The organism is Patulibacter sp. NPDC049589 (assembly GCF_040675535.1).
Classification (GTDB): Bacteria; Actinomycetota; Thermoleophilia; order Solirubrobacterales; family Solirubrobacteraceae; genus Patulibacter.
Window position 1 is genome coordinate 1 of sequence record NZ_JBFAPC010000017.1, and the last position, 51,344, is coordinate 51,344.

General features: G+C 70.6%; 51 protein-coding genes, 1 pseudogene and 1 riboswitch. Of the genes and pseudogenes, 32 read left to right on the top strand and 20 right to left on the bottom strand.

Annotated elements, in window-relative coordinates:
* The first annotated feature begins 122 nt into the window (after positions 1-122).
* Genes AB0L40_RS05040 through AB0L40_RS05050 form a run of 3 tightly spaced genes read left to right on the top strand, consistent with a single transcriptional unit; the run spans position 123 to position 3,655 of the window.
* On the top strand, positions 123-1,454 hold the full coding sequence (locus tag AB0L40_RS05040; protein WP_364350128.1) for a helix-turn-helix transcriptional regulator: 1,332 nt from the start codon (positions 123-125) through the stop codon (positions 1,452-1,454).
* 45 nt (positions 1,455-1,499) lie between these two features.
* On the top strand, positions 1,500-3,173 hold the full coding sequence (locus AB0L40_RS05045) for a hypothetical protein (protein ID WP_364350131.1): 1,674 nt from the start codon (positions 1,500-1,502) through the stop codon (positions 3,171-3,173).
* Positions 3,170-3,655 (top strand): hypothetical protein, encoded by a 486-nt coding sequence (locus tag AB0L40_RS05050; RefSeq protein ID WP_364350134.1) that lies wholly within the window; start codon positions 3,170-3,172, stop codon positions 3,653-3,655. Before AB0L40_RS05045 ends, AB0L40_RS05050 begins: the two co-directional genes overlap by 4 nt.
* Before the next feature lie 506 nt (positions 3,656-4,161).
* On the opposite strand, the gene AB0L40_RS05055 is transcribed toward AB0L40_RS05050, so the two are convergent.
* Positions 4,162-4,470 (bottom strand): metal-sensitive transcriptional regulator, encoded by a 309-nt coding sequence (locus tag AB0L40_RS05055; protein WP_364350137.1) that lies wholly within the window; start codon positions 4,468-4,470, stop codon positions 4,162-4,164.
* Between the two features lie 138 nt (positions 4,471-4,608).
* On the opposite strand from AB0L40_RS05055, the gene AB0L40_RS05060 reads away from it, so the two are divergent.
* The 5 genes from AB0L40_RS05060 (at position 4,609) to AB0L40_RS05080 (ending at position 9,778) form a co-directional block, all read left to right on the top strand.
* Entirely contained in the window at positions 4,609-4,818 is a 210-nt protein-coding gene (locus tag AB0L40_RS05060; RefSeq protein WP_364350140.1) for a heavy-metal-associated domain-containing protein, read from the top strand.
* Between the two features lie 18 nt (positions 4,819-4,836).
* Entirely contained in the window at positions 4,837-5,730 is an 894-nt protein-coding gene (locus tag AB0L40_RS05065) for a hypothetical protein (RefSeq protein ID WP_364350143.1), read from the top strand.
* Positions 5,727-7,991, top strand: coding sequence for a heavy metal translocating P-type ATPase (locus tag AB0L40_RS05070; RefSeq protein WP_364350146.1), 2,265 nt, complete (start codon positions 5,727-5,729; stop codon positions 7,989-7,991). Before AB0L40_RS05065 ends, AB0L40_RS05070 begins: the two co-directional genes overlap by 4 nt.
* A 208-nt stretch (positions 7,992-8,199) precedes the next feature.
* Positions 8,200-8,721, top strand: coding sequence for a hypothetical protein (locus tag AB0L40_RS05075; protein ID WP_364350273.1), 522 nt, complete (start codon positions 8,200-8,202; stop codon positions 8,719-8,721).
* On the top strand, positions 8,660-9,778 hold the full coding sequence (locus AB0L40_RS05080; protein ID WP_364350264.1) for a molybdopterin-dependent oxidoreductase: 1,119 nt from the start codon (positions 8,660-8,662) through the stop codon (positions 9,776-9,778). Before AB0L40_RS05075 ends, AB0L40_RS05080 begins: the two co-directional genes overlap by 62 nt.
* On the opposite strand, the gene AB0L40_RS05085 is transcribed toward AB0L40_RS05080, so the two are convergent.
* The 7 genes from AB0L40_RS05085 to AB0L40_RS05115 all read right to left on the bottom strand — a co-directional run bounded on the left by AB0L40_RS05085 (position 9,703) and on the right by AB0L40_RS05115 (position 14,987).
* The gene (locus tag AB0L40_RS05085; protein ID WP_364350149.1) at positions 9,703-10,452 is read right to left on the bottom strand and encodes a cytochrome c biogenesis protein CcdA; all 750 of its coding nucleotides are present in this window, start codon (positions 10,450-10,452) and stop codon (positions 9,703-9,705) included. The two genes, AB0L40_RS05080 and AB0L40_RS05085, sit on opposite strands and share 76 nt — an antisense overlap.
* Positions 10,449-11,030, bottom strand: coding sequence for a TlpA disulfide reductase family protein (locus AB0L40_RS05090; RefSeq protein ID WP_364350152.1), 582 nt, complete (start codon positions 11,028-11,030; stop codon positions 10,449-10,451). Before AB0L40_RS05090 ends, AB0L40_RS05085 begins: the two co-directional genes overlap by 4 nt.
* Positions 11,027-11,800, bottom strand: coding sequence for a prolipoprotein diacylglyceryl transferase family protein (locus AB0L40_RS05095; protein WP_364350155.1), 774 nt, complete (start codon positions 11,798-11,800; stop codon positions 11,027-11,029). Before AB0L40_RS05095 ends, AB0L40_RS05090 begins: the two co-directional genes overlap by 4 nt.
* Positions 11,801-11,803: 3 nt before the next feature.
* On the bottom strand, positions 11,804-12,433 hold the full coding sequence (locus AB0L40_RS05100) for a hypothetical protein (protein ID WP_364350158.1): 630 nt from the start codon (positions 12,431-12,433) through the stop codon (positions 11,804-11,806).
* A gap of 155 nt (positions 12,434-12,588) precedes the next feature.
* Positions 12,589-13,278, bottom strand: a complete 690-nt coding sequence (locus AB0L40_RS05105) for a DUF305 domain-containing protein (protein ID WP_364350160.1) — start codon at positions 13,276-13,278, stop codon at positions 12,589-12,591.
* Positions 13,279-13,363: 85 nt separating this feature from the next.
* Complete coding sequence (locus AB0L40_RS05110) at positions 13,364-13,723, bottom strand: hypothetical protein (RefSeq protein WP_364350162.1); 360 nt, start codon at positions 13,721-13,723, stop codon at positions 13,364-13,366.
* Positions 13,724-13,961: 238 nt separating this feature from the next.
* Positions 13,962-14,987, bottom strand: a complete 1,026-nt coding sequence (locus AB0L40_RS05115) for a C39 family peptidase (RefSeq protein ID WP_364350164.1) — start codon at positions 14,985-14,987, stop codon at positions 13,962-13,964.
* A 75-nt stretch (positions 14,988-15,062) separates the two neighbouring features.
* Here AB0L40_RS05115 and AB0L40_RS05120 point away from each other — a divergent pair, with 75 nt between their 5' ends.
* Genes AB0L40_RS05120 through AB0L40_RS05130 form a run of 3 tightly spaced genes read left to right on the top strand, consistent with a single transcriptional unit; the run spans position 15,063 to position 17,150 of the window.
* Positions 15,063-15,755 (top strand): methyltransferase domain-containing protein, encoded by a 693-nt coding sequence (locus tag AB0L40_RS05120; RefSeq protein ID WP_364350166.1) that lies wholly within the window; start codon positions 15,063-15,065, stop codon positions 15,753-15,755.
* 52 nt (positions 15,756-15,807) lie between these two features.
* Positions 15,808-16,197, top strand: a complete 390-nt coding sequence (locus tag AB0L40_RS05125) for a BlaI/MecI/CopY family transcriptional regulator (protein ID WP_364350169.1) — start codon at positions 15,808-15,810, stop codon at positions 16,195-16,197.
* Positions 16,194-17,150 carry a M56 family metallopeptidase gene (locus AB0L40_RS05130; RefSeq protein ID WP_364350172.1) on the top strand — a complete coding sequence of 319 codons (957 nt, stop codon included), beginning with the start codon at positions 16,194-16,196 and terminating at the stop codon, positions 17,148-17,150. Before AB0L40_RS05125 ends, AB0L40_RS05130 begins: the two co-directional genes overlap by 4 nt.
* A gap of 36 nt (positions 17,151-17,186) precedes the next feature.
* Here the strand turns inward: AB0L40_RS05130 and AB0L40_RS05135 are convergent, their stop codons facing one another.
* The gene (locus AB0L40_RS05135) at positions 17,187-17,591 is read right to left on the bottom strand and encodes a four-helix bundle copper-binding protein (RefSeq protein WP_364350175.1); all 405 of its coding nucleotides are present in this window, start codon (positions 17,589-17,591) and stop codon (positions 17,187-17,189) included.
* A 256-nt stretch (positions 17,592-17,847) separates the two neighbouring features.
* Positions 17,848-17,990, top strand: a riboswitch (cyclic di-AMP (ydaO/yuaA leader).
* Positions 17,991-17,992: 2 nt separating this feature from the next.
* Between AB0L40_RS05135 and AB0L40_RS05140 the strand changes: the two genes are divergently transcribed.
* From AB0L40_RS05140 to AB0L40_RS05150, 3 genes are all read left to right on the top strand, one after another.
* Positions 17,993-18,778, top strand: coding sequence for an NlpC/P60 family protein (locus AB0L40_RS05140; RefSeq protein WP_364350178.1), 786 nt, complete (start codon positions 17,993-17,995; stop codon positions 18,776-18,778).
* Positions 18,779-18,897: 119 nt separating this feature from the next.
* Positions 18,898-20,052 carry a peptidoglycan-binding protein gene (locus AB0L40_RS05145; RefSeq protein ID WP_364350181.1) on the top strand — a complete coding sequence of 385 codons (1,155 nt, stop codon included), beginning with the start codon at positions 18,898-18,900 and terminating at the stop codon, positions 20,050-20,052.
* Between the two features lie 53 nt (positions 20,053-20,105).
* The gene (locus tag AB0L40_RS05150; RefSeq protein ID WP_364350184.1) at positions 20,106-21,086 is read left to right on the top strand and encodes a L,D-transpeptidase; all 981 of its coding nucleotides are present in this window, start codon (positions 20,106-20,108) and stop codon (positions 21,084-21,086) included.
* 53 nt (positions 21,087-21,139) lie between these two features.
* On the opposite strand, the gene AB0L40_RS05155 is transcribed toward AB0L40_RS05150, so the two are convergent.
* Positions 21,140-22,681, bottom strand: a complete 1,542-nt coding sequence (locus AB0L40_RS05155; protein ID WP_364350187.1) for a multicopper oxidase family protein — start codon at positions 22,679-22,681, stop codon at positions 21,140-21,142.
* Between the two features lie 377 nt (positions 22,682-23,058).
* On the opposite strand from AB0L40_RS05155, the gene AB0L40_RS05160 reads away from it, so the two are divergent.
* Complete coding sequence (locus AB0L40_RS05160) at positions 23,059-23,412, top strand: hypothetical protein (RefSeq protein WP_364350190.1); 354 nt, start codon at positions 23,059-23,061, stop codon at positions 23,410-23,412.
* A 187-nt stretch (positions 23,413-23,599) separates the two neighbouring features.
* Here AB0L40_RS05160 and AB0L40_RS05165 read toward each other — a convergent pair whose 3' ends face one another.
* Positions 23,600-23,749 (bottom strand): hypothetical protein, encoded by a 150-nt coding sequence (locus AB0L40_RS05165; protein WP_364350193.1) that lies wholly within the window; start codon positions 23,747-23,749, stop codon positions 23,600-23,602.
* A 10-nt stretch (positions 23,750-23,759) separates the two neighbouring features.
* Positions 23,760-24,596 carry a peptidoglycan DD-metalloendopeptidase family protein gene (locus AB0L40_RS05170; RefSeq protein WP_364350196.1) on the bottom strand — a complete coding sequence of 279 codons (837 nt, stop codon included), beginning with the start codon at positions 24,594-24,596 and terminating at the stop codon, positions 23,760-23,762.
* A 508-nt stretch (positions 24,597-25,104) separates the two neighbouring features.
* Here AB0L40_RS05170 and AB0L40_RS05175 point away from each other — a divergent pair.
* From AB0L40_RS05175 to AB0L40_RS05185, 3 genes are all read left to right on the top strand, one after another.
* Positions 25,105-25,593, top strand: a complete 489-nt coding sequence (locus AB0L40_RS05175; RefSeq protein WP_364350198.1) for a hypothetical protein — start codon at positions 25,105-25,107, stop codon at positions 25,591-25,593.
* Positions 25,594-25,702: 109 nt separating this feature from the next.
* On the top strand, positions 25,703-26,272 hold the full coding sequence (locus AB0L40_RS05180; protein WP_364350267.1) for an HU family DNA-binding protein: 570 nt from the start codon (positions 25,703-25,705) through the stop codon (positions 26,270-26,272).
* On the top strand, positions 26,157-27,077 hold the full coding sequence (locus tag AB0L40_RS05185; RefSeq protein WP_364350201.1) for a multicopper oxidase domain-containing protein: 921 nt from the start codon (positions 26,157-26,159) through the stop codon (positions 27,075-27,077). Before AB0L40_RS05180 ends, AB0L40_RS05185 begins: the two co-directional genes overlap by 116 nt.
* 182 nt (positions 27,078-27,259) lie before the next feature.
* Here the strand turns inward: AB0L40_RS05185 and AB0L40_RS05190 are convergent, their stop codons facing one another.
* Genes AB0L40_RS05190 through AB0L40_RS05225 form a run of 8 tightly spaced genes read right to left on the bottom strand, consistent with a single transcriptional unit; the run spans position 27,260 to position 35,441 of the window.
* On the bottom strand, positions 27,260-28,765 hold the full coding sequence (locus AB0L40_RS05190) for an NADH-quinone oxidoreductase subunit N (RefSeq protein WP_364350204.1): 1,506 nt from the start codon (positions 28,763-28,765) through the stop codon (positions 27,260-27,262).
* Positions 28,765-30,237 (bottom strand): NADH-quinone oxidoreductase subunit M, encoded by a 1,473-nt coding sequence (locus tag AB0L40_RS05195; RefSeq protein WP_364350207.1) that lies wholly within the window; start codon positions 30,235-30,237, stop codon positions 28,765-28,767. The genes AB0L40_RS05190 and AB0L40_RS05195 overlap by 1 nt, the downstream gene beginning before the upstream one ends.
* Positions 30,237-32,198 carry an NADH-quinone oxidoreductase subunit L gene (locus AB0L40_RS05200; protein ID WP_364350210.1) on the bottom strand — a complete coding sequence of 654 codons (1,962 nt, stop codon included), beginning with the start codon at positions 32,196-32,198 and terminating at the stop codon, positions 30,237-30,239. The genes AB0L40_RS05195 and AB0L40_RS05200 overlap by 1 nt, the downstream gene beginning before the upstream one ends.
* Positions 32,198-32,506, bottom strand: coding sequence for an NADH-quinone oxidoreductase subunit NuoK (gene nuoK, locus AB0L40_RS05205; RefSeq protein WP_364350213.1), 309 nt, complete (start codon positions 32,504-32,506; stop codon positions 32,198-32,200). Before nuoK ends, AB0L40_RS05200 begins: the two co-directional genes overlap by 1 nt.
* Entirely contained in the window at positions 32,503-33,039 is a 537-nt protein-coding gene (locus AB0L40_RS05210; RefSeq protein WP_364350216.1) for an NADH-quinone oxidoreductase subunit J, read from the bottom strand. Before AB0L40_RS05210 ends, nuoK begins: the two co-directional genes overlap by 4 nt.
* Positions 33,036-33,944, bottom strand: a complete 909-nt coding sequence (locus AB0L40_RS05215) for a complex I subunit 1 family protein (RefSeq protein ID WP_364350219.1) — start codon at positions 33,942-33,944, stop codon at positions 33,036-33,038. The genes AB0L40_RS05210 and AB0L40_RS05215 overlap by 4 nt, the downstream gene beginning before the upstream one ends.
* Positions 33,937-35,127 carry a hypothetical protein gene (locus AB0L40_RS05220; protein ID WP_364350222.1) on the bottom strand — a complete coding sequence of 397 codons (1,191 nt, stop codon included), beginning with the start codon at positions 35,125-35,127 and terminating at the stop codon, positions 33,937-33,939. Before AB0L40_RS05220 ends, AB0L40_RS05215 begins: the two co-directional genes overlap by 8 nt.
* Entirely contained in the window at positions 35,118-35,441 is a 324-nt protein-coding gene (locus tag AB0L40_RS05225) for an NADH-quinone oxidoreductase subunit A (protein WP_364350225.1), read from the bottom strand. Before AB0L40_RS05225 ends, AB0L40_RS05220 begins: the two co-directional genes overlap by 10 nt.
* Positions 35,442-35,813: 372 nt before the next feature.
* On the opposite strand from AB0L40_RS05225, the pseudogene AB0L40_RS05230 reads away from it, so the two are divergent.
* The 14 genes and pseudogenes from AB0L40_RS05230 to AB0L40_RS05295 all read left to right on the top strand — a co-directional run.
* Positions 35,814-36,083 (top strand): annotated as a pseudogene (locus AB0L40_RS05230) (helix-turn-helix domain-containing protein); the annotation flags it as partial.
* Positions 35,987-36,295: a hypothetical protein gene (locus AB0L40_RS05235; RefSeq protein ID WP_364350228.1), complete on the top strand. Its 309-nt coding sequence runs from the start codon at positions 35,987-35,989 to the stop codon at positions 36,293-36,295. The pseudogene AB0L40_RS05230 and the gene AB0L40_RS05235, both read left to right, overlap by 97 nt.
* Before the next feature lie 510 nt (positions 36,296-36,805).
* Positions 36,806-37,171, top strand: a complete 366-nt coding sequence (locus AB0L40_RS05240; protein WP_364350231.1) for an integrase core domain-containing protein — start codon at positions 36,806-36,808, stop codon at positions 37,169-37,171.
* Positions 37,172-37,480: 309 nt separating this feature from the next.
* Complete coding sequence (locus tag AB0L40_RS05245) at positions 37,481-37,801, top strand: metalloregulator ArsR/SmtB family transcription factor (RefSeq protein WP_364350234.1); 321 nt, start codon at positions 37,481-37,483, stop codon at positions 37,799-37,801.
* Between the two features lie 179 nt (positions 37,802-37,980).
* Entirely contained in the window at positions 37,981-38,883 is a 903-nt protein-coding gene (locus tag AB0L40_RS05250) for a conjugal transfer protein (RefSeq protein WP_364350237.1), read from the top strand.
* Positions 38,880-39,212, top strand: coding sequence for a hypothetical protein (locus AB0L40_RS05255; RefSeq protein WP_364350240.1), 333 nt, complete (start codon positions 38,880-38,882; stop codon positions 39,210-39,212). The genes AB0L40_RS05250 and AB0L40_RS05255 overlap by 4 nt, the downstream gene beginning before the upstream one ends.
* Positions 39,209-39,919, top strand: coding sequence for a TcpE family conjugal transfer membrane protein (locus AB0L40_RS05260; RefSeq protein WP_364350243.1), 711 nt, complete (start codon positions 39,209-39,211; stop codon positions 39,917-39,919). Before AB0L40_RS05255 ends, AB0L40_RS05260 begins: the two co-directional genes overlap by 4 nt.
* Entirely contained in the window at positions 39,916-42,375 is a 2,460-nt protein-coding gene (locus AB0L40_RS05265) for an ATP-binding protein (RefSeq protein WP_364350246.1), read from the top strand. The genes AB0L40_RS05260 and AB0L40_RS05265 overlap by 4 nt, the downstream gene beginning before the upstream one ends.
* Entirely contained in the window at positions 42,372-44,765 is a 2,394-nt protein-coding gene (locus AB0L40_RS05270) for a hypothetical protein (protein ID WP_364350249.1), read from the top strand. The genes AB0L40_RS05265 and AB0L40_RS05270 overlap by 4 nt, the downstream gene beginning before the upstream one ends.
* Positions 44,762-45,316 (top strand): hypothetical protein, encoded by a 555-nt coding sequence (locus AB0L40_RS05275; RefSeq protein ID WP_364350252.1) that lies wholly within the window; start codon positions 44,762-44,764, stop codon positions 45,314-45,316. Before AB0L40_RS05270 ends, AB0L40_RS05275 begins: the two co-directional genes overlap by 4 nt.
* Positions 45,313-46,590: a hypothetical protein gene (locus tag AB0L40_RS05280; protein WP_364350255.1), complete on the top strand. Its 1,278-nt coding sequence runs from the start codon at positions 45,313-45,315 to the stop codon at positions 46,588-46,590. Before AB0L40_RS05275 ends, AB0L40_RS05280 begins: the two co-directional genes overlap by 4 nt.
* 380 nt (positions 46,591-46,970) lie before the next feature.
* On the top strand, positions 46,971-49,622 hold the full coding sequence (locus AB0L40_RS05285; protein WP_364350258.1) for a hypothetical protein: 2,652 nt from the start codon (positions 46,971-46,973) through the stop codon (positions 49,620-49,622).
* Positions 49,619-50,545, top strand: coding sequence for a replication-relaxation family protein (locus AB0L40_RS05290; protein ID WP_364350261.1), 927 nt, complete (start codon positions 49,619-49,621; stop codon positions 50,543-50,545). The genes AB0L40_RS05285 and AB0L40_RS05290 overlap by 4 nt, the downstream gene beginning before the upstream one ends.
* Before the next feature lie 152 nt (positions 50,546-50,697).
* On the top strand, positions 50,698-51,344 hold a 647-nt coding region (locus tag AB0L40_RS05295), incomplete at its 3' end, for a DNA methyltransferase (RefSeq protein ID WP_364350270.1).

Here is a 51,344-nt window from a genome sequence, read left to right on the forward strand (position 1 = left end):
CCAGATCGAGGGCCGCTTCGCGGCCCTCGATCACTCAAACGCCGCGATCTCATGATCGGGGCCGCCGATTACCGGCACACCGGTGGATTCAGGCTGAGCCGTCGCCCGGCCTCGAACCCGGGGTGCGAGCGGCGCGCATCCGCGCAGGCCTCACGCAGCGGGAGGTCGCCGACCGGCTCCAGGTCCCGATCGACACGTACCGGCGCTGGGACCGCGAAACGTCCCAGCCGCGCTCGCCACAGCGTCAGCGCCAACTGGCGGCAGTCCTGGGCGTCTCGCTCGAGACGCTCTTCCCGACGGACGCCGACCCGCACGTCGCGGTCGCGATGAGGATGCTGGACAACGCCCCAGCGGACGACCACGGAATCCGGAAGGCAGCGGACCACGGTGCCGACGGGAAGCCCGCGCTTGCCGCGGACTCGTCAGCCCACCCCGGGACCCGAGCGGATGCGCCTGGCGGGCCGTCCGGCGCGTTCGAGAACTCGGGATCGGCCGTCGGCACGGAAGAACTCACGAAGATCGATGTGGCGACGGCGGGGCCTCTCGTTCCGCTGCTGGACACGGACGCCCACGCGTCTGATGTCGACCAAATGGCCTCGGAGTACGGGGTCCGGGGGGACTCGGTCGGAGCCGGCCGACCCGTGAGCGGGGGACCGCCTGCGCAGGCGACCGATGAGCTCCGGCGCGGTGACAGCGCGCTGCCGCGCACCACCGACGTTCTCGGCAGAGTCGAGCGCCCCATGGGAGACGGGTGGCGACGGATCCGGCCACGACGGCTCGCGGTTCCGGCGACGACCCTGCATCTCCGCGCGATGCTCGGTACGGCGGCCGTCGTGCTGGTGGTTGGGTTGTGGATACTCCTCGCCACGACCGCGGGCGATCCCGCCGCCCCGACGTCGGCCCCCGTTCCGCGCGGAGCGGCCGTCAGTGCGGGGGAGGCGCAGGCGCGTCGGATCGACGTCGCCGAGCAGCGCCGTGACTTCGACCTCGTGATGTCGCTGGCCTCCGCGTCCGGCGACCGCGAGTCCTACGACGGCGCGCGAAAGGCGGCGGCCGATCTGCTGCTAGATCGCGCCAGCGATGCGCTCAAGGCCGGCCACGTGCGAACGGCGCGCCGACTCGTCGAGCGGGTCGAGCGCCGCTATGGCGATCCGCGCCCGCACCGGCGCGCCTCGCTTACCGACCGGATCACCGCAGCGCGCAAAGCCACCCGTACCGCGGAACGACGCCGCGAGACCGTCGCCGAGCAGCGACAGCGCGCGAACGCTACCGCTCCCCAAGCCGGGTCCACGGCGGCGTCGCCACCAGCGGTCGCCTCGTCGCCAACACAGGCGCCAGCCCCGAGCGCCACGACCGCGCCGCAGGCGCAAGAGCCGTCGTCGAGCGGCGGCGGCTCGTCGTCGCCGTCGTCCCGCCCGTCGAGCGACTCCGATCGGTCGCCCGAGTTCTTCTGAGTTTCGTCTTCCTCCGCCGCTCCGTCCCGTCCCCCAGGAACTCTCGTGTCCACGTCATCCTGTCGCATCGCGGTTCTCGCGCTCTCGCTGTTGATCGCGTCGCTGGTTGCCACCGCTAACGCGAGCGCCGGCCAGTACACGGTGCGGTACTGCGCCGATGGCGCCGCGGCGGATCGCTGGACCGCCTACGCGACCGCGCCGGGCTCGGCCGCGGTCGAGTGCTCTGCGCTGGGACGGGTGCGCGTCACGATGGCCGGCACCCAGTACTGGGGCGAGGGCAGTACCGGGGTGCTGTCGTTCACCGCTCCGGACGGGACGATGGTCGCCGGGTGGCAGCCGAACCTGCGCTACCACGCGACGAAGTTCGGGGAGGACTCGGATCGGTTCCGGGTGACTATCGGTCCGGTCCCGTACCGCTACTCGGTGACGACGTGCATCAATACGCAGTGCCCGGCGGTCTTCAACGGGCCAGTCGCGGTCGATCCGCCGGCCCAGACGGTCGAGGCGCGGGTCACCTGCGTCGACGAACGCGCGGACTTCGGTTCGTGCCGCTTTGAGTCCGAGCTACTGGACTACGGCGGCACGCTCACGCTGCAAGACGACCATCCACCGACCGCCCGTACCGTCGACGGAGCGATTACCAACGCGACCACGCCGAAGACGGCGCTCCGCGGCACCAGCCCCGTACACGTCGCGGCCGACGATGTCGGCTCCGGGGTATGGAAGACCGAGGTCCGCGACGGAGCGACCGTGCTCGCACAAGCGGTCAACGGGTGCGTGCCGCAGCCCACCGCCAGCACCGTGCCGTGCCGCACGAGCCAGGAGACGACGCTCGATCTGGACTCGACGAAGCTCACCGACGGCGCCCACCAGCTCGCCGTGGTCGGCGTCGACGCCTCGGGCAACGAGACGACCTTGTGGTCGGGGTCGGTCGTCGTCGTGAACTCCGCGATCGGGCCCGGCAGCCCGCTGGATCTGCGTGGCGACCCGACCGGGTCGGACGCGACCGACAACGTCCGCGTCACCGCCTCGTGGCCAGCCACCGCCTACCGGCCTCCGAAGCGCTGCCGCCGCGCGACGTACCGCAAGCACCACCGCAAGGCATGCCGCGCCCGGGCCGCGAGCCAGACCTACCGCGGATCGTTCGCTCCCGGTCGATCGCTGGTCCTGACCGGCCGGGTCTCGAACACCGGCACCCGCGACGCGATCACGGGCGCGCCGGTCCAGGTCCGCGGCGACGTCCTCCGGGGCGGTGCCGCGCCGTGGACGGTCGCCGCGACGACTGATCCGACCGGCCGCTGGCGGGTCAAGGTGCCGCGAGACATGGGCGCCCGCCAGATCTCCGTCCGTTACTTCAGCCGGCAGAACGACACCCGCGAGAGCGCCCGTACCAGCGCGCTGCTTCTCATCCGCGCCAAGGCGACGCTTCGCGCCGTCCCGAAGCGGGCCCGCGCGGGCGGGGCCGTCCGGTTCGTTGGGCAGCTCGCGGACCGGTCCCCCGACATCCCCGTCGTGCTCGAGGCGTACTCCCGCGGCCGGTACCGGACCTTCGCCACGACCACCACTCGCACCGGCGGGCGGTTCAGCGTCCGCTATCGCCTGGGCCGCGGGTTTCGCGGCTCGTATCGCTTCCGCGCCCGGGTCCAACCGACTCGTACGACCCCGTACCCGTACGTCGGCGCGCCCTCCAACCCGGTCACCGTCCGCGTGCGGCGATGACCGCCGCCAGCCGCCACGTCGAAGGAGCACCCATGCGATCCCGCCGCCGCAACACCATCGTCAGCACCGTCTGCGCCGCCGTCGCCGCAACCGCGTTGACGCTCGCGGCCCCGGCCGCCGACGCGGCCAGTCACAAGGCCGCTCACCGTGTTCATCGCTGCGAGGCGACGGTCCAGCGCGTCAAGCCGTTCGGGCAGGATGCGACGGTCATCGAGGCCGCCACCCGAATCTGGACCCGAGGCATCAGCTGCCGTCGCGCACGCACCCTGATCGGTGACTCGATCCTTCAGGTCGGCTCGGCCGCGCCGACGCCGCCGATGGGTTGCTGCGAGTCGTCGTGGTACGCCAACGACGCGGACTGGTGGCGCAAGAAGGGCTGGCGCGTCGAGCGCGGCATCGGCGTGACCCCCACAGCGCCCGACGGCGCGCGCTTCATCGTCAAACGCCGGACCGCGACGATCCGCTTCACCCGCTGGGCATAGGGGACACGGGCTCATGAGGGGGCGCCGCCTCAGTCGTAAGGGTGCTACGGGCATTCTTGCGCCTCGCAGACCTTCTACCAGCGCCGAAACCCGGGAACCTCGCGGCCTTGATCCTGGCCTGCCCACCGTGGCTGTCGCGGCTGTCGGTCTCCGTCTTCAGCACCGCAGCGATGAACTGCTCGTAGGTTCACTCCTGCGCCCTGCGCGGTCGGCGAGCTTCGGCAACGCCGCCGCTGCAGCAGGTCCTTTCAGTTGCCGGAAGAGATGCGCCAGCTCGCTTGTTGCGCGGCTCATGCGATCAGCTGGTCGTAGTGGCCCAGCGGCCTCGCCTGCACCGGCGTGTCGACCGGCCGGCGGCTCTCGCGCTGCGTCCTGGCGTGCTCCAGCGCGGTGGTGGTGCGGTGCTTGGCGAAACGTCCGCCGGTGCTCGCACGCGATCTCGCCGGTGTCCGCGGCGGCGGCGCACACCGACCGCTGATTGCCCCGTCGGCGCAGGCGGGATGGAGTCAGCCCCGGCGCATCATGCGGCCGACGGCGGCCATGAGCTCATCGGTGCGCGCGGGGTCGTACCCGCCGTCGGGGTGGTGCACGCAGGTGCGGGCGTGCCCGTCGAGGAGGCCGAGGGCGACCTTGTCCAGGGCGGCCTGCACGGCGGAGATCTGGGTCAGGACGTCGATGCAGTAGCGGTCCTCCTCGACCATCCGGTCGATGCCCCGAACTTGTCCCTCGATGCGCTTGAGCCGCGTGCGCAGCTGGTCCTTCGTCGCGGAGTAGCCCCGGACCGGGGGGGTCGTCGTCTCGGTCGGCGTCGCCATGCCCCCATTCTACACATACCCCAGGGGGGTTTCGACCGATCCGGGGTGCCTCCGCCCCGGACGACCCTCCATACCCCCTGGGGGTGTGCTAAGGTTCGGGGCGACGAATACCCCCTCCCCGTATTAAGGAGCGACGAGATGAGCCAGACGACCGAGACGACCTACCGCGTGCAGGGCATGACCTGCGGGCACTGCGAGCTGTCCGTTCGCGAGGAGGTCGAGGAGCTCGAGGGCGTGCAGTCGGCAGTGGCCGATCGCGTCAGCGGGTCGCTGACCGTGCGCGGCAGCGCCGAGCGGGACCAGATCCGGCAGGCCGTGAAGACGGCCGGCTACACCCTGCTGGACTGACGGGAGCCCGAGCGCATCATGAACGTCCCCACCAAGCTCGCGGCCTTCGCCGCCGGCCTCGCCCTGACCTTCGGGGCGGCCGCCGGCGCCGGCGCGCTGCTGGACCCCACCGACAGCCCGGCCGCTGACCGCACCCACGGGACGGCGGCGAAGAGCGGCGGGCACGGTGGGGGCCACGGGACACCGGCCCCGTCCGCGTCGACGCCGGCGACGCTTTCCGGGGGGCTGTCGTCCTCCGAGGACGGCTATACCCTGACCGCCGAGCGCACGACGCTCACGCCGGGTGAGCGCTCGACGTTGCGCCTGCGGGTGGTCGGCCCGGACGGCCGGCCGGTCCGCGCGGGCTACGAGGTCGAGGCCGAACGCGAGCTGCACCTTATCGTCGTGCGCCGCGACGGCACCGGCTTCCAGCACCTGCACCCTCGCCGCGGACCGGACGGCACGTGGAGCACTCCCGTAACCCTGTCGGCCGCCGGCAGCCACCGAGCACTGGCGGACTTCACCATCGACGGCGTCCGCCGCACCCTTGGCGTCGACCTGCAGGCCCCCGGCACCTTCACCCCGACCGCGGTTCCTGTTGCGACGGATCGCGCGCAGACGGACGGGTTCAGGGTGCAGCTGGTGTCCGGGCCGGTGCGGGCGGGCCGCGAGAGCGCACTGCGGTTTCGGGTCGCCCGCGACGGCCGCCCGGTGCAGGCGCTGCAGCCCTACCTCGGTGCACGCGGGCACCTCGTCGCGCTGCGCGACGGCGACCTCGCGTACCTGCACGTCCACCCCGACGAGCACGCGCCCGTCGGCGAGATCCCGTTCATGGCCGAGTTTCCCAGCGCCGGCCGCTACCGCCTGTTCCTGCAGTTCCAGACCGGCGGACAGGTCCACACCGCGCCGATGACCGTGGAGGTCACCCGATGAGCACCCCGACCGACCACCTCGCCGCGCAGCTGGAGCTGCCCGTGCACGGCATGACCTGCGCCTCGTGCGCCAACCGCATCGAACGGCGACTGAACAAGCTCGACGGCGTCGAGGCCACGGTGAACTACGCCACCGAGAAGGCGGCCGTCCGCTACGACCCCGCCACGGTCTCCCCCGACGACCTCGTCGGGGCGGTCGAGGCCGCCGGGTACCACGCCACCCTCCCCGCCACCCCCGGCACGCCTGCGACCCCGGAGGCCGAGGACGACGACGACCCGTCGCGGTCGCTGCGTATCCGGCTGATCGGCTCGGCGCTGCTGTCGGTGCCGCTGCTGTTGATCTCGATGATCCCGGCGCTGCAGTTCGACTACTGGCAGTGGCTCGCGCTGCAGCTGGCGACCCCGGTGGTGTTCTGGGCGGGCTGGCCGTTCCATCGCGTCGCGTGGCTGAACCTCCGCCATGGCACCGCGTCGATGGACACCCTGATCTCGGTCGGCACGCTCGCCGCGTGGGCGTGGAGCGTCGTGGCGCTGTTCTTCCTCGGCGCCGGCGAGCCCGGCATGAAGATGGGCTTCGACCTCGTCCTGGACCGCTCCGTCGCCACGGACCACATCTACCTCGAGGCCGCCGGCGTCGTCACGACGCTGATTCTCGCGGGCCGCTACTTCGAGACCCGCGCCAAGCGCCGCGCCGGCGCCGCGCTGCACGCCCTCCTGGCCCTCGGCGCGAAGGCCGCCACGATCCTCGACCCCGACGGCACCGAACGACTCGTGCCGATCGAGCGGCTGCAGGCCGGCGACCGGTTCGTCGTGCGCCCCGGCGAGCGGATCGCCACGGACGGCACCGTCACCGACGGGCGCTCCGCCGTCGACGAGTCGCTGCTGACCGGCGAGTCCGTTCCGGTCGAGAAGGCCCCCGGCGACGCCGTCGTCGGGGCCAGCATCAACGCGGGTGGCCGCCTGGTCGTGCAGGCCACGCACGTGGGCTCCGACACCGCCCTGGCGCAGATCGCCCGGCTGGTCGAGGACGCCCAGACCGGCAAGGCCCCCGTCCAGCGCCTCGCGGACCGGATCTCCGGGATCTTCGTCCCGATCGTCCTCGTGCTCGCCGTCGCGACGCTCGGGTTCTGGCTCGGCGACGGCTCCAGCGTCGCCTACGCGTTCTCCGCCGCCGTCGCGGTCCTGATCATCGCCTGCCCCTGCGCCCTCGGGCTGGCGACCCCGACCGCCCTGCTCGTCGGGACCGGTCGCGGCGCGCAGCTCGGCCTCCTCATCAAGGGCCCCGAGGTCCTCGAGTCCACCCGTCGCGTCGACACGATCGTGCTCGACAAGACCGGCACCGTCACCACCGGCCAGATGCGTCTCGTCACCGTCGTTTCGGCCGCGGGGGAGGATGCCGAACACGTCCTCCGCCTGGTCGGGGCGCTCGAGGCCGCCTCGGAGCATCCCGTCGCCCGGGCGATCGCCGCCGCGGCCCGTCATGCCTCCGCGGAAGGACTGCCGCCGCTGGAGGGTTTCGAGAACCGCGAGGGACTCGGTGTGCAGGGCATCGTCGACGGACGCGCCGTAGTCGCCGGCCGCCCCACCCTCCTGGAGGAATGGTCGATGCCGCTGAACGACGAGCTTCACCGTCGGCTGGAGGAGCACCAGTCGCACGGCCGGACCGTCATCGCCGCCGGCTGGGACGGCCAGATCCGGGCACTCTTGGTCGTCGCCGACACCCCGAAGGACACCAGTCGCGAAGCGATCTCGGCGCTGAAGGGCCTCGGGCTGCGTCCGGTGCTGCTCACCGGAGACAACGCCGCCACCGCCCATGCCGTGGCACGCGAGGTCGGGATCGACGAGGTCATCGCCGACGTCCTGCCGGCCGAGAAGGCGCAGGTCGTCCGTCGGCTTCAGGGCGAGGGTCGGGTCGTGGCGATGGTCGGCGACGGCGTCAACGACGCCCCTGCGCTGGCGCAGTCCGACCTCGGCCTGGCGATCGGCACCGGTACCGACGTCGCGATCGAGGCGTCGGACCTCACGCTCGTCTCCGGCGACCTGCGCGGTGCCGCCGACGCGATCCGCCTGTCCCGCAGGACGCTACGCACGATCCGCGGCAACCTCTTCTGGGCCTTCGCGTACAACGTCGTCCTGATTCCCGTCGCGATCGCCGGGCTGCTGAACCCTATCCTCGCCGGCGCGGCGATGGCGCTCTCCAGCGTCTTCGTCCTCACCAACTCTCTGCGCCTGCGGTCGTTCCGCGTCCAGCGCACCGCATGACGGGCCAACGCTCGTCCTACGACACGGTGTAAGACTTCGGTAGCGTCAGGACACATGCCGTGTACGTCTCCCATGGAGATGCGTTGCTCGCTGTGACGCGGCGCCCGTTCGCCGATCTGGTGATGGGGGAGGCGACCGCAGCGACGCTCCCGGGGCGCGATCGCCGCTGACCGGCCTGGGACAGACCGCGATCGATCTGACTCCGGGTGTGGTGGTAGACATCTCGGTCGCGCTGGTGGAGGACTGGGAGAAGCCCATGCTGCGCATCAACCTGACGATCGCCGCGGCGACCGTCGGTGCCACAGCGGGCCGTTTGAGCCTCACGCGGCCCCGAGCTGCCCAGGGACTTCTCGCGGCCCACCACGTCGTCGCTGGCGCAGCTGCCGCCCGTCGCATCGACGCGCGCGCCGTGCCGTCGACGGTCGCAGCCTGCACCGGCATCACCGCCGGTGTGGCCGCGGTGGGCGTCCTGCACCGGCAGCCTTCGATCAGGACCGAGCTGCTCGCCGTCGCCACCATCGGCGCTGCTGCGACTTCAGCGCGACGCAGCCAACAACGTCGCCGAGCCGCCCTCGACGCAGCAAGCGAGACCGTTGCCGTCCCCGTGCCAGCAACGCGACTTCGACGTCGCTTCCGACCAGCAGTTCACCGTCGCTGGCCTTTCGCCGTTGTTCACTCCGACGGCGTCCTTCTACGAAACGGACGTCACGTTCCCGGTACCGCTGCTTGACGCCAGAACGTGGTGCCTTGAGATCGCGGGACTCGTCCAGCGGCCGCTCACCTTGCAATTCGACGAGCTCGTGGACGCAGGCGTCGAGGAGTTCGACGCCACCCTTGTCTGTGTGCACAACCCCGTGGGCGGCCCCCGAATCGGGACTGCGCGATGGCTTGGCGTTCCCGCGTCCCGGTTGCTAGAACAGGCCGGCGTTCTCGATGACGCCGATCAGCTGCTCGCCCCCGCCGTAGACGGGTTCACCGCCGGTGTGCCTCTTGCGACGCTGCGCGATCACCGGGCGTTCGTGGTCGTGGGCGTTAACGGCGAGCTCCTGCCCCCCGACCACGGGCATCCCGCCCGCCTTCTGGTTCCTGGCCTCTACGGTTACGACGCCAACACGAAGTGGCTCACCAAGCTCGAGCTCACGCGGTTTCGCGATGTCGCGGACTACTGGACCCGCCGCGGTTGGCCGGCTGATCCTGCCCATGTCCGCCCCGGCGCGCGGATCGACACTCCAAAGCCGAGGGTGTCGGTGCTCTCGGGCCGGGCTACGGTGGCGGGCGTCCCGTGGGCGCCGCCTACCGGAGTGCGCGCGGTCGACCTGTCGATCGACGACGGGCCGTGGCAACCGACGGTCCTGACACGTGCGCTGCATTCCGACGCGTGGCGTCAGTGGCGAATCGATGTTGATCTGGCCCCCGGCGCCCATGCGCTCGCCGCGCGGCCACGGACGTCCGACGATGTCGTTTCGCCTCGTGTCGAGCCGCCGTACCCGAATGGGCGGCGGGTCTGCACCGCATCACGGTCAATGCGGTCAGAGCTCCGGATTTCCAGGTGTGGTCGCTGCGAGAGGTGGTGGCCGTCTCGCGCGAACGCTTGCTCCTTGCTCGCGACGGCGAGCGAGCATGGCGTAGCAGCAGCCCTCGGCATGCACGGCGTGAGGGATCCTGACCGGGGCTCGCGCGGGTCCTGCGCGTTGCACGGCGAGCAGTCGCGCTATTTCTCGAAGATGCCGACGACCCCGTCGAGGCCGAGGCCGTCGATCAACTGGCGGGTCTGCGATGCGAGGTAGGTCATGTCGTGGTGCACGACGAGCCATCCGATGAGGATGAGGACCGTGCCTCCGACGGCGGAGATCGCGGTGTAGTGGTTGCGCAGCAGGCGCGCAGCAGCGGTGACGCGTTGCAGCGCTATCGCGGACCCCATGAACGGCACCGCGAGCCCGAGGCCGTAGGCGAAGAGCAGGAAGGCGCCGCCGCCGACACCGGATTGCGTTGCCGCAGCGGTGAGGATCGCCCCGAGGATCGGCCCGGCGCACGGGGTCCATGCCACGGCGAAGGCCATGCCGGCCACGATCGGACCGCCAGTGCCAGCTTTCCGCAGCAAGGCCGTGGGGCGGATCGTGCGGCCGAGTGACGGAATCCAGGGGGTAAGGATGTAGAGCGCACCCATTGTCATGAGCAGCACACCGGCGATGACGTCGAGGGTGTTCCGACTTCCGCGCAGTGGCGCGCCGATGCCCGTGGCGAAGAGTCCGAGCGCGACGAAGACCAGGATGAAGCTCGCGCAAAACAGTGCTGCGGGGCCGAGGATCGCGCCGGTTCGCTGTTCGGTCCTGGGACGTATGGTCTCCCCGCCGGAGAGCACGGACAGGTACCCGGGGACCAACGGCAGGACGCAGGGGGAGACGAACGACAGCAGTCCGGCCGCGAACGCCGCGAAGACGGTCGGGTTGACGGAGTTCATCGCCCCTCCGAGCCGAGGGCGAAGCCGGTGCGCTTGAGCGCCCCGGCCAGGAACTTGCGGGTGAGCTGGCCGCGTGCGATCGCGCGGATGCGACCTTCGCGGTCCAGGACGAAGGTTTCAGGTAGCGCCCGTACGCCGTAGGCCTGCGCGAAAGGTGTGCCGGGGTCGCGGAGCGACGGGTACGTCAGACCGAATTTCTTGACGAAGCCGACGCTGTCATCGGGAGTGTCGTTGAACGTGATACCCAAGACCGTGCCCGCGCGTCCTCGCACGAGGGCACGGTGCGCTTGCTCGAGGATCGGTGCTTCCTCCGCACACGGCTGGCACCACGACGCCCAAAAGTTCAGCACGACGATCTGTCCGCGAAAGTCGCTGAGCTGGGATCGCTTGGTGGTCGTGAGCCCGGGCAGCGGACGGTCGGAGTCTGGTGCCGGAACGATCTGGCCGCGCTCCACCTTGGTGTCGAGCACGACCTGCGTCCCATCAGGCCCGGTTCGGACCAGTGCGTAGGTGAGAAGCCCGAGCAGCAGCACGGCGATCAGTCCGAGCATCACGGGGATCGCTGATCGGCGCTTCATGCAGGATCCCTCGGTCGGACGAACCGTGCTCCGGCGACGCAGATCACCAGGAGGGCGACGCTGGTCCATTGTGTATTGCTCAACCCGAGCGCGAGGTCCGGGCTGTCGCCGCGGAGGAAGAATTCGAAGAAGCGACCGATCGCGAAGAGCCCGAGAACGAGCCACGCCAGCCGGAGCGGCTCGCGGAAGCGATGGCGCAGCGGCCAGACGACAGCGAGGATCAGGAGCGCGAGAAGGACCTCGTAGAGCCCCCCGCTTTGGTAGGCGAAGCGCGGGTCGGGCGTGAGTGCGTCGGGGTGGGAGTTGCGGACGGCGAGAAAGAAGGTGCTGCGGTCCCCGTAGTGCTCGCCGTTGATGACGTCTCCGATGCGACCGATCGCGATTCCCAGGGGAAGCGCTGCCGCGATCGCGTCGAGGTAGCGGGCGCTGATCTTGGTGCGGTAGACGTAGCCAGCAACCAGCGCGGTGGCAAGGATTAGTCCGCCGTCGAACGTGAATCCTCGGGTACTCAGCAAGGTCGCCGGGTTGATGATCCCGGCGGGGTCGTGCTCGGCGAGGTAGAAGACGCGTGAGCCGACCAGTGCGCCGACGGTCAGCAGCGCACCGAGGGTCGTCACCGGATCGGTCGGGAGGCCGCGTTCACGGAGCCAGTACGACGCGGCCCACCCTCCGACGATGATTCCCAGCGCGATAGTCAGGCCGTGCCACGCGATGGTCAAGGGGCCCAGGTGGATCTCGGGCGGGATTCCGACCGTGATGATGGCCAGCACGGTCTACTCCCGACCTCGAGGGGCACGCGATGCACTTTCGTGCCGTGCGGTCCAGGTATCGGCGCATGCCTGGGAGCAAAAGGCCGGCGATTTTGGGTCGCCCTCGATTCGCACGGCTTGGGTTGCGTCGACGGCGATGTGGCAGATCGGGTCGACGTCGAGGCGCTGTGAGGGGCCGACGTCGGTGACGCGTTGCGCGCGGTAGAGGCTGATCGGCGCGCTGGTCTCCCGTAGGAGGTGCTGGCCGATTCCGATGAAGTCGATCTGGCCGCGGTCGGTGGCTTGACGGGTACTGGAGGTGCAGAGCACCTGGCCGCGCTTCGCGTGGTCGGCCACCCGAGCAGCGGTCAGGGCTGCTGGGCCGGACCAACGTCCGGCGTCGAGCACCGCTGATCCCGTGTCCAGTCCGACGCGCACAGCCGGGTGGCCGTGGCGCGTGAACGCGTCGATGGCGTCGAGGCTGACGGTGACTGCGTCGGTTGCGCGAGCCATGCGCAGCACCACGGCGTCGCTGATCGTGTCGACGTACTCCCCGCCGTGGATCGTGAGGGCCTGGCGCAGATGTCTTGCCAGGTCGTCGGTTTGGACCTTGGTGCCGTGTACGTCTGCGAAGACGAACGTGTGTTGATTCATCGCGTCATCCGGGATGCGCGACCCCGAAGGGCCGGAAGGACTGAGGCAGCGGGTTGACGTGCACGACGCCAAATCGCTGCGGGGGTGCTGCGAAGGGACGCCACAGGGCGCCCCGGGTTTCGGGGCCGACAGCTGTCGACCCCGAAGCGGTCGGATCAGGCGGCGGGAACGCCGCCGGCGGGCGACGGGCTGCCGTACCACTGCTCGCGCCAGGAGTTCATCTGCGCGATCTCCTTCTTCTGCGCGGCGACGATCGCGGTGGCGATCTTCTTGAGCTCCGGGTCGTTGCCCTTTGCCAGCTCGGCGCGGGCCATGCGGATGGCGCCCTGGTGGTGGGGGATCATCTCGTCGATGAACGCCCGGTCAAACGGCTTGGCGTCCTTCAGTGCCCCCATCTTCATCGACATGCCCATGTCGTCCATGGAGAGACCGAGGGTCTTCGCGGCGGCGGTCATCGAGCCATGGCCCATCGACTCGCCGTCCATCGGCATCGCCGCGGGCGTCACATTCAGGCGCTTGGCGATCGCCTTCATCTGCGTGATCTCCGGCGCCTGTCCGGCGATGATCGACTTGCCGAGCTCGCGGATCTGCGACCGCTCGCCCTGGGCGGGGGCGTAGCCGGCCATCTCCACGGCCATCTCGTGGTGGGGGATCATCTGCGACACGAACGCCTTGTCGACGTCCGCCGCGGTCGCGGCGGTGGTGGTGGTCGACTTCGACATGCTGCTCATGTCGTGGCCGCCGTCGGCGGAGGTGCCGGAGTCGTCGGAGCCGCAGCCGGCCACGGCCAGCGCGCCGGTGAGCGCGAGCGCCAGGACGCCCGCTCGGGTGTTGAGGTGCTTCATGGGTGTAGGTCCTACGGTCGGGATCGATGGTGGTGCGCCTGCAAGGGAAGGCGCGGTCAGGACGTGCGGCTTGCGCACGTCCGGATCACCGTCGAAAGACCTCGAGATGTAGGAACAGCGCAACGGGTGGTCCCGCTCGAGCGCGGATGACCGGTGGGTGATGCGTCAGGGCGTCCGCGAGCCGGAGGATCGGCGGGGCCCCGACATGGGTGCGCCGGCGACGCCGGCGACGAACGCCGGCGTAGACCACGGCGATCGCGGTCCCGGCGGCGATGATGCCCAGGCACATCGCTGCGACGTGGTCGGAGTGCATGCCCTCCATCGACATGCCCTCGGGCATGGCGTGGTGGACGGCGATCGAGCCGCCGAGCCCTAGTACCACCAGCGCGATGAGCAGGCGGCGGCGCGAGCGCTGCAGCAGCGCCCGGATGCGCAGAGCGCTCACCGAGCCATCTCTCCAGAGACCACGTCGACACCGTGACACGCCGCGCGCCGCGGCGCGCGGCCGCAGGAGGTCGCGAACGGCATACCCATCAGGGGTAGGGTACCCGCCGAGGCTTCTGCGACGCTGAAGAATGCGCCAGGGAGAGTAGCCTGCACCCGGATCTCGTGCCAGGGGCCGCGGCGTGGCGCTGATCGTCGCTGCCGCCCGTGAGGGCCAACGGCCAGGATCATCCAGCGACTCATCCCTGGATTCCGCCGGTCGTTGCCAGCGCACGGCCGCCAAGCAGCCGCCACATCGCCTCGAATTGCTGTGACGTCCATCGCTCCGCGGTGCCCTGCAGCGGGTTGGACACCGAGATCGTCCCGTCACGGGTGATGCCATGCAGCACCACGGTGTGCTCGTTGTAGTTCACCTTGATCACCTTGCCCTCCGGCGAGGTCCAGCGGCCGTACGGTCCGTCGCCGAGCCCGATCCAGGCAAGCACCGCATGCCCGGTACGCAACCGCTGGTACAGCGCGTCGACGGTCTTGCCCGTCAGGTTCTCCAACGGCACCCTGTTGCGACGCGCCAGCGCAGCGACCGGGCCAGGATAGACACCGAACCCGCCGGCGACACCGCCACCATCGGCCCGGCCGACGTATCCGCGGTCCGGGTTGCCCCATCGCATGCCCGCACCGCTGCCGGTCGGATCAAGCGGCCCCGACCGCGGGAGTTGACGCTGCAGGGTGAGCTGGTCCCGCGTGGTGCCGACGGTACGCATGAGGATCGACAGCGCCGCGGTCTCGCAGTTGTTGCGCAGGCGCTGCTTGAGGATCGGGGCAGCGATCGTCGAGGCCACCGCTCGGCGGGGGACCTGCACCGCACCGCCGCCGAGCGTCGCGGCGCTCACCGCCGAACGGGCGCCCGCGTCCCGATCCAGGTCAAACGTCACTGTCGCTTGCCCAGCACGCACGCGCTCGGCAGCCGGGATGCGGTCAAGGACCGCTGCGCGCAGTGCGGACCGGTCCAGTCGGCCGTCGGCGCTGTAGCGCGCGACAGAGAACGCCCCGAGCTCCCGCCTGCCCGCCAGGACCCGCACGACCGCCGGCTCCTCCGCGGTGGTCGTCGTGACGGCCGTGCTGCGGGCCGGCTCGGCGTCGTTGGGCATCGAGGCCGCCCACGCCAGCACCGCGAGGCACAGCACGACCAGCAGGACGACGCCCGGGATCAGCAGCGGGTGATGTGCGGGCGCCGGACGAGCTGCACGCGGGGGTGGGGACGGCACCCATCAAATCCTACAGACCGTCGGACTTCGCTACGCTCCCCGGTCCAAGCCCTACAAGCTGTCGGAGTTGCAGCCATGAGCACCATGACCAAGAACTGGGATCGACACGTCATCGACGGCGAGGCCGTCGCCCGCTGTCCCGGGTTCCTCTCGCTGCGCGAACGGATCCTCGAGCTCGCGCAGCCCGAAAGCCATCACCGAGCCGTCGACGTCGGCTCGGGCACGGGCCTTTTGGCCCTTCCGCTTGCCGACCAGGTCGAGCACGTCTGGGCGGTCGACCTCTCCGCCGGCATGACCGACTACCTCCGCGCGAAGGCCTCCAGCGCCGGTCTGGAGAATCTCCAAGCCGTTGTGTCCTCCGCCGTCAGCCTGCCGCTCGTCGACGACGCGGTGGACCTCGTCGTCTCCAACTACTGCTTCCACCACCTCAACGACGCCGGCAAGCACCTCGCGATGCTCGAGGCCTGGCGCGTCCTGCGACCCGGCGGCCGCCTCGTCTTCGGCGACATGATGTTCGGCCTGGGCCTCGGTGACGCCCGGGACCGCGAGGTCGTGACGCAGAAGGTCCGCGCGATGCTCCGCAAGGGCGTGCCGGGAGTCGTGCGACTGCTGAAGAACGCCGGACGGGTCGCCAGCGGCCGCTGGGAGCACCCCGCGCGAGCGGAGTGGTGGGCCGACGAGCTCAGGCGCGCCGGATTCGTCGACGTCGGCGTCGAGGTGCTCGACCACGAGGGCGGCCTGGCCTGGGCGAAGAAGCCCACCCGATAGGCCCGCAGCGATCTCCCACGATCCGTAGGACTTGGGGTGCCATACTCGTCCGATGACCGACGGCGCCATTCAGGGCGAGCTGCAAGAGCAGATCATGATCGTCCTGTGGCACAACGGCGAAGGGACCGTCGAGCACGTCCGCGCCGGACTACCGGCCCGGCACCGCAGCGCCTACAGCACGGTGCAGACCGTGCTCAACCGTCTCGTCGATCGTGGTCTCCTCTCGCGGGAGCGGCGCGGCAAGACGTTCATCTACACCGCGAAGGTGACCGAAGGGCAGTACCTGTCGCGCTCCATCGAGCGCACCCTCGCAGGAGCGTCGCTCGAGGCCCGGCAGGCCGCGCTGGCGCAGCTGATCGGCACCATCGACACCGACGAGCTCTCCGCTCTGCAGGAGCAGGCCCGCCAGGCCACCGCCGCACGTGAGGCCCGCAGGCGGTGATCATTCTCCTGGCACTCCTGGTCGTCGTCGCGGTGCTGCTGCCGCACGTCGTGCCGCTGCGACGCGTGGCGCCGGCGACCGCCGCCACGCTCTGGGGCGTCGCGCTGGGCCTGCGGGCGCTGACCAGCGTCTTCGTCGCGCTCTACCTCGTCCTCTTCCTGCCGGCGACCGCGCTCTTTGACGCGATGACCCACTGGTGCTGGCACACGATCATCCCGATCGCCACCACCCACCTCGGCGTGGCCGGCCACCGCGTCGGCGACGCCGTGGCGATCTTCCCGATCTTCCTGCTGGCAGCGTCGGCGATCTCGCTGACCTTCGGGCTCGTCCGCGCCGCCCGGTCGATCCGACGACTGATCACCCGCGACGCCGTCGGACGCGGACCGGCCGACAGCGTGATCGTCGGCGGCCCCGACGTGTTCGTCGCGGCCGCCGGGTTCAGCAATCCGCGACTCGTGGTGTCCGCCGGCGCCCTGACGCAGCTGGACGACGAGGAGCTCGCCGCCGGAATCGATCACGAGCACGGCCACATCCGCAGGCGCCACCGCTTCGTCGTCCTCTACGCCGAGGCGTGCCGCGCATTGGCGCGTTTCATTCCGGGAACGAAGCATGCGGTTTCGCAGCTGCGCTTCCATCTCGAACGTGACGCCGACGCTTGGGCGCTCGCCCGCCAGCACGACCGCTTCGCCCTCGCGAGCGCGATCTGCAAAGCGACGATCTCGCAGAACCCGGCCGTCGCGCCGCTGGGTGGAGGCCGCGACGTCCGCGACCGCGTCGACGAACTGCTCAGCGGCCACCGGACACCCGGAGCGCTGCGCCGCAGCGCCCTGAACACCACCGCAGCACTGGGCGTCGTCCTGCTGCTCGGTCTGACGGCCTCGGTGCCCAGTGTCATCGCCGCCGGCCAGCAGCAGGCAAACGGCGCGCCCGTCCCGCACGCCTGCGACGGCTGACCACCGGGCGGCCGCGCGGAGCGCCTCAGCTGCGGCTCAGGCGATCGCGGCCGCCAAGTCGTTGCAGGCCTGCTCGCACGCCCGGCACGATGCCGCGCAGATGCGGCAGTGTGCGTGCATCTGGGCGTGGCGCTCGCACTCGTCGCCGCAGGCGCGGCAGGCTGCCGCGCACGCCTGCAGGATCGCCACGGAGACGTTCGCGTCGTACGCCGTCTGGCGACCGGCGACCCGCCCGGCCGCCGTGCACACGTCGGCGCAGTCCTGATTGAGCCGGATGCACTTGGCCAACTCGGCGGCCATCTCCTCGCCGAGGCACGCATCGGCGCATGCGGTGCACGTCTGCGCGCACTCCAAGCACGCATCGACGCAGCGAGCGATCGCCGCGCCGTCGACGGCGAAGGCCTGCGGGTGGGTTTCGAGCATCTGCTGGGCGTTGGACATAAGGGCTCCTGTCATGGGGAGGGGTGGAGACGGCGCTCGTCCCGGCGTTCAGACCGGTTCCGCGCCTCGCCGCCGTGCTACCCGGATGGGCTAGCGCCATGAGCCTGAATCGATGGACTGTCGGACTTCCACGCGGTGTCGCAGCGGGGCGGCGAGCTGGCGCAAGGCTCGGTGGATGCGCCCATCCATCGACGACCGAGGGCCGTTTACTCCTACGAATCGTCGGAGGCTGATGCGCGGGGCGTCCTGGGGTGTTATCTTGCGGACGCCGAGTCGCTCGAACGGTTTCGAGCGAACGGGGGACCCAAGTGGTTTTGGGGCTAATCCACGCGTTTGTGGAGGCGCTGTCTTTCTGCGCCAGCCCGTCAGCTAACCCCGTAGGCCATCGAAAGAGAGCGCCTGTGAAGCAGTTCACCCGCGGCATCGTCTTGGCCGCCAGCATCACCCTCGGGGCCCTGCCGGCCAGCGCCATGGCGCAGAGCCCCAGCGGCGGAACGCCGGCTGCACCGCCGGCCGCTACCGCAGCGCCCGCCCCGGCGCCTCCTGCGTCACCGGACCCGGACCTCACGGTCAAGACGGTAAAGCTCACGCGCTCACAGACCAAGAGCGTGCAACGCCGCGTCAAGGTCCGCCCGGACGGCGCGCTCGGAACGGGAACCCGCACCGCCCTGAAGCGGTACCAGCGCACCAAGCAGCTCGTTCCCACCGGCCGCCCGAACCTGCAGACCCTTCATGCGATGGAGCTCAAGTTCGCTGCCGCGATCGAGGCGAAGCTCCGATCTGATGCTGCACCACAGACGGCTGCTCCCGGGCCCGCCGCCGCGCAGGCCGTCCAGGCCGCGATGAGCCAGGCCGGCACCCCGTACGAGTACGGCGGCGACGGCCCCGGCGGCTTTGATTGCTCCGGCCTGACGATGTGGGCCTACGCCCAGGCGGGCGTGACGCTGCCGCACTACAGCTTCGACCAGTTCACCATGGGCGAGCCCGTCGAGCGCGACGCGATCCAGCCGGGAGACCTCGTCTTCTTCGACACCGCCGGCCCCGGGGCCTCCGACGTCGGAATCGCCACGGGCCCGACCACCGTCGTCTCCGCCACCAGCAGCCGCGGTGTCCTCGAGCACGAGACCTTCGACGACTACTGGGGCAGCCACTACGTCGGCGCTCGCCGCCTCGCCCCCGCAGGCTGAGCGACCAGCACCCACCCCACCCGCCGGGGCTCCACAGGGCCCCAGGCGCCGGGGGGATGACGACGTCCACGCAGCCCGTCCGCAGACGGGCAACCGGAACGAATCAGGAGAAGACCGAGATGGCACCGACGACCGGCACGAAGACGACAACCACGGAGTTGTGGCGCATCGGGATCCCCGACGAGTCCTACGCCTTCCGGGCCCCTCGACCCGGGCACCGCGACCTCGGCGAGCTCGAGTTCTGGGAGCGCTCCACCGTCCGCTCCCGCCTGCGCCGCGAGACCGCAGCCGCACGCAAGGTCGGGGTCAAGCAGGGCGCGCGATCAAAGCTCGCGATGGCACTCGTCGGCGTGACGCTCGCCGTTCCCGCCACCGAGGCCGTCACCGCCGGCACCGCGCAGGCCGCACCCGTCACCGACTCCGTCCTCAAACGCGGCGACAGCGGCTCCCGCGTCGCCGCCCTGCAGCGCGCCCTGGGCATCACCGCCGACGGCGAGTTCGGCACCCAGACCCACAAAGCCGTCCGCGCCTTCCAACGCTCAAACGGTCTGGCGATCGACGGCGTCGTCGGAGCGCAGACCGCCGCGAAGCTCGGACTAGGGAGCGCCGCGAAGAAGGCATCGGCGACCACCAAGGCCAGCTCCCGGGCGAGCACCAGTGACGCCGCTGACCCCGGCCTCTCCACGGCGACCGTCCGTGCGATCCAGGGCAAGCTCGGGATCGCTGTCGACGGCGAGTGGGGCCCCCAGACACGCAGCGCCGTTCGCGACTACCAGCGCGAGCACGGGCTGCAGGTCGACGGCGTCCCCGGCCCCGCGACCCTGAGCAGCCTCGGCATCCGCGCCTCGCCCGGCACCCCCGACAACGACAGCGCGCCCAGCGCCGCATCGTCCACCGCGAGCAGCTCCAGCAACGGGGGCGGCGGAGCGATCTCCGCAGCGCGCTCCAAGACCGGCGCGCCGTACTCCTACGGAGCGACCGGGCCGTCCTCCTTCGACTGCTCCGGCCTGGTCCAGTGGGCGTTCAAGCAAGCCGGAGTGTCGCTGCCGCGCACGAGCTTCGCGCAGTACGGCGAAGGCAGCACGGTGTCGAAGGGCAACATCCGCGCCGGCGACCTCGTCTTCTTCAACACCGCCGGACCCGGCGCCTCGGACGTCGGGATCGCCACCGGCCCGACGACCGTGATCTCCGCAACCAGCAGCCGTGGAGTCATGGAGCACCCCATCTTCGACAGCTATTGGGGCTCTCACTTCGTCGGTGCGAAGCGGATTTAGCGCCACGGCACCCCAAGTCCTACAACGTGTCGGGGATGCGGTAGCGTTCGCCTATGCCGATTCGCCACCTCACCGCCCGCTGCACGGCCGCTGCGGCGGGCGTCGCGTTTGCATCTGCATTCCTCGCCCCGACCGCCTCGGGCCAGACCGCGGCGGCGCCCATCACCAGCAGTCTGCAGATTGTCGTCGAGAAGCCCGCGGGCACTCCCGTCCTTCAGGGCGACAGATGGACGGTGCTCGCCGTTACCCCTCAATACGTCGCCGGCACCACCGTCCGGGTGAGCTTCACCGCCGGTGCTCGCCGGGTTACTGAATCAGTACCGCTGCAAGTCGCAGGCGACAGCGCTCGCGGCATCGCGCGCCTTCCGATCCCCGATCGTTTGCGCCGCGCCGCCCGGGTCGTCGTTCGGGCTGAGATTCCCGACGGCCAACCGGTCGCGGCGACGGCCGCCCCGACAACGATCGTCTCGCAGGTTCCGACCACGCTACGCCCAGGGGCCCGCGGACTTGGCACGCGAGTCCTTCAGCAGATGCTGACCCGCAACGCCTACGTCGTCGGCAGGGAAGGCGTCTATGACGCCCGGACGCAACGCGCCGTCCTCGCGCTGCGAAAAGTTTCGGGGCTCCAGGCAAGTACCGCCGCGACCCCCGGAGTGTTCCGCACTCTGCGCGCCGGCAAGGGCCGCATCGCGGTGAAGTTCCCGACGCACGGACGCCATATCGAGGTCGACGTCGACCGGCGCGTGTTGATCGAGGTCGACGGTGGCAAGCCGCTGCGCATCTTCCATACCTCCCCTGGCAAACCCTCGACTCCAACGATCCGTGGGTCGTTCCGGGTCTACCGCAAGGACCCCGGCACCAACGCGCTGGGGATGTTCAAGTCCTCGTACTTCATCCGCGGCTATGCCGTGCACGGCTATCCGTCGGTTCCTGCCGGCTACAGCGCCAGCCACGGATGCCTGCGCGTCCCGATGGCCGACGCAGCATCGATCTACGCGTTCATGACGCTCGGCATGCCCGTCGACACCTACTAAACGACCGCGAGCCGGGAATGCCGCGGGACGGTCCGCGGCATTGCCTGCGGCAGTCAGGCGAGGAGGACCTTGCGCATCATGCCGGCCTCCTGGTGGTAGACGTTGTGGCAGTGAAACGCCCAGGCTCCCGGGTTGTCCGCAACCCAGTCAACGCTCACCGTCCGCATCGGAGGGACGATGATCGTGTCCTTCAACGCCGCGCCCGGACCGGTCCGAAAGGAGTGGCCATGCAGGTGCATCGGGTGGGGCATCATCGTTCGATTTCGCATCACGAAACGTTGAGCACGGCCTCGTCGAAGGGCGATCGCTGGTGCTTTGGAGAAGACCTCGCCACCCATCGCCCATCGGTAGGGAGCGGCCATCGTCAGGTCGACGTTGGTGACCTGCGGATCGGCCCCAGGGAGCTCGCCGGCCTCCCCGGCGTCTCGCAGATCGCGGTAGTCCAGGATACGGCGCGGCATGGAGTACCCACCGGCGAGATCAGGGGCTCTCGGGCCTGTGCCGGTCGGTCGCAGCACGGCGAGCGCGCGCCCCGGCTTTCCCAGCGGTATCGCCAGGATCCGACGGGGAGTGCTGCTGTCGGTGGTGTCGACCAGGACGTCGTAGCGCTCTCCCATGCCGAGCACCAGAGCGTCGGTCGTGACGTGGTCGACCTGCTGACCGTCACTGTGGGTGACGGTCAACGTCTGTCCTTCCACGAAGAAGCAAAAGGTCGTGTCCGCGGCCGCGTTGATGATCCGAAGACGTGTGCGTTGCCCTTTCCTCGTGGGCACCTGGTGCGGGTTTTCGGGCGACCGGCCGTTGATCAGGAAGAGCGGATACGTCACGTCGCCAACGTCGACGCGTTTGGCCTCCATCTGGTTGGCCAGGCCAGCAAGACTGCCGACCGAAGCGGCTCCTCCCGCAAGACCTGTATGCGTGCCCCGCGTATCCGAGGCGCCGGATGCAGAGCCGCTGCCCATCTGCATCGCCATCCCCGCCTCCTGGAGGGCTTTGAGCTGCTGATCGGGAGAACCGGTGACGCCGTCGAGCCAGTCGTCCAGGACCAGGACCGCCTCTTCGTCGTAGGACAGCTCCTCTCGGCGCGCGTCGACGATGAGCGCGCCATAGAGGCCGCGGTCCAACTGGGTGCCGACGTGGGTGTGAAAGAAGTAGGTCCCGGCGTCCGGCGGTGTGAACTCGTAGAGATGCGATTCGCCAGGCGCGATCGGATCCTGCGTGAAGCCGGGCACCCCATCCGCATCGTTTTGCAGACGGATGCCGTGCCAGTGGACCGACGTAGCCTGCGGAAGATCGTTGTCCACGCGGATCCGTACCGGCCGACCTTGGGTCAGGCGCACCTCCGGGCCCGGCAGCCTGTCGTTGAACGTCCAAGTCGCCGCTCGACGCGACCCAAACTCGACCGTCGTGGTCTTCGGTCGGAGAATGACGTCGGCCCGCGGCCGCGCCGCCGAAGGCTCCGACAACAAATCCGCAATCGCATAACCGCCGAGCGACAAGCCGCCCACGGCCCCAATACCAGCAGCCAGCGCCTGCCGTCGACTCAACATCGAACCCCGTTCGTCATTGGTCGCGCGATCAGTGAGACGAGCCATAACTCCTACAGCATGTAGACCGTTGCCGAACGGCGCGTAAAGCGACCGGAAGCACAGGCGAAAGGAGCGGAGTGCGGATCGTCGACCGAAGAGGGACCAATCGCGGATCCGTCGTCGACGTTGCGCCAACTCCGACAGAGTGTAAGAGAGATGCTACGGTCATCTCGCGCGTCGGGGAAGGGACACCGGGGGGCGCGAGCCCCATCGGGAGTCTTCGGCGCGCTTGCAAGGGATAGGTAAGCGAAGCCCGCGCAGGCTCGTGCCGGCGACTCCGTGGCACAGGTGACGGAACCCTGAGTCGCCGCTTCCGCGGGATTCCTACGGCTCCACGAGAAGCGCGGGCTTCGCCTACCGCCACAACGCGACGAACCAAGAGAATGACCGACCTCACCTCACCGTCCGCACGCGCGCGGCGCCTGCTCAACGCCATAGCGGTCGTCGCTGTCGTCGACTTCGCGTTGCTGATTCCGCTGGCTCTTGGCTTCCTCGGCCTTGTCGAGACCAAGTCGTTCGTATCCGCCCTGGGCATGGTGCACGGGGTGGGCTTCCTGGCCTTGCTCGCCATGACCGGCCAGGGCGCCCGTCGGAAATGGTGGGGGTGGTGGTTCCCGGCCATCACGGTCATTACCGGGGGAGCGATCGGGTCGCTCGTGGGGGATGCCCTCGTACGTCGTGGCCTCAGGCACGACCTCGACGTGCCGCCGTTGGCGAACGAGATCGGCCGCCGATGACCACCACGATCCGTCAGCGCAGGCGCCCAGCGGGTCTTCGACTCGTCCTCGTTCTGTTCATCGCCGTTTTGGTCACGGTCGTGACCACCTTCGTCGTACTGGGCATCCGATCGGACCGTTTGAACGATCGCGAAACGTCGACCGCTCGGACTCTCCCGCGGGCCGCGCCAGCGCCGTGAGCGGCGAGCTAAGGCATCTGCATTCCCGGGGCCATGGTGCCGCCAGAACCGTCGGATTGAGTGCTGTTGAGGCTTTTCAACGACGTGCCTAGGAGCACCGCCACGAACAGGACGATGATGATGATCACCAGCAGGCGATTGCGTGCGTGAGGAGCCACGTTCAGGTTCCTAGAGGTAGCCCATGGGATCGCGGGGGGTGCCATTCACCCGCGTCTCGAAATGCAGGTGTGGTCCGGTGCTGATCCCGGTGTTGCCGGCCGCCGCGATGACTTCGCCCTGATCGACGCGTTGCCCGGGGCGCACGTTCAGCCGCGAGTTGTGGGCGTAACAGGTCGAAAGGCTCCCGGCGTGACTGATGCAGACGTAATTCCCGTACGCCCCGACGACCGCCGCGATCGTGACGGTCCCCGCGAGCGCAGCCCGCACCGGTGTGCCGGTCGGGACCGCGATATCGATCCCAGCATGCAGGCGTCCCCAGCGCGGTCCGAATGGAGACGTCAGCTGACCATTGACCGGCCAGATCAACGCCCCTGTGCCTCGCTTCACCGGCCCCGCTGCCGAGGACGCCTCCGGCGTGTCCGGTTGGGCACGCGCAGCAGCCCGCATGAGCGTAGTTCGGACGCGCGCCTGCTGCCGCTGCATCGCCTCCAAATCGCCCCGAAGCTCCCGGCTGCGGAGGCGAACACCTCGAAGGATCCGCGCACGTTGGTTGCGAACGGAAACGACACCTGCGCGGAAGCGTTCCACCCGAACTCTGACGGCGGCGATCTCATCTCGTCGGGTGCGGATCCGCTGGGTGCTTGCACGTCTTTGGGCTTCGGTGCGAGCCAGGGTGCGCTCAGCTTGCGCAGCCTCACTGCGCGCCGTCGAGACTGCCCCCATGACGCGCGCGTCTTGGCGGTGGATCGTTGCCAAGAACTCGGCGCGCTCGACCAGATCGGTGAATCCGTTGCTGTTGAGGACGACACCGACCAGGTCGGGCTTGTCGGCTTGGTAGAGCTCCACAAGACGCGCAGCGAGGACGCGCCGCGACGTCCTTAGACGCGCACGCAGCCGTACCAGCCTGCGGCGCTGGCCCCTCAGCGCGGTCTGGGCGCGCTGAAGAGCGCCCTCACTCGTCCCGAGGTCTTCCTCGGCGTCTCGCTGACGCGTCCGTAGGACTCCCACTCGGCCCTCGAGCTCACGGACCCGGGCCGAATACCGTGCGACGTCGGTGGTCAACACCCGCGCACGGCCCTGCTGGCGCGTGAGGCGCTCACGCGTCGCACCGATCCTCCCGGCTAGCGATTGCTGAGCGGCGTCGGAGAACGAGGTCGACACAAGCGGTACGGAAAGCAGCGCCACCAACACGACGACGAGGCGTCGGACAAGAGGATGCTGAGAAGGCGGCAACGAGGACTCGATCTTTCGGATCCGAGGGGCAGAGGTGCTGGTAGCCCCTAATGCGGAAGGCGGCGAAGTAAGTGTGCAGCAAGCTCCGACGCCCTGTCGGACCAGGAGCTATTATCGCCCGATGGACCGCTCGACTGGCTCGCCCGCGTTGCCCCGTGATCTGGCATTGCAACTGGGCTCGTGGCCCAGGCGACGATGGGCGGCAACTTTGCTTGCAGGGGGCGCAGCCGCCCTGGTCATCGGCATACCGACGGGTGTCGTCCCCTCGTCGCTCTATCACCGGATGACACCGGTTACGTGGTGGGATTACCCCATCTGGGTGGTCACCGCGACCCTGATGGGGCTGACCGCGGCGACCTACGTCGGTATCCGTGGTCGCGAGTCAAGCGCCCCCGCGAAAGGAGGGGCCGGCGGCTCACTGCTCGCCTTCTTCGCGATCGGCTGCCCAATCTGCAACAAGCTGGTCGTCGCCCTATTCGGCGTCACGGGGACCTTGAACTACTTCGGACCCCTGCAGCCAGTGCTCGGCGTCCTCAGTGTCGCGCTTCTCACCTTGGGACTGGCGATCCGCCTCCGCGGCGAAGTCTCCTGCCCAGTCTCGCCGCGGTAGGTGACTACCGGGCAATGCGAGATCCCTCCGCGCATGCCCACGGAGTGAGCGGCCGGCGGCTGGAAGACCCGCGAACGATCACACCGGCGGTACGCTCGTCGGCCGCAAGCTGGTCGGTAGCCGGCACGTCGTGGTGACCGGCTTTTCACGGTTCTGCACCAGGGAGCGTGCTGCTCGCCGAGCTCGCGATTGCGTCACGGGGGAGGTGATCCAGATCGGCGCCCGCGCCACGAAGAAGTTCGCCGCGGCACGGGCCTTAAGGCGCGAGTTCACCCGGAGTTCGCCGGTTCCAAGCCAGCGTAACGGAACCGGATGTGGTGCTTGGGTCCTCAGCTTTGGGGTAAACCTCCTACGCGGTGTCGGACAACGACACCAAGATACGACCCCAACCCGAGATGAATCCTATGAGGCCGCAGCGTTTCGTGCCCTTGGCCGTTTTGGCCATCGCAGCTCTTATTTTCCCGGCGGTCCCTATCGGACTCGAGGGCGGTCCGACGCCGGCCCAGGCAAGCTCGAGCTCCTCGCGGGCGGTCCGACCGCGGACGCCGGTAACCCCGAGCGTCATGACCCTGAACGGTTCGTTGCGCGGCAACACACGGACCTTCGAGCTGACGGCCGCCCAGTTCCGCCAGCGGATCGCGGGCTTCCCGATCAAGAACGTCCAGGTGTGGGGCTATAACGGATCCACTCCCGGGCCGACGCTCGTCGCTCGCGAGGGGGAGCGCATCCGAGTGGTGGTGCGCAACGACTTGCCCGAGCCCACGACCGTCCACTTTCACGGTGCCGGCGCGCCGAACAGCGACGATGGCGTCGCCGGCATCAGCCAGCCGAACCCGATCGCGATCGGCAAGAGCCACACGTATGAGTTCGCGCTGCGCCGCGCTGGCACGTTCGCTTATCACTCTCACACCAAGTCCGCCGTTCAGGAGCTGCGTGGCCTGGACGGCTTTCTCATCGTGCAGCCGCGCACCGTGCCTGCAGCGCAGCGGGTCGATCGCGACTACGCGATGGTCCTGCAGCAGTTCGCGCCGCCCGGCGAGGGGGAGCTGGTTGCGCCATTTCCGCCCGGGACCGGCGATTTTCCGTTCTCCACCATCAATGGCAAGACCGGCGACGCGTCGGGCCACGCCCTGACCGTGCGGCTGGGCGAGAAGGTCCGCATTCGGCTGTACAACGCCTCCAACCTCTCCCACTCCATGCACCTGCACGGCATGCCATTCGAGGAGACCGCGAAGAACGGTTACGCCATACCGCGTGCCGCGCGGTCGCCGGAAACGGTCGTGAACCTCGCGCCGGGCGAGTTCATCGATATTGAGTTTCGTGTGACCAGGCCGGGCAATTGGATCTTCCATTGCCACGTGCCCCACCACACCTCAAACAAGATGATGGACGGCTATCACGGCGCTCCAGTCGGCATGACGCGCATCTTCCATACGAAGGGGTACCGCCCGGTCCCGTCCGAGTACTTCGGGTACCGCGGCTGACGGGGCGCGAACCGAACGAGCACGTCGCGGGGCTAGAACTCGCGGCGGCGGCTCAACTGCGGCGGTGTCTGTCCGCGCCGACGGTCCCGGTCAGGCAGTCGCAGGCATCGAGTGCGGCCAAGCTCCCTAGCGGGCGAGTTCCTTTGCCCCCGTCACTTGCGACGAGCGCCGATCTGATGCGTTCAGCGGAGCATCGTCGCGTGATCGACTAGGGACAGCAACGGCTCGGCGGCAAGTCCGAAGACGAGGACGGCACTGGCAGCTGCAGTCGCTGCCCGATTGACTGCGCGTATTCCGTGTCGTCGGCCGCTGCGATCGGTGTCGTCTCGGCCGACGGTCGGCTCACTTGACTCAAGTATCGCCGGGGTGAGGAGGCGGAGGTAGTAGAACAGCGAGATCACGGTGTTGACGACAGCGATCACGGCCAGCCACGTCTGGTCGGCGTCGATCGATGCGGTGAAGAGCTCGAGTTTGCCGACGAAGCCGGTCAGCGGCGGGATCCCGACGAGCGACAGCAGTCCGAGGCCGAGCGCTGTGGCCTGCCGGGGGTGGCGCCGTCCGAGGCCGGCGAACGCGGAGATGGCGACGGAGCCCTGTTCGCGCTGGACCGCGATGACGACGGCGAACACCGCGAGGTTGGTGGCCGCGTACGCGATCGCGTAGTAGATGAGCGCCGGGAGCGCCTGCTCGGATCGGTCCAGGGCGGCCACCGCCATCAGCATGTAGCCGGACTGGGCGATCGACGAGTAGGCCAGCAGGCGCACCGCGTTGTCCTGCCGCAGGGCCGCAAGGTTCCCGAGGGTCATCGTCGCCGCAGCCACGATGGCGATCACGGTGCTCCAGCCGATCAGGTCGGCTGGGAGCGCCAGCGTGAGGACGCGGGCAAGCGCGATCAGGCCCGCGAGCTTCGGAAGGACCGAGAGGTATGCCGCGACGGCGAGTGGGGCACCGTCGTAGGCGTCCGGGGTCCAGAAGTGAAACGGTACCGCTGCGGCCTTGTAGAAGAGTCCGACGAGCACCATGGCGGTCGAGGCGACGACGATTCCGGCCGGAGCGCTGGAGAGCGCGACCCCGATCTCCCGCAGCGACGTGGTGCCGGCCTGCCCGAACCACCAGCTCAGGCCGTAGGCCATGATCGCGCCGCTGACGGTGCCGAAGATGTAGTACTTGATCGATGCTTCGTTGGCGCGCTTTGAGCCGCGGAGGTACCCGGTCAGGATGAATGTGGCTAGGCCGAGCGCGCCGATCGCGATGGCGATCAGGGCGGCGTCCGCCGCGCTTGCCAGGACGACGCAACTGAGCGACGCGAAGGTCAGGACGGCGTAGAACTCTCCCTCGCGGTCGGTTCCGCGGACCGCCGGTGCAGCGAGGATGCAGCAGATCGCGCCGCCGATCCCGACGACACCTGTCAGCGCGAGCGATGGGCCGTCGACCTGCACCGTGGCGCTCATCGTCGAGCGGAACCCCCGGTCCAGCCAGACCCCGGCTGCGAGTGCGGCGCAGGTCAGGTGCGCGACGGTGACCCAGGTTGCGACCGCTCGTTGGTGCGCACGCGGAAGGAACGTGGCGAGCGCGACTGCGACGATCGCGGCCACCGCCAGCGTGCCGATCGGGGCCAGCCACGCGAGTTCGCGCAGCATGGTGTCCTCGGCCGTCTTGGCCTGCTGGAGGGTGCCGCCGTTGCCCATCACAGGAGCCAGGAGGCGGAATGGATCGCGTCGAGCGCGAGCCGTGGGTAGATGCCGAGCACAACGGTCAGCAGCAGCAGTGGCGCCAGGGTCGCGCGCTCTCGGCGGGTGAGGTCCGCCAGGTCGTGCAGGCGTTCGGGGGTGCGGCCCATGAACGCACGTTGCAGCGCCAGGAGGAACAGGCCCGCGGTGATGACGATTCCCGAGACCGCGAGAGCACCGACGACGGGGAAGGCGTCGAACGCGCCGAGGAACAGTTGCAGCTCGGCTGGGAACTGCGCGAGCCCGGGCAGCCCGAGCGAGGCGAAGAACATGATCGAGACGACGGCGCCGAGGACCGGGAGCGGGCGAAACAGCCCGCCGAGTCGGCGGAGGTCTCGTGTCCCGGTCTTCTCGGCGATCATCCCCGCGAGCAGGAAGAGGCCGCTGGTGACGATGCCGTGGGCGATCATCTGGAGCACGGCGCCGTCGATCGCGAGTTCCCGGCCGCGATCGCTGATTCCGGTGGCGGCTGCGGCGGCAATGCCGATGACGATGTAGCCCATGTGGTTGATCGACGTGTACGCGACCAGGCGCTTGAGGTCGGTTTGGGCCAGCGCGACGAGACTGCCGTAGAGCGCTGAGACGAGGCCGAGCAGCGCGACGGGCAGCGCGAAGTGCTGGAACGCCTCGGGCATCATCTGGAGGTTGACCCTGATCAAGCCGTAGGTGCCGAGTTTCAGGAGCACGCCGGCGAGCAGCACGCTGCCCGAGGTCGGCGCCTCGACGTGGGCCGCGGGAAGCCAGGTGTGAAACGGCACGATCGGTGTCTTGATCGCAAAACCCGCGAAGAACGCCACGAACGCGAGCGACGCCCCGAGCCCGGTGCCCGCGATCGGCTGCTCGTCGGCGAGACGGATCATGTCGAAGGTCCCGTGGTCTGATGCGAGGACCATGGCGATGATGCCCAGGAGCACCGGAAGCGACCCGATCAGGGTGTAGAGGAAGAACTTCAGCGCGGCGTAGCGGCGGCGTTCTCCTCCCCAGAGGGCGATCAGGAAGTACATCGCCACGAGCGTCACGTCGAAGGCGATGTAGAAGAGGAAGAAATCCTCGGCCAGGAAGTACGCGAGGCATGAGGCCTCCAGCAGCAGCAGCAGTCCGGCCGCAGCACGGGACATCGGTGCCGGTCCGAGGCCGTGGATGATCGCCACGAGGAACAACACGACGGTCAGCGCGACCAGAGCGAGGGACATCCCGTCGACGCCGAGGCGCCAGGCGACGCCGAGGCTAGGGATCCACGTGGCCTGTTCGACCAGCTGCATCCCGTCGGCAGGATCGAACCGGATCCAGGTCGCGATCACGCAGACGCCGGCGAGTGCTGTCGCGCCGAGCGCGACGAGCAGCGGCGCCCGGCCCGGCCGCGCGGGCAGCAGCGGCGTCAGCGCTGCGCCCAGGAACGGGAGGACGATGGTGAGAGTAAGCCAGGGCATCAGAGCAGCGCGGTCAGGACGAGGAGGACGACGAGCGCGAACACGCCGAGCGTCGCGTCGCGCAGGTATTCGTGGAGGTGGCCGGACTGCAGTCGCCGGGACGCATCGCCGGCGTGACCGATCTGGCCTGCGAGGCCGTCCACCAGCGCATCGACGCCGCGCTGCTCGATCGCGTCGGACAATCGCCCGGCAGCGAGGCCTCCCCGACCTGCCCGGTCGACGGCTGCGTCGACGCCGCGCCGTTCGGCGATCTCCAGGAGCCGCGACAGTCGCACGATCAACCGTGCCGCACCGTCGACGCCCACATCGAGGACAACGCGCTCGGCACGGGCGATGCCGCGACCGATCACCCGCGCACCCCACGCCGAGCGAGCGACGATTCGGTCTGACGCCGCAGTCGTCGCTCGCACCGCGAAGGCGGTACGCGGACCCGTCCGCGAGGCGCCCGGGAGCCCGTGCCGCGATCGCGACGCGACCGCGGCGGACGCAGCATGCGGCCGCCGGGACCGCCGGCCGACCAGGACGGCGACGCCGCCGAGCGTCACGGCCACGAGCGAGGCCAGCAATGACGACGGCGAAGTGGGCAGCGGTCCGGAGTTCAGCAGCCGCTCGACAGGCCCGCCCAGAGCACCGAACGTGATCGTCGCCAGCGCCGCCGCTGCGAGCGCGGTCAGCATCGGGCCACGACCGCGCGTCGCGACGGGCTGCTGCTGCACTGCCGGGGCCCAGAGGACGAGGGCTGCTCGGAGGACGTACGCGCTTGCGCCTGCGGCGGCCAGCAGCGCGAGCACGAACCAGGCGTCGCGGATCTCGCTGGCGGCGACGATGTGATCCTTGCTCCAGAAGACCGCCAGCGGCGGCACGGCGGCGATGCTCGCCCCGCAAACGGTGAACAGGCCAAACGTCCAGGGGTCGTCGCGACCCGCACCGCGAAGGTCCCGAAGATCCGTGCTGCCGCGTGCGTGCTGAAAGATTCCGGCGGCGAGGAAGAGCCCGCTCTTGCCGACTGCGTGGGCGACGAGGTGGAAGATCGCGACGGCCGGTCCACCGGCCGCGAGACCCAGCAGCATCAGCCCGAGGTGGCTGGACGTCGATCCGGCGAGGACCCGTTTGAGGTCCCGCTCGGTCAGCGCGATCAACGCGCCGACCACCGCGGTGGTCGCGCCGAGGTAGCCGATCACGACGAGCGGCCAGCCGTGAAGCAGCGGGGCGGAGCGCACGAGCAGATAGACCCCTGCGGCGACCATCGTGGCGGAGTGCAGCAGCGCACTGACGGGCGTCGGACCGGCCATCGCACCACCCAGCCACCCCTGCAACGGGACCTGGGCGCTCTTGCCCGCCGCGGCGACGATCAGTCCGAGTGCTACGACCGTGCCGAGCGCCCCGGACGGCCGGTCGCCCGTGAATGCGAGCGACCCCGTCGCTGTGAGCAACGCCAGCACCGCGAGGTACAGGCCGGCGTCGGCCGAGCGGGTGGTGAGAAATGCCCGCACGGCGCCCGCGTCGCCCGCATCGGTCCGCGGAAACGCGATCAACCGGGCGCTCGCCGCACCAACGAGCTCCCAGCCGATCAGGAGCGACAGATAGCCGTCGGCGAGCACCAGTCCTTGCATGGCGGCGAGGAAGGCGAGCAGGCCCGCCAGCGCCGAACCCCGCCTGGCGTCGCTCGTGAAGTACCCGGCCGCGTAGAGAAGGACCATGATTCCGACGCCCGCGACGGTCGCGCTCATCGCGGCGGACAGCGCGTCGAGTCGCAGCCCGACACGAAGGCCGGCAGCAGGAAGCCACGTCAACCCGGTCCTGCTCCGCTCGCCGTCGGCGGCCGCCACGAGCAAGGCCCCCGCGGGGATCGCCGAGAGCGCGGCGACGAGCACCGCAACGGCGCCGGGGCGCGGCGCGACGCGCACCACGAGCGCACCGACGGCAGGCACGAGCGCGGCGAGGACAAGCACCACGGACATCAGCCCTCAAGCTCGTCGAGGTCGTCAATTTCGGCGGTCCGCGAGGTACGAAAGGCGCTGATCACCAGGCCAAACCCGATCGCGGCCTCCACCGCCATCAACGTCATCAGCACGAGCACGAAGAACGCCCCGCTCGTCGCCGCCGGAAAGGAGAACCGTAGGAACGCGACGACGTTGAGCATCGCCGCGCCGAGCATCAGCTCGACGCCCATCATCACCATGATCGCGTTGGTCTGCCCCAGCGCGCCATACAGACCGATGGCAAACAGCACCGCAGCGAAGCCGAGCACGATCGGCAGGGTGATCATCGGTCCTCAGCTCCCGGTGACGGCAAACCGAAACGTCCGCCGCGCTTGGCCAGCAGGACCCCGCCGACCATCGTAAAAAGGATCGTCGTCGCCGCGAAGAGGAACGTGAGCATCGAGCGGCCCATGACCTCGAAGCCGATCGCGCGTACGTCGGGCGCTGAGGTGCCGACCACCCGCGCCGGCCAATCGGTGAGCACTGCGACGACAGCCAGACCGATCCCGACACAGACCGCCACCGCGATCGAGCGACGCTTGTCGTGGGTCATATCCATCCCCATCAGGCCGCCAGGGTCGGGCATGAACATCACCATGAAGAAGGTCATCGTGACCATCTCACCGCTCATCATCAGCAGCAACAGCACCCCAAGAAACTCGCTGGCGAGCGCGAGGAAGACAAAGCCCTCGAGCGCGAGCGACGCCAGCAGCAGCAGACCGGCGCGAGCCATCGAGCTTGTTCGGAAGACCTGCAGGCCCGTCCAGAGCATCAACAGCGCCGCGGGCCAGAAGACCAGGGCAGTCGTCACCGGGCTCATCGGTAGAACACCAGCGTCACGAGCCCCGCCCAGGCGATCGCCAACAACGCGAGGGGATTGGCGACCTTCCACGCGAACGGCAACAGACGGTCGATCTGCACCCGCGGGACCCGGCCACCGACCCACAGCGCAAGCGCGGCCACGATCGCGGTCTTCAGGGTCATCCAGACGGCGGGCGGCAACACCGGACCGTGCCAGCCCGCTCCGAACAACACGACGGTCATCGCCGACATCGCAACCACGAGGATGCGCTGGGCCAGACGGATCAGCGCGGCGTCAAGCCCCGTGTACTCGCCAAACGCGCCGCCGCCAAGCTCCGAGGGGGCGTGAGGAAGGTCGAACGGTGGCAAGAAGCAGACCGCCGACGCGGCCGGCAGCCACAGCGCCAGCGCGAGTGGCTGAACGATCGCGGTGGGCACGGCATGCTGCGCGTCGACGATGACGCTCAGCCGCAGCGATCCGGCCGGTGCGGCCACCGCGGTGACGACCATCGCGATCGGCATCGCGTAGGCGAGCATCAGCGCGATCCAGCGAAACCCCGCGACCACCGCGAGAGGGCGTCCTGCACCCCATCCGGCCATGAAGATGGCGGGCGTCACATACGCCAAGGCTGCCGGGACCGCGATCGCACCGGTCGACAGGTCGATCCCGCGAAACCCCGGCGCCCACGGCACGAACGCCAGGGTGAGTACCGCGGCAAGCACCAGCAGCGCGGGCGCAGTGTGGAACAGCACGGCATCACGCTGGTCCGGGCGACTGAGCGGCTCGCGGAGCCCGTCGACCCCCGAGCGAACCAACACCCACGGCCGCACCTGTCCCGTGGCGATCGCCTGTTGCAACAGCGCCACACCCCACGCGCCGACGAGCGCGACAGAAAGGATCGCCAAGGGGGTCCAGTCACTCATGAGCGTCGATATTCCACGGCGAGAGGTCCAGCGAGACGGCGGCCATGAGCGCCGAGGACCACTCGCACCCGATCATCAGATCCGCCGCAGCGCGCCGGGCCGCATCGGCGCCCGCCGCGCTCAGCCTCCATCGGTCCCCGATCCGCTGCGCCGACAGCGGCCCTCGAGGACCCTCGACGGCGGGTGCGGCAACGGCGTGACAGGTGCTAGCGGACCTGTCGGCCAGCCGTCGACACAGGTCGACCGCGGCGAGAGCCTCGGCGACGCGCAGCCCCGCCCGCGCCCAGGCATCTCCGCCAGCAGCCGTCAACGGTGAGAACCCCATAGCCACATAGGCGGGGTCGGTGCCGCGGGCGTCGTCAGGTATGCCTGCGGCACGAGCGATCGGGCCGCGCAGCCCGCGCGCGGCGACCGTGTCGGCATCGAGCCGGGCCCGGCCTTCCAACCGCCGGCGGATCGTCCGCCGCTTCAGCAGCGACCCGAGGTGCGCGACCTGCTCCTGCGCCGTAGGACTATCACGGCGTAGCGCAACGACGGTGTGACCGGCAGCGGTCGCTAGGCGCTGGTCGTTCAATAGTCGACCCAACGCCCGAAGCCAAGCGACGTGGCTGAGGGCACGTTCATGCTCGACGGCCCGCAGATCGGTTGGACGGTCCAGCGCACGGTTCAGCGTTGCCCGCCATGCAGCTGGGGCGAGCAGGTCGGGCGCCGTCGGCGCGCCCGTGTCGGCGGCCACACGCAGCAGCGCCATGACCGTGGCGTTGCGCACGACGTCCCCGTCGAGGGTGACCGACAGCTGCAGCCCGCCGGGCAGAGCGGTTCCAAAGGGGCCATGGACGACCTTGAGGTCTTCCATGATCAATCCGTCGGCGGAGGGGTTACCGACGATCGCCATCATGTCGTGGTCCCCATCGTCACCCCCTTCCGAACAATCGTCAGGTTCGGGATCGTCGACCGAGACGGTGCCGGTCGGTGCTGCCGACCGTTGCACCGCAGTTTCGTCCGGGAGACGTCCGAGCAGTGCGTCAGCGGCCGCGCCCAAAGAGGACTCGGGCACGAGCGCGTCCCGGAGCCGCTCGGGTGGCCCGTGGTCCGCGCGAAGCCCGAGCTCTGCCGGGTCCGGCCCCCAGAGCGCCCAAGACTGCTCGTCGGGAAGCACGAGAGCAGGTGCGGTCACGACCACTCAAGCGCTCCTTCGCGCCAGGCGTAGGCGATACCGAGGCCCAGCACCGAGAGGAAAAACCCGATCTCAACGAACGCGAAAAGCCCGAGCTCCCGGAAAACGACGGCCCACGGGTACATGTACGCCATCTCCATGTCAAACGCCAGGAAGAGCAGCGCCACCAGGTAGTACCGGACGTGGAAGCGGGTCCACGACGGCGTTTCGTCTTCGTGGCGGATCCGCACCGGCCGCCGTGCGCGCGCTAGCGCGTACGCAATTGCCAGCGAACCAGCCACCAGTGCCATGAGCACGAAAAGCAGCGTCAGCGGTGCCATGGTCAAAGGGAAGTGGGGGCGCGTGCCGAGAAGTGTTGGCTCATTGCGGCTCCCCTTGCGAGCGAGGGGCGGTGCATACAACCGCATGCGGCGTCGAAGCTGAGGGAAGCCGTAGGGCCTACTAGTACCCCCCAGGGGTAGACCGTAACGGCCAATCGCGCCAGGGCCGATAGGAGGGGTTCGCGATTCGGAAGTGCCACGCTGTCGTGCATGCCTACCACTGACCGCGGCGCACCTGCACGGTGCGCAGGAGTGACAGAATCCTGGGATGCCGCATCCGTCTGAGTACCGCTCCGTCTCCGCCCGGCTAGAGCGGGAGGAGAGTGACCGGATCGCGGAGGCAATGTCGGCGTTCACCGCCCCAGCCGCGCGCGACTGCTCTACGCCCCGATCTCGGGCGAGTCGACGGTCGAGGAGCTCGCTGCCGCGGCGGAGGTCTCTTCGACGGTCGCGTCGCAGCAACTTCGGGTGCTGCGACAGCTCGGCGCGGTCGCGGTGCTTCGCGTCGGACGCCACGCGTTTTTACCCGGCTGCGCGATCACCACATGGCCGACCCGCTCACCGCGGTCCGCAACCGCGCCGAACAACCGCTACTCCCAGGGAACCATCGCCCACGCGGCGAAGGAAGGCACGGCGGCATGAGTCACCTGCCGACCTGCACCGACGACTACGTCGACCACCTCGACTTCGACATCGAAGCGGTCGAGCATCACGGCCACGTCGATGACCACGGGCACAGCCACGGCCTCGTCGACCGGTTGATCACGCAGTCCCGTGACGGCCTCCGGACCGTCGCGATCAGCCTCGGTGTCCCGCTGGTCACCGCTTTGGCGCAGTCGCGATCTTCGCGCTGACCAACAGCCTCGCGCTCCTGGCCCACGTCATCCACAACGCCGGCGACGCCCTGACCGCCACCCCTCTGGCGATCGCGTTCCTCCTCCGCTCTCGGGTTGCCGAGAAGCGCGCGGGCTACTTCGTCGTCGCCGCACTCTTCATCAGTGCTCCGGTGGACGCCGGAGAGTCGATTCACCGCCTGATCGACCCGCAGGACCTCACGCACCTCTGGGCCCCTCGCAGCCGCCGGCGAGATCGGGTTCATCGGCAACGAGATCGCCGCCCAGATCCCCCACCCGCACCCGACCCTACTTCGAGCTCGAGACCGCCGGCGGGGGGACGTGGCGCTCCGGCGACGTCGTCGGCTACTGGGGCAAGGTCGTCCTCGCGGGCCCGGCCACCAAGACGCAGACCCACCGCGACGCGATCGCGTCCGGTCAGGCCGCGATCGACGAAGCCGAACGCCTCCTCGCCCGGCCGTCCCTGGAAGACCTCACCGAGCCGGACGGGACCGTCACCCGATTTTCCTCGTGACCGATTACGGCCCGGGCTTCAAGAGCGACGCGTTCGCCAGGTTCACCGACAACCGCCCCGAACTCACGCACATCCGCACGCGGAAGAAGAGCCCGGAGGCCAACAGCGTGATCGAGCGATACCACGGCGCGATCAAGATCGAATGCCTCTGGCGCCAGCTGACGGCCGACGGAGAGGAGATGACTGACCAGGTCGAAGCGTTCCGACGGCTCTACGACGAGGTTCGACCACACGAGGCACTCGCGGGTCGTCCCTCGATGCCCCGGATCTGCATCGTCGAGCGGCCCGGTGCGAACGGGCCGGGGGTCACTGTCGCCCACTGGGCGCATCTGCGTCTCGAAGTTGCCGCCACCGAGGGCTAGTACAGAGGCATTCGAGCCATCGCGAGAATGCAGTCGTCGGTCGTGGTGCAACCGGAAAAGCGCACGCTTTCGGAGTTGTCGACTTGATGGTGGTGATCGCCGACGATGGTGCAAATCCCCCGCCTCGCCAACGGTAGGAGGCGGGGTCGAAAAACAGGAGCGTGAAGAATGGTCAAGACGTATGGGACGCCGCCGCGAAGCGATCGGATTTCCCCGGTCGGCGGGCGGGGCGCGGGCCGCGGGGTCCAGGCGCGTCCGCCCGGGGGGAGCGCGGCCGGGCGCGGAGTTCGGGCGGTCAGCTCGCCGGAGGTGCTGGAGGTCGTGATGGTGCGGTTGCGGGTGATCGGCGAGCCGACGCGGGTGCAGATCATGGCGCTGCTGGACCGGCTGGGAACCGCGACGGTGCAGGAGATCACCGACCAGCTCCCGAGCGTGCCGTCGACGAGGCAGAACGTTGCCAAGCACCTGCGAACGCTCTACGAGGCCGGTCTGGTGGTGCGTCAGCGGGACGGCAACCGGGTGCAGTACCGGCTCGTCGACTGGTCGGCGCTGTGGCTGATCGATCAGATCGCGCAGAGCGTCGCCACGCACCTGGAGGGCCGCCGCGACGCGTTGCGCGGCGCCTCGTAGCCCCACGGGCCACCGCCCGTAGCTGCGAGGTAAAGCCGGGAGCTCGGCCGTCGTATGGTCGGGCTCCTTTTTCGTGGGGTGCAACCGGCCGCGCGCGTGGTTGTAGATTTCCGGTGGTATCGGGCATACAACGCTCTTTGTCATCGATCACCCGTCGGGGGTGATCGAGCAGCCGAAGGGTGGTTGTAGTGCAGAACGTCAGTCGTGAGGATCCGGAGCGCCGCCCGCCGCTCACGGAGCGCTCGGGGGATCTGGCTCGCGGAGCCGGCAGGGTGGTCTTCTGGGCCGTCGTGGGGTTGGTGCTGGTCCGTGGCGTCGGGTCGATCCTCATCGATCCGACCGCCCGCCGCGCGCCACCCGCGGAGCACGCCGCGACGGCCTGGCCGGATGCGGAGGCGCGGGCGTTCGCGGAGCGCTTCGCCTCGACCTACTTGGACGTCGCACCGAAGCGCCCGAGGGCGCATCAGCGGCAGGTGGCGTCGTTCTTGACTGAAGGCCTGAGCGACCAGGCGGCAGCGGTGCTGCCGCCGCGCGGCCCAGGGGCGAGGGTCGCTCTGGCGACGGTGGCGCGGGAGGTCCCCCTGGGCGGCTCCCGCGCGCGCTTCACCGTCGCCACCACTTCGACCACCGGCACGGTCAGGTACCTGACCGTCCCGGTGGCCCGCGACCCGACGGGCGGGTTGAGCGTCGACGGCCTCCCGTCGCTGGCGCCCCCGCCCGCCAAGGGCACCACGCCGGTCGCCGAGTCGACCGCGCTGTCGGGTCCGGACGCCCCGGCGATCCGGGACGTGGTCGGGCGGTTCCTCTCGGCCTACGTGAGCGGCCGGGGTCCTTCGACGCTCTCCTACTTCCTCGCACCCGGGACGCGGCTGGTGCAGATGCCGCCCGGGCTAAACCTGCTCTCCGTCGGCCAGGTCTCCCGCGACCCGCACCCCGAAAGCGGGGCGGGCGTAGCCGTAGCGGTCGCGGTGCGGGTCAAGGACTTGGCCACCGGCGCGACCTACCCGTTGAGCTATCGGCTGCGGGTGGTGCGCCGCGACCGCTGGTACGTCAGCAGCGTGGCCGGGGGGCCGAGCGCATGAGCGGCCGGGACCTGTCGGCGCGCTTGAGGCTGCTGGAGATCGCCGTGGCCGTGGTGGTCGGCGTCGTGCTGATGCTGCTGGTGGCTCCGGAGGCGTTGGGGGCGACGGGCAACGACATCGGGCAGAACTTCGGCGATCTGCTGCGCCAGTACGCCGGGCAGATCTACGGCGGGGTCGTCGCGCTGTTCTCGCTGATCTTCCTGGTCAATCGGCGCTACAGCGAGCTGGGGATGTTCCTGCTGGCGGCGATCGTCGTGGCCTGGATGGTCTTCTCGCCCGACTCGGTCGCCCGGGCCGGCCGGTCGATCGGAAGCCGGCTGTTTCGATGAGCGGCGATCAGACGCAGCTGGTGCGCTCGTACCAGCGGATCTTCACGCCGGACCGGCGGATCTACCAGATCGAAGGGCACCGCCTCCCGGTCCCCGGCGGGATCCCGCTGGCGTGGCTGGCCTACGCCACCGCCACCCTGCTGACGGTCGTGCTGCTGTCCACCCGGTCGATCGGCCTCACCGCCGTGCTGGCCGCGGTCGCCGCGGCCGGTGGCTGGGCGCTCGGCGATCGCCGGGGCGCGCTGCTGGTCGGCGTCGGCATGCTGCTCGCCGCTCAGGTGACCGGGATGGCGCTGACGACGATCGACTGGCCGTCGCGGCTGGTGATCCTTCCGGCGGCGGTGGCGACGCTCGCGACGCAGGCCACGCCGGACGGTCGCCCCATGCACCGCTACGTCCGCTCGTGGCTGGCGCTCCGTTTGCGTCCGGCGCGGCGGTCGCTCGGGCGCCCGCTCCCCGCGGCGGGGCAGCGACGCGTGCTGGCCGGACGCCTGTGGGTCATGCCCGACCATCACCTGCCGGTGCTGCGTCGCGGGCGGATCAGCGGCCCGGCGACGGTGACCTTCGCAACGTCGGTCGAGATCGTCGCCTTCCGCCTGTGGCCCGGACGGTCCCGAATCGCCCGACCCGTCGGTCCGAATACGGACCGGGCGGCCGTCGCGACCGTCGAGGTGGCGCGTGGGGAGCGGTTGGAGGTGCGCCCGTGAGTGGCTGGCTGCCGGTGCGCTACGCGCGCCAGAACCTGTTGATCGGCCGGGGCGGGGAGGCCGCGGGCCTATACCGGCTCCCGACGGTCGCCTACGCGTTTCTGCCCGCGGCGGCGAAGTGGCGGTGGCTGCGGACCCTCGAGCGCCTCGCGACGGTGATCGGCGCGGACTTCAGCCTCTACCGCGTCACCCGGGCCTACCCCGCGCAGCGCTACGTCGACCAGGCGATGGGGCTCGTCGACCCGCGCGTCCCCGACTCCGACCGCTTCCGCACGATCGTCCAAGCCCACCGGCGACGACTGCAGCAGCTCGCGTCGCATGCTCCTGAGGTCTATCTCGCGGTCGCGCTCGTGGAGGACGATGCGGGGGAGGGGATGGGTCGCGGGCTGGTCCGGTCGATCGACACGGCGCGGCGGCGGCTAGAGGACCTCGCCGGCGTCGGCGACGCGCAGCCGATCCCCGGTGGTCGGCTCCGGGCGCTCGCGGGCCTCGAGCAGCGCATCTTCGACCAGCTGCGGCAGGTCCTGGCGGCGCGGCGGGCGACGAGCCGGGAGCTGGAGTGGCTGCTGCGCCGCGCCCCCTTGCGCGGCATCGCCGAGCCGACGGTCGAGCCGTTCTGGGCCCCCGACGCACTGGTGATCCAGAGCGACGGGAACACCGTCTACGAGCCGGTCGGCCACGACCTCTGGCAGCCGTTGAACGCGCCGATCACCGAGCCGGCCACCGGCCCGGGTCGACTGGTCGTCGAGAACGAGGCGGGGGACAGCCACCAGGCGTTCCTCGCGGTCGGCGTGCTGGCCGACGCTGCACCGTTTCCCGGTCCGACGGCCGAGCTGTTGCACGCGCCGCTGGAGGGCGTGCGGTTCCCGGTCGATGCGGTGCTGCACGCCCGCTGGGTCGGCAACCGGCAGGCGCTGGCGCAGGTGAGGAAGCGGATCACCGACGTCGAGCACGTCTACCGCGAGCAGACCGAGGGGTCCGTCCGCGGACCCGGGTTCCTTCAGGAAGAGGATCGCGTGCTCGCACGGGAGTACGAGGCCGTGCTGCAGGGGACCGCGCACCCGCCGATGCTCCAGGCCACGATCTCGCTCGCCCTCGGCGCACCCGACGCCGAGGAGCTGGAGCGGCGGGTCGACGCGCTGCGCGAGCGCTACGGCGTGGTCCAGCTGCACCGGCCGCGCGGGCTGCAGGAAGCGCTCTTCTTGGACCACCTTCCCCGGCCTGACGGCGGGCGCGTCTCCGATTACCGAGCGCAGATGACGGTGGAGCAGTTCGGGGCGCTGATGCCGATCGGCACCCAGCAGCTCGGAGGCGACGAGGGGATCTACCTCGGGACCACCGGCGGCACGGGCGGTGGTCGCCCGGTCCGCTACGACCCGACTGCCCCGTCGCGGCAGGCGCGCACGTCGGCGGTGCTGTTGGCGGGGACGTTGGGGTCGGGGAAGACGGTCGCCGCAGAGCTGATCGCGTATCTGGCGGAGCGTCGTGGCTCGTTGGTGGTCGACTTCGATCCCAAGCCCGACCACGCCTTCGACCAGATCCCCGACCTTGAGGGCCGGGTGCAGGTGCTGGAGCTCGCTGGCGACGAGGACCAGCGCGGAGCACTGGATCCGCTCCAGATCGGGCTCGACGATCTGCGGGAGGAGCTGGCGTCCTCCTACTACCTCGACCTGCTCAGGGATCCGCCGCCGTCGTGGGAGAACCAGATCCAGCGCGCGGTGCGCGACGTCGTCCGTGCCGGCGGGCGCTCCTCGCTCCAGGTCATCGACCGCCTGCGTGATGCGGCCGCGGACGGAAGCGGCGCGGCGGGCGAGGTCGCCGACGCGCTGGAGGTCGTGGCCGACTTCGGGCTCGCGCGCCTCGGATTCGGCAGCGACCCGGATGGCCCGGCCGGCGAGGCGGTGCGGCCGGTTGCGCCGGTGACGACGATCCGGACCCCGGGGCTCACGCTCCCGGACCCCCGGACGTCGCGGGAGAGCTACACGCGCTCCGAGCGCGTCTCCGTCGCGACGCTCGCGCTCGTGGCCGCCTACGCGCTGCGGCTGGTGTCGCGGGACCGCTCGCGGCACAAGATCGTGCTGCTGGACGAAGCGTGGTTCCTCTTGTCCTCCACGCAGGGCCGGTCCCTGATCAACCGCCTCGTCCGCCTCGGCCGCGCGTTCAACGCCACGGTGCTGCTGGCCACCCAGCGGCTGGAGGACCTGGGCGATCTCTCCGACCTCGTCGGTACCTACCTGATCTTCGGCCAGGAATCCGACGCCGAAGCCGGGCGCGCGCTGCAGCTGATCGGCCTGGACCCGCAGGACCAAGCGCTGGTCGCCCGGGTTCGCGAGTACCGCAAGGGTCGCTGCTTGATGCGCGATCTCGACGGCCGCGTCGGGGAGCTGCAGATCGACCCCGCCTCCGACACGCTCCTGCAGGCGCTTGACACGACGCCGAAGGCGGCGCGCGCGTGAGAGCGGCCGTCGATCGCGCCCGCCGGGTGGCGAGCCGCCGGATGCTGCTCGTGTCGGCGATCGCTGCCGCGCTGGTGCTGCTCGCGGAGCCGGCGGCGGGCGCGGCCAGCGACCTGTTCCAGAACATCGGGCCGGCGTCGCAGTTGCCGCAGGGGGCGCTCAGCGACCGCTACCCGCTGGGCCACTACGAGCTCGATCATCACTTCGCCGCCGTCAAGGCCGGCGTCCTCTCAGGGATCGACGTCTCCGGGATCCCGCCGACGATCGCGTGGTTCCTCGCCAACACGCTCTGGCAGCTGACCGCGTTCCTGGCGCACCTGACGATCACGGTCTTCACGTTCGCGTTCAGCCTCGACCTCGTCAACGGCTCACCGGCCACCGGCGGGGCGGGCGCCCTTGCTCCGGTTTCCCGGGCGGTCGGGGCGGTCTACCAGACGACGTTCGGCGAGCCGTGGATGGTCGTCGCGATCCTGCTGGCCAGCCTGTGGGCGATCTACCAGGCACTGGTGCGCCGCCGCTACACCGAGACCGCCGGATCGCTCGCGCTCTCCGTCGTCCTGGTGATCGTCGCGCTGGCGTTCGTCACCCAACCCCAGCGCACGATCGGGACGGCGTCGCGGTGGTCCAACGCGATGTCCGGCGCGTTCCTGTCGCTGACCTCCAAGGGGACGGTCTCCAACCAGCAGCAGGCCAAGCAGAACGCCTCCGACCAGCTCTTCGCGCTCTTGGTCTACCAGCCCTGGACGGTCCTGCAGTTCGGCGGCCTCGAGCACTGCGTCAAGGCCCCCGTCGATCAGGACGACCCGCAGTCGGTGGGCGTCCGGCCGCTCGCCACCGACCCCGCCCGCGACGCCCAGCTCTCCGCGCAGCTGCGTCGGTCCGGTCAGGTGCAGGGCGACCGGAAGGCATGCGTCAGCAACGAGCGCAAGTACGCCCCGCACTTCCTCGGCTTCGCCGGCGACCAGCGCGACGACCAGTACGAGGCGCTGAAGGCCGGCGACACCGACAAGCTGCCCGACGCCGACCCCGGCAAGCGCAACGGCAGCTACCGGCTCTCGGCGGTCGACAAGCCCGCGGCGGACGCGATGGGCAAGGACGGCCAGTACGAGCGGCTGCTGCTCTCGCTGGTCCTCTTCGTCGGCGAGCTCGGCGCGTTCCTGCTCTTGGGGGCGCTGTCGATCGGGGTGATCCTCGCGCAGGTCCTCGTGCTGCTGCTGGTGGCCTTCGCGCCCGTCGCGCTGGTGATCGCCGTGTTCCCCGGCCGCGGCCACGAGTTCTTCCTCGGCTGGCTCACCCGCCTCGCGGCGTTCCTGCTGCGCAAGGCCGTCTACTCGCTGATCCTCGCCGTCCTGCTGGCCGTCACCGCCGCCGTCGGCGACGCCTCGTCGAACCTCGGATGGCTGATGGCCTTCGGCCTGCAGGCCACGTTCTTCTGGGCCGTCTTTCTCTACCGCCACCAACTCGCCGGCCACCTGACGCTCGCCACCACCGGCCACAGCGGACGCGACGACGGGACCGCGAAGCTGGTCGGCCTCTACGCCGCCGCCCGCGCCCTCAAGCGCCTCGGACCCACCTGCCAACCGCCACCCCCGCCACCCCCGCCATCCGGACAGCGCTCGCAGCCCACGGCGGGGCCGCCCGGCCCTGGCCCCGGATCGCCGGACCTGGCGTCGGGTGACGGTGCGCCCGAGACGGGTGATGCGTCGGGGGCTGGTGACTCGGGCGCTCCGGCCAACACGACCGGTCCGGCCGCTTCCACGCCGCCGGACCCCGCGGGCGCCGGCGGGCCGGCGCGTCCCGATGCGGACAGTGGTCGGGTGCGGGAGGCCAACGACGAGCCCCGCCGCGTAGACACGCGACCGGATCGACGGCACGCCCAGCGGCCTGGCGGGACGGTCCTCGACGACCGCTCCGCGACCGCGCCCGCACGCCGCCGGGCGCAGCGTCCCGCGGCCGCACGGCTCGCACCTGCCAGCCCCCCGATCGATCCGACGACCGTCCCCGACCGCGCGGCCGATCGCCCCGCGGCGACCGCGGCGGGCAATCCGGGACCGACGATGCCCACCGCCGACCACGGCGGTGGCCGCAGCCGTGGCGATGCCCACGGGTCGGCCGCGGACACGTCGGCCGGGGCGAGCACGCCGTTGCTGCGCGACCTCGACGCCGACGCCCAACGCTTGAAGCCGACGGCCGCGACCGACCGTGCGGAGCGCTCGCCGTCGCCAGCGACCGACCGCGGGTCCGCGACTTCCGCTGCTCCTTCGGCCGCACCGGCACCGGCACCGGTGCCGCGGGTAAAGCGTCGCGCGGTCTCGACGCGCGACGAGGTGCCGGCTGATCGGTACGACGACGGGCCGCCGGAGCTCCCGGCGTCGGAGGAGCGGTCGTGATCGCCTGGCTGCGCGGGATCGCCGCGCGACCGATCCACGATGCCGGCCGCACCTTTGCGGTTGCGGCGCTGCTGCTGGTTCTCATCACGATCGTCCTCGTCTCGCTGACCAGGACGCCAGACCGCGAGCGGGCCGTCCGCGCGACGCCTCGCGTCGACGTGCCGGTGGTCGTCCCGGCCGCCCCCACCAGCACCGTCCCCGCCGACGAGCAACGGGCCACGAGGACGCCGGAGCGGGTCGAGGTGGTGGTCCGCGAGTTCTTGGGCGGCTACCTCGCCGCGCTCTACGGGCACGGCACCGCGGGCCGGATCCACCACGCGACCGCCGGGCTGCGCAAGCGGCTGGCGCGCCGACCGTTCCGGGTGTCGCCGGCGACCCGTCGCCGCCATCCCATGATCCAGCGCCTGACGATCACGCCGGTCGGGCGCGGCTCGCGGTGGCGGGCGGTCGCGACGGTCGCCGACGGCGGCGTGGCGACCTACCCGATCGGCCTCACCCTGACCCGCACCACCCGGGGCGTGGCGGTCAGCGACCTGCTGGAGGACGAGTGAGCGCCCGTCGCCGTCCTCGACGCTGCGGCTGCATCGCCGCGCTGGCCTTGGTGCCTTTCGCGCTGGTCGTGGTCCTGACGCTCGGCTTCACGCTCGCCCTCGGCGGTACCCCCACCGATTGCCAGGCCGACGGACCCGGAGGGTTGGGCGGTCCGGCGGGACCGGATCCAACGCGCTCCGCCGCCCAGGACATCCCCCCGGATCGCCTGGCGCTCTACCGGCGAGCGGGGGGTGCCGAGGACATCGACTGGACGTTCCTCGCGAGCATCGGGGCGCAGGAGTGCGACCACGGCGCTTGCCGTGGTGACAACGGCTCCGGCTGCGCCGGTCCGATGCAGATCGCGATGCGCCGCGGCTCCCCGTGCAGCCCCGGCTCCGGGCCGACGCTGTGGGACCAGTACAAGACCGACGGCGACCACGACGGACACACCGACGTCAACGATCCCGCTGACGCGATCTTCACCGCCGCGCGGATCCTGCGCCGCGCCAAGCACGCCCCGGCGACCGGCGGCGGCTACGCCCGGTACCGCCAGGCCGCGTGCTCCTACTACGGCGCCTGCGCCGACGGCGTCGCCGCATACGCCGACCAAGTCATGCGTCGCGCGGTCCAGTACGGCTTCCACGGCATCGGCTCCCCCGCAGCCAGCGACTTCAAAGGCGCGCAGGCGACACTCGACCTCCCGCCCGAGCCGCCCGACGGAAGCGGCACGTGCGCCGGATCGACCGGCCTGCAGGCCGGGGACGGGGAGCTCGGCCCGGTCCGCAAGGCCACCGGGCCGCGCCACCTGGCGCCGCTGCCGCGATCGGTGGTCGCCTCGGGCTTCGGTTCGATTCGCTGCGACGCGCGGATCGTGCCCGACGTCGTGGTCCTGGCTCGCCGGTTCCGGGTTTGGGTGAGCGCGTGCGTCAGCATCCATTCGCTCGCCGGCGAGCACCCGCTTGGCGCTGCCGTCGACCTCGTCCCCGCCGACGGGAACTGGGACCGCACCGCCCGGCTGGCAAAGGCGATCGGCTGGAAGGCATCGTGCGCGGCCAGCGGCGTCGCACCCAACTGCGCGAAGCCGCCGTTTCGGTTCGTCGGCTACAACGGCTACCCTGCCCACGGCGACCCGGCCCATTGCGTGCCGTGCGGCGGCGGCCCGCACCTGCACCTCTCCTGGCTGACGTCCGCCTCGCAGGGCGAGCCGCAGAACCAGCCGCGGACGGGGTACTTCGCGCCGGACTGGATCGACGTCTTCGACCCCGCCGCGAGCTCGGGAGTCGGGGATGCCTGAGCGTCGGATCTCGGATCTGTTCGCCGGCGCTGGCGGCCGGGACGAAGGCCTCGCCAGCTGCGGCTACCGACGGTCCCTGCAGATCGGCAACGCGGTCTGCCCGCCGGTCGCCCAGCACGTCCTCGACGCCGCGATGCGTCCCAGCCTCGCCGCCCACCACGGGTGTCCGTCGAGGGGCCGCCGATGAGCACCGTTGCCCGCCGGGCCCTCCCGACTCCTCGAGGGGCAGTTGCGTCTGCGGTTGCCCCTGCGGTTGTCGCTGCGGTGGTGCCTGCGGTCCTCCGCAGCGTTGACGAGGATGGCCGCGATCGGCGTCATGCAACGGGATCGCGAGGCTCTCGTCGTGCCGACATCTCTCCGTCCATCGCAAGGTGCCTGCCGTGACCCCGGTCGTTCTCATGACGTCGGCTGCCGGGGGGCTCGCGAGTCCGCTGGCGCTCGGGGCGCTCCTCGCGGTCGTGGCCGGAGCCGTGGCGCTGGTCGTGGTCCGCCGGGCGATGGTGCGTCGGGCGCTCGGCCGCCGTGTGCGCGTGCAGATGGTCCCCACCGACGCGTTCGACCCGCCCGTCGAAGCCGTGACCCGGTTCGCCGCGGGTCTCGGTCGCACCCGCCGCGTGGTCCACAACCTGCTCGACCTCCAAGCGAGCGCCGCCCGGCTGCGGCTGACCCCCGACGCGGCGGGCCGGCTGCGCTACGAGGTCGAGCTGCCCGCCCATGCCCGCAACGCGCTGGCCACCGCCACCTACCCCGACGTCGAGCTGCACGACACCACCCTCGAGCCCGCCGAGGCGACAGCGCCCGACGCGCCGACCGGGACTGGGCCCGCACCGGAACCGGGACGGGCCGTCGCGCCAGGGCCGGCGGCCGCAACCACGCGGAAGGGGCGGGCGGTGGCGCGGGTGGAGCTAGTGCTCGCCCGGCCGAGCAGCTCGCCGCTGCGCGACATCGGCCTGGACCCCGACCCGCTGGCCGCGATCGCCCGCGCGACCGCCACCGTGAACACGGATGCGGGAGAGTCCGCGACCGCGTGCGTGGACCTACTGCCGGTGACCGCCGCCGGCCGCCGGCGGATTCGCCGGCGGCTGCTGCGCCAGGCCCGACGCGACGAGGAGCCCCGGGTCGGGAACGGGCCGTCGGTGAGCGAGCTGCTCCTCGGCCGCCCGCCGGGACGTGGTGGCGCACCGCCGGCCGAGCTGGTGCAGCGCCGCAGCGGGCAGCGCGCGCTGACCGCGAAGCTCGGCAACCCCGAGCCGCTCTTTCAGATCCAGGTCCTGCTCCACGCCACCGCGACCGAGAAGGGACGAGCGGTCAACCTGGTCCGGAGCCTCGCCAGCGCGTTTGACCAGTTCGCGGGCGAGAACTACTTCCGCGCCTCCGGCCTGCGCCTCCCCGGCGGCCTGGCGTTCCTCGGCGCCGACAGCCGGCTCCGTCGCCGCAGGTTCGACCGGCGGCTGGCCAGCGGGCGCTTCCGGCCCGCGCGCCGCCGGATCGTCGGCGCCTCGGAGATCGCCGGGCTGCTCAAGCCCCCGAGCGCGAAGTGCCTGGCATCGAACGTCGTGCGCTCCGGCGGACTGATCCCGCCCCCACCACCCGGGCTGCCAACCTTCCACGGCCAGCCCGGCCTGCTGCCGCTTGGCAGGGTCGGCAGCGGGACGGGTGAGCGGCTGGTCGGGGTGCCGCTGAAGGACACGTTCTTCTCCTACATGGGCGGCCGCTCGCGCTACGGCAAGACCGAGACCGCGATCGGCCAGGCCCTCCACCTCGCCCGCGCGGGCCATGGCGTGTTCTTCCTCGATCCGCACGAGGACGCGGTCCGCAAGCTCAAGCGCCACCTCACCGACCAGGGTCTCCGCGAGCGGGTGATCGAGGTCAACCTCGCCGACCCCGACCGCCAGCCGGGGTGGAACCTCTTCGCCGCCCACGGCCTCCCCGCCGGGCGGCGCGCCGAGCGCGTTGACGCCGTGGTCGACGCGTTCGCCGCGACGATGGGCTGGGGCGAGCAGAACACCCGGGCCCTGAACCTCGTCTCGCAATCCGCCCAAGCCCTCACCGAGCTGGCTGCCCGGCTGCCGACCGGGCTGGCTCCGACGCTCCTGCAGATTCCGAGCTTGTTGGGCAACGAGTCGTGGCGCACCGCGGTGCTGCCCCACGTCTCGCCAGCGACGCGGGCGTTCTTTCTGGAGCGCTTTCCGCGGTTGAGCAGCGAGGCGATCACGCCGATCACCAACCTGATCGACCGGTTGCGCGTCGCCCCGGCCGTCGCGGCGCTGCTCGGGACCCCGGTCTCGACCTACGACGTCCGCAACGCGATGGACCGCGGGCTGATCGTCCTGGCCTGCCCCGGCACCGGATCGACTCGCGACCGGCTGATCGCGAGTCTCTTGGTCTACGACCTGCTGCACCAGGCCAAGACCCGCGCGAACCTGCCGCCGGACCGGCGCCGCCCGTTCTACGTGTTCCTGGACGAGGTCCAGACCTACGACAGCGCCGGCGCCGACACGCTCGCTGCGCTGTTGGAGCAGAGCGCGAAGTTCGGGCTGCGCGTCTTCCTGCTGAACCAGAACCCCGAGCGGCTCAGCCCGGCGACGTGGAACGCCGTCTCCACCAACCGCTCCCACCTCTCCTCCACCGCGCTGGCGTCGAAGGCCGCGGCGCTCCTCGCCCGCGAATGGGCCGGGCAGATCGAGCCCGAGGTCGTGACCCGGCTGGAGCGCTACACCTACCTCGCGTCGGTCACGCTGGACATGCAGGTCAGTCCGCCGTTCCTCGTCCACGGCACCCCGGTCGAGGAGCTGTTCCCCGACGCCGACCACCCCGAGCACCTCGACCGGCTGGAGGCCGCGATCGACCGCACCACCGGCCGGCGCCCCGTGGCCGGAACCGTCGCGCGGCTGGACGACCACGACGAGGCGATCCTCCACGCCCTCCAACGCCAGACCGACGACAACCGTCCGGGCCAGCCGTCGCCGCGCGGCTCGCGCGGCACCCGCACGCTGTCTGCGCCCCGCCGTAGCCCGGAGGGCCAGCGATGAGCGCCCCGAACGCCGAGCGTGGGGTGCGGCGGTTGGCGCCGGTGGCGGTCGCGATGCTGGAGGGCCTCTACCAGCACCGCCTGCTGACCGTCCGCCAGCTGCAGGACCTCTACACCCCCGGACGGTCGATCCAGTGGACCCAGCACCTCGTCCGCCGCCTCGAGCATGCCGGCCTGGTCGCCGCGACCCGCCAGCCCCGGGGCAGGAAAATCCTCTACCTCACTCCGGCCGGCCTCGACGCCGTCGAGGCGGTCCCGACCACCGAGCCGCGCCGCAAGGCGATCACCGCCGAGCACGCCGCCGGGCCGCTGCAGCGCCACACCCTCGCGGTCAACGACGTCGGGATCGCGTTCGTCCGGGCCGCACGCGACCGCGGCGACGAGTTCGGGCCGCTGGCGTGGCGCCATGAGGTCGCGCACCCGATCGGCCCACCGCCCGGACGCCGACGCGGCGAGCAGCTGATTGCTGACGCGCTGCTCAGCTACCAGCAACAGGACCCCGACGGGGCGGTGCGGTTCCACTACCGGTTCCTGGAGCTGGACCGCGCGACGATGCCTACCGACGCGCTGGCCACCAAGCTCGCCCGCTACGCCCGCCTCTACCACCACGCCCTCCCCGCCAGCCCCGGCGACCAACCGGTCCCGGGCTGGGAGACGCGCTACCCGGTCTTCCCGACCGTCCTGCTCGTCCTCGCCGGCGACACCACCGCGGCGCTCGAGCGGCGCCGTCGGGTCGTGCTCTCGCTCTGCGCCGAGGACGCTCAGCTCCAGCGCACCCCGGAGGTCGAGATCACCGCCGGCCTGCTCCAGCAGCTGCAGACGGAGGGGCCGTTCGCGGCGATCTGGCGCACCACCACCGAACCTGAGACCGCGGTGGACTGGCTAGGGAACCCGCACTCGCGCGACGGGGGCGCTCTACGGTAGCCCGCGGCCCGCAGCACCCGCCGACGGCTCCGGATGCCGCCGACGAGCGCCTGGCCCCGGACTGGCAGGTCGTCCACGGCGACTGCCGCGAGGTACTGGCCAGCCTGCCGGAGGCGAGCGTCGATGCGGTCGTCTGCGACCCGCCGTACGGCATCGACTTCCAGCACGCCACCTGGGACGGTCGCGACATCCGCAACGACTACGCGTCGCAGTCCGAGCGCCCGATCAGCGCCGGACGGGCGCTGGAGGCGTGGGCCCAGGGATGGGGCGAAGCGTGCCTGCGGGTGCTCAAGCCCGGTGGGCACCTCGCCGCGTTCGGCGCACCGCGCACCTTCCACCGCGTCGCCTCCGGCCTGGAGGACGCCGGCCTGGAGTTGCGTGACACGTTGATGTGGCTCTACGGCACCGGCATGCCGAAGTCCCGTCGCTACCCCGGCGGGACCGGCACGAGCCTCAAGCCCGCCTGGGAGCCCATCCTCCTCGCCCGCAAGCCCCTGCACGGCACGGGGGCCGCGAACGTCGACCGCTACGGCACCGGCCGCCTGAACATCGACGCCAGCCGTGGCGAGGACGGCCGCTCCCCCGCCAACGTCCTGACCGGCCACCACCCCGATTGCGCCAGCGACCGCTGCGTCGCCGGCTGCCCGCTGCCGCTGATCGACCAGACCGCCCGCCAAGCCGGCGTGCCGCGGACGGTTAGTCGGCTCTTCTACTGCCCCAAGGCCAGCCGCAAGGAGCGCGACGCCGGCTGCGACCGGCTCCCCGTCCGCACGCTGGACCTCTTTCCGCAGAGCCACCG

Excerpts from the sequence above, each read along its gene's own strand:
- AB0L40_RS05090 (WP_364350152.1), bottom strand. The coding sequence starts at position 11,030 with ATGAAGCGCCGATCAGCGATCCCCGTGATGCTCGGACTGATCGCCGTG.
- AB0L40_RS05125 (WP_364350169.1), top strand. The coding sequence starts at position 15,808 with ATGACCGACGGCGCCATTCAGGGCGAGCTGCAAGAGCAGATCATGATC.
- AB0L40_RS05160 (WP_364350190.1), top strand. The coding sequence starts at position 23,059 with ATGACCGACCTCACCTCACCGTCCGCACGCGCGCGGCGCCTGCTCAAC.
- nuoK (WP_364350213.1), bottom strand. The coding sequence starts at position 32,506 with ATGATCACCCTGCCGATCGTGCTCGGCTTCGCTGCGGTGCTGTTTGCC.
- AB0L40_RS05260 (WP_364350243.1), top strand. The coding sequence starts at position 39,209 with ATGAGCGGCGATCAGACGCAGCTGGTGCGCTCGTACCAGCGGATCTTC.
- AB0L40_RS05105 (WP_364350160.1), bottom strand. The coding sequence starts at position 13,278 with ATGAAGCACCTCAACACCCGAGCGGGCGTCCTGGCGCTCGCGCTCACC.
- AB0L40_RS05255 (WP_364350240.1), top strand. The coding sequence starts at position 38,880 with ATGAGCGGCCGGGACCTGTCGGCGCGCTTGAGGCTGCTGGAGATCGCC.
- AB0L40_RS05225 (WP_364350225.1), bottom strand. The coding sequence starts at position 35,441 with ATGGCACCGCTGACGCTGCTTTTCGTGCTCATGGCACTGGTGGCTGGT.
- AB0L40_RS05150 (WP_364350184.1), top strand. The coding sequence starts at position 20,106 with ATGCCGATTCGCCACCTCACCGCCCGCTGCACGGCCGCTGCGGCGGGC.
- AB0L40_RS05200 (WP_364350210.1), bottom strand. The coding sequence starts at position 32,198 with ATGTCCGTGGTGCTTGTCCTCGCCGCGCTCGTGCCTGCCGTCGGTGCG.
- AB0L40_RS05155 (WP_364350187.1), bottom strand. The coding sequence starts at position 22,681 with ATGGCTCGTCTCACTGATCGCGCGACCAATGACGAACGGGGTTCGATG.
- AB0L40_RS05085 (WP_364350149.1), bottom strand. The coding sequence starts at position 10,452 with ATGAACTCCGTCAACCCGACCGTCTTCGCGGCGTTCGCGGCCGGACTG.
- AB0L40_RS05065 (WP_364350143.1), top strand. The coding sequence starts at position 4,837 with ATGAACGTCCCCACCAAGCTCGCGGCCTTCGCCGCCGGCCTCGCCCTG.
- AB0L40_RS05055 (WP_364350137.1), bottom strand. The coding sequence starts at position 4,470 with ATGGCGACGCCGACCGAGACGACGACCCCCCCGGTCCGGGGCTACTCC.
- AB0L40_RS05135 (WP_364350175.1), bottom strand. The coding sequence starts at position 17,591 with ATGTCCAACGCCCAGCAGATGCTCGAAACCCACCCGCAGGCCTTCGCC.
- AB0L40_RS05100 (WP_364350158.1), bottom strand. The coding sequence starts at position 12,433 with ATGAATCAACACACGTTCGTCTTCGCAGACGTACACGGCACCAAGGTC.
- AB0L40_RS05060 (WP_364350140.1), top strand. The coding sequence starts at position 4,609 with ATGAGCCAGACGACCGAGACGACCTACCGCGTGCAGGGCATGACCTGC.
- AB0L40_RS05070 (WP_364350146.1), top strand. The coding sequence starts at position 5,727 with ATGAGCACCCCGACCGACCACCTCGCCGCGCAGCTGGAGCTGCCCGTG.
- AB0L40_RS05235 (WP_364350228.1), top strand. The coding sequence starts at position 35,987 with ATGGCCGACCCGCTCACCGCGGTCCGCAACCGCGCCGAACAACCGCTA.
- AB0L40_RS05185 (WP_364350201.1), top strand. The coding sequence starts at position 26,157 with ATGACCCTGAACGGTTCGTTGCGCGGCAACACACGGACCTTCGAGCTG.
- AB0L40_RS05175 (WP_364350198.1), top strand. The coding sequence starts at position 25,105 with ATGGACCGCTCGACTGGCTCGCCCGCGTTGCCCCGTGATCTGGCATTG.
- AB0L40_RS05050 (WP_364350134.1), top strand. The coding sequence starts at position 3,170 with ATGACCGCCGCCAGCCGCCACGTCGAAGGAGCACCCATGCGATCCCGC.
- AB0L40_RS05145 (WP_364350181.1), top strand. The coding sequence starts at position 18,898 with ATGGCACCGACGACCGGCACGAAGACGACAACCACGGAGTTGTGGCGC.
- AB0L40_RS05215 (WP_364350219.1), bottom strand. The coding sequence starts at position 33,944 with ATGAGTGACTGGACCCCCTTGGCGATCCTTTCTGTCGCGCTCGTCGGC.
- AB0L40_RS05190 (WP_364350204.1), bottom strand. The coding sequence starts at position 28,765 with ATGGGCAACGGCGGCACCCTCCAGCAGGCCAAGACGGCCGAGGACACC.
- AB0L40_RS05210 (WP_364350216.1), bottom strand. The coding sequence starts at position 33,039 with ATGAGCCCGGTGACGACTGCCCTGGTCTTCTGGCCCGCGGCGCTGTTG.
- AB0L40_RS05290 (WP_364350261.1), top strand. The coding sequence starts at position 49,619 with ATGAGCGCCCCGAACGCCGAGCGTGGGGTGCGGCGGTTGGCGCCGGTG.
- AB0L40_RS05195 (WP_364350207.1), bottom strand. The coding sequence starts at position 30,237 with ATGCCCTGGCTTACTCTCACCATCGTCCTCCCGTTCCTGGGCGCAGCG.
- AB0L40_RS05120 (WP_364350166.1), top strand. The coding sequence starts at position 15,063 with ATGAGCACCATGACCAAGAACTGGGATCGACACGTCATCGACGGCGAG.